At 70.5% G+C, this 57,671-nt stretch carries 38 protein-coding genes and 1 pseudogene (1 of these 39 running past the window's edge); 16 read left to right on the top strand and 23 right to left on the bottom strand.

All coding sequences use genetic code 11. The features are described 5' to 3' along the window. Nucleotides 1-28 precede the first annotated feature (28 nt). From mptB to ACFXGX_RS22895, 10 genes and pseudogenes are all read right to left on the bottom strand, one after another. Nucleotides 29-928, bottom strand: a pseudogene (gene mptB / locus ACFXGX_RS22850) (polyprenol phosphomannose-dependent alpha 1,6 mannosyltransferase MptB); the annotation flags it as partial. Between the two features lie 101 nt (nucleotides 929-1,029). Continuing rightward, complete coding sequence (locus ACFXGX_RS22855; RefSeq protein ID WP_384794252.1) at nucleotides 1,030-1,971, bottom strand: glutaminase; 942 nt, start codon at nucleotides 1,969-1,971, stop codon at nucleotides 1,030-1,032. Nucleotides 1,972-2,205: 234 nt separating this feature from the next. Then, complete coding sequence (locus tag ACFXGX_RS22860) at nucleotides 2,206-3,042, bottom strand: undecaprenyl-diphosphate phosphatase (protein ID WP_384794254.1); 837 nt, start codon at nucleotides 3,040-3,042, stop codon at nucleotides 2,206-2,208. Between the two features lie 83 nt (nucleotides 3,043-3,125). Next, on the bottom strand, nucleotides 3,126-3,500 hold the full coding sequence (gene crcB / locus ACFXGX_RS22865; protein WP_384794257.1) for a fluoride efflux transporter CrcB: 375 nt from the start codon (nucleotides 3,498-3,500) through the stop codon (nucleotides 3,126-3,128). Next, nucleotides 3,497-3,901 (bottom strand): DUF190 domain-containing protein, encoded by a 405-nt coding sequence (locus ACFXGX_RS22870; RefSeq protein WP_384794260.1) that lies wholly within the window; start codon nucleotides 3,899-3,901, stop codon nucleotides 3,497-3,499. The genes crcB (ACFXGX_RS22865) and ACFXGX_RS22870 overlap by 4 nt, the downstream gene beginning before the upstream one ends. Further along, nucleotides 3,898-4,374, bottom strand: coding sequence for a fluoride efflux transporter CrcB (gene crcB, locus ACFXGX_RS22875; protein WP_384794263.1), 477 nt, complete (start codon nucleotides 4,372-4,374; stop codon nucleotides 3,898-3,900). Before crcB (ACFXGX_RS22875) ends, ACFXGX_RS22870 begins: the two co-directional genes overlap by 4 nt. A 223-nt stretch (nucleotides 4,375-4,597) precedes the next feature. After that, nucleotides 4,598-5,575: an SMP-30/gluconolactonase/LRE family protein gene (locus ACFXGX_RS22880; RefSeq protein ID WP_384794266.1), complete on the bottom strand. Its 978-nt coding sequence runs from the start codon at nucleotides 5,573-5,575 to the stop codon at nucleotides 4,598-4,600. 4 nt (nucleotides 5,576-5,579) lie between these two features. After that, nucleotides 5,580-5,867, bottom strand: coding sequence for a winged helix-turn-helix domain-containing protein (locus ACFXGX_RS22885; RefSeq protein WP_384794269.1), 288 nt, complete (start codon nucleotides 5,865-5,867; stop codon nucleotides 5,580-5,582). 145 nt (nucleotides 5,868-6,012) lie between these two features. After that, complete coding sequence (locus tag ACFXGX_RS22890; RefSeq protein WP_384794371.1) at nucleotides 6,013-7,572, bottom strand: arabinogalactan endo-beta-1,4-galactanase; 1,560 nt, start codon at nucleotides 7,570-7,572, stop codon at nucleotides 6,013-6,015. Between the two features lie 541 nt (nucleotides 7,573-8,113). Next, a complete protein-coding gene (locus ACFXGX_RS22895; RefSeq protein WP_384794272.1) occupies nucleotides 8,114-10,135 on the bottom strand; it encodes a beta-galactosidase in 2,022 nt (673 codons plus the stop codon). Nucleotides 10,136-10,447: 312 nt separating this feature from the next. Between ACFXGX_RS22895 and ACFXGX_RS22900 the strand changes: the two genes are divergently transcribed. From ACFXGX_RS22900 to ACFXGX_RS22925, 6 genes are all read left to right on the top strand, one after another. Beyond that, entirely contained in the window at nucleotides 10,448-11,770 is a 1,323-nt protein-coding gene (locus ACFXGX_RS22900) for an ABC transporter substrate-binding protein (RefSeq protein ID WP_384794275.1), read from the top strand. Then, a complete protein-coding gene (locus ACFXGX_RS22905; protein ID WP_384794278.1) occupies nucleotides 11,767-12,690 on the top strand; it encodes a carbohydrate ABC transporter permease in 924 nt (307 codons plus the stop codon). The genes ACFXGX_RS22900 and ACFXGX_RS22905 overlap by 4 nt, the downstream gene beginning before the upstream one ends. Further along, nucleotides 12,687-13,589: a carbohydrate ABC transporter permease gene (locus ACFXGX_RS22910; RefSeq protein ID WP_384794281.1), complete on the top strand. Its 903-nt coding sequence runs from the start codon at nucleotides 12,687-12,689 to the stop codon at nucleotides 13,587-13,589. The genes ACFXGX_RS22905 and ACFXGX_RS22910 overlap by 4 nt, the downstream gene beginning before the upstream one ends. Continuing rightward, complete coding sequence (locus ACFXGX_RS22915) at nucleotides 13,586-14,617, top strand: LacI family DNA-binding transcriptional regulator (RefSeq protein WP_384794284.1); 1,032 nt, start codon at nucleotides 13,586-13,588, stop codon at nucleotides 14,615-14,617. Before ACFXGX_RS22910 ends, ACFXGX_RS22915 begins: the two co-directional genes overlap by 4 nt. A gap of 164 nt (nucleotides 14,618-14,781) precedes the next feature. After that, on the top strand, nucleotides 14,782-15,132 hold the full coding sequence (locus ACFXGX_RS22920) for a VOC family protein (RefSeq protein ID WP_355772925.1): 351 nt from the start codon (nucleotides 14,782-14,784) through the stop codon (nucleotides 15,130-15,132). Between the two features lie 58 nt (nucleotides 15,133-15,190). Further along, nucleotides 15,191-15,583 carry a MarR family winged helix-turn-helix transcriptional regulator gene (locus ACFXGX_RS22925; protein WP_384794287.1) on the top strand — a complete coding sequence of 131 codons (393 nt, stop codon included), beginning with the start codon at nucleotides 15,191-15,193 and terminating at the stop codon, nucleotides 15,581-15,583. Nucleotides 15,584-15,609: 26 nt separating this feature from the next. Here the strand turns inward: ACFXGX_RS22925 and pqqB are convergent, their stop codons facing one another. The 3 genes from pqqB to ACFXGX_RS22940 form a co-directional block, all read right to left on the bottom strand. Beyond that, a complete protein-coding gene (gene pqqB / locus ACFXGX_RS22930) occupies nucleotides 15,610-16,491 on the bottom strand; it encodes a pyrroloquinoline quinone biosynthesis protein PqqB (RefSeq protein ID WP_384794290.1) in 882 nt (293 codons plus the stop codon). Nucleotides 16,492-16,658: 167 nt separating this feature from the next. Next, nucleotides 16,659-17,072, bottom strand: a complete 414-nt coding sequence (locus tag ACFXGX_RS22935; RefSeq protein WP_384794293.1) for an SseB family protein — start codon at nucleotides 17,070-17,072, stop codon at nucleotides 16,659-16,661. Between the two features lie 259 nt (nucleotides 17,073-17,331). Then, nucleotides 17,332-20,301 carry a carbohydrate binding domain-containing protein gene (locus ACFXGX_RS22940; RefSeq protein WP_384794296.1) on the bottom strand — a complete coding sequence of 990 codons (2,970 nt, stop codon included), beginning with the start codon at nucleotides 20,299-20,301 and terminating at the stop codon, nucleotides 17,332-17,334. Between the two features lie 397 nt (nucleotides 20,302-20,698). Between ACFXGX_RS22940 and ACFXGX_RS22945 the strand changes: the two genes are divergently transcribed. After that, nucleotides 20,699-21,718, top strand: coding sequence for a permease (locus ACFXGX_RS22945; RefSeq protein ID WP_384794299.1), 1,020 nt, complete (start codon nucleotides 20,699-20,701; stop codon nucleotides 21,716-21,718). After that, nucleotides 21,715-22,656, top strand: coding sequence for a TIGR03943 family putative permease subunit (locus ACFXGX_RS22950; RefSeq protein ID WP_384794302.1), 942 nt, complete (start codon nucleotides 21,715-21,717; stop codon nucleotides 22,654-22,656). Before ACFXGX_RS22945 ends, ACFXGX_RS22950 begins: the two co-directional genes overlap by 4 nt. Before the next feature lie 39 nt (nucleotides 22,657-22,695). Here the strand turns inward: ACFXGX_RS22950 and ACFXGX_RS22955 are convergent, their stop codons facing one another. After that, nucleotides 22,696-23,466 (bottom strand): TetR/AcrR family transcriptional regulator, encoded by a 771-nt coding sequence (locus ACFXGX_RS22955; protein ID WP_384794305.1) that lies wholly within the window; start codon nucleotides 23,464-23,466, stop codon nucleotides 22,696-22,698. 272 nt (nucleotides 23,467-23,738) lie between these two features. On the opposite strand from ACFXGX_RS22955, the gene ACFXGX_RS22960 reads away from it, so the two are divergent. The 3 genes from ACFXGX_RS22960 (at nucleotide 23,739) to ACFXGX_RS22970 (ending at nucleotide 28,686) form a co-directional block, all read left to right on the top strand. After that, nucleotides 23,739-25,451, top strand: coding sequence for an MFS transporter (locus ACFXGX_RS22960; protein ID WP_384794308.1), 1,713 nt, complete (start codon nucleotides 23,739-23,741; stop codon nucleotides 25,449-25,451). Nucleotides 25,452-25,977: 526 nt separating this feature from the next. Further along, a complete protein-coding gene (locus tag ACFXGX_RS22965) occupies nucleotides 25,978-27,090 on the top strand; it encodes an aminotransferase class V-fold PLP-dependent enzyme (protein ID WP_384794311.1) in 1,113 nt (370 codons plus the stop codon). An 84-nt stretch (nucleotides 27,091-27,174) separates the two neighbouring features. After that, the gene (locus tag ACFXGX_RS22970; RefSeq protein WP_384794314.1) at nucleotides 27,175-28,686 is read left to right on the top strand and encodes a DUF4246 domain-containing protein; all 1,512 of its coding nucleotides are present in this window, start codon (nucleotides 27,175-27,177) and stop codon (nucleotides 28,684-28,686) included. A 31-nt stretch (nucleotides 28,687-28,717) separates the two neighbouring features. Here the strand turns inward: ACFXGX_RS22970 and ACFXGX_RS22975 are convergent, their stop codons facing one another. Both ACFXGX_RS22975 and secD read right to left on the bottom strand, forming a co-directional pair. Continuing rightward, entirely contained in the window at nucleotides 28,718-40,093 is an 11,376-nt protein-coding gene (locus ACFXGX_RS22975) for an amino acid adenylation domain-containing protein (protein ID WP_384794317.1), read from the bottom strand. Between the two features lie 337 nt (nucleotides 40,094-40,430). Then, the gene (gene secD / locus ACFXGX_RS22980) at nucleotides 40,431-42,674 is read right to left on the bottom strand and encodes a protein translocase subunit SecD (protein ID WP_384794319.1); all 2,244 of its coding nucleotides are present in this window, start codon (nucleotides 42,672-42,674) and stop codon (nucleotides 40,431-40,433) included. A 280-nt stretch (nucleotides 42,675-42,954) separates the two neighbouring features. Between secD and ACFXGX_RS22985 the strand changes: the two genes are divergently transcribed. Continuing rightward, nucleotides 42,955-43,215 (top strand): hypothetical protein, encoded by a 261-nt coding sequence (locus tag ACFXGX_RS22985; RefSeq protein ID WP_384794322.1) that lies wholly within the window; start codon nucleotides 42,955-42,957, stop codon nucleotides 43,213-43,215. Nucleotides 43,216-43,352: 137 nt separating this feature from the next. Here ACFXGX_RS22985 and ACFXGX_RS22990 read toward each other — a convergent pair whose 3' ends face one another. Both ACFXGX_RS22990 and ACFXGX_RS22995 read right to left on the bottom strand, forming a co-directional pair. After that, the gene (locus ACFXGX_RS22990) at nucleotides 43,353-44,018 is read right to left on the bottom strand and encodes a response regulator (protein WP_384794325.1); all 666 of its coding nucleotides are present in this window, start codon (nucleotides 44,016-44,018) and stop codon (nucleotides 43,353-43,355) included. Continuing rightward, the gene (locus ACFXGX_RS22995) at nucleotides 44,015-44,968 is read right to left on the bottom strand and encodes a HAMP domain-containing sensor histidine kinase (protein ID WP_384794328.1); all 954 of its coding nucleotides are present in this window, start codon (nucleotides 44,966-44,968) and stop codon (nucleotides 44,015-44,017) included. Before ACFXGX_RS22995 ends, ACFXGX_RS22990 begins: the two co-directional genes overlap by 4 nt. A 370-nt stretch (nucleotides 44,969-45,338) precedes the next feature. Here ACFXGX_RS22995 and ACFXGX_RS23000 point away from each other — a divergent pair, with 370 nt between their 5' ends. The 3 genes from ACFXGX_RS23000 to ACFXGX_RS23010 are packed head-to-tail and all read left to right on the top strand — an operon-like array spanning nucleotide 45,339 to nucleotide 46,886. Beyond that, nucleotides 45,339-45,665, top strand: a complete 327-nt coding sequence (locus ACFXGX_RS23000) for a TraR/DksA family transcriptional regulator (protein ID WP_384794331.1) — start codon at nucleotides 45,339-45,341, stop codon at nucleotides 45,663-45,665. 34 nt (nucleotides 45,666-45,699) lie between these two features. Beyond that, nucleotides 45,700-46,068 (top strand): TraR/DksA family transcriptional regulator, encoded by a 369-nt coding sequence (locus ACFXGX_RS23005; protein ID WP_384794334.1) that lies wholly within the window; start codon nucleotides 45,700-45,702, stop codon nucleotides 46,066-46,068. After that, nucleotides 46,065-46,886 carry a hypothetical protein gene (locus ACFXGX_RS23010; RefSeq protein WP_384794337.1) on the top strand — a complete coding sequence of 274 codons (822 nt, stop codon included), beginning with the start codon at nucleotides 46,065-46,067 and terminating at the stop codon, nucleotides 46,884-46,886. The genes ACFXGX_RS23005 and ACFXGX_RS23010 overlap by 4 nt, the downstream gene beginning before the upstream one ends. Before the next feature lie 124 nt (nucleotides 46,887-47,010). On the opposite strand, the gene ACFXGX_RS23015 is transcribed toward ACFXGX_RS23010, so the two are convergent. The 5 genes from ACFXGX_RS23015 to ACFXGX_RS23035 form a co-directional block, all read right to left on the bottom strand. Further along, on the bottom strand, nucleotides 47,011-49,368 hold the full coding sequence (locus tag ACFXGX_RS23015) for an FUSC family protein (protein WP_384794340.1): 2,358 nt from the start codon (nucleotides 49,366-49,368) through the stop codon (nucleotides 47,011-47,013). Nucleotides 49,369-49,546: 178 nt separating this feature from the next. Next, on the bottom strand, nucleotides 49,547-50,023 hold the full coding sequence (locus ACFXGX_RS23020; RefSeq protein ID WP_384794343.1) for a hypothetical protein: 477 nt from the start codon (nucleotides 50,021-50,023) through the stop codon (nucleotides 49,547-49,549). Nucleotides 50,024-50,406: 383 nt separating this feature from the next. Then, on the bottom strand, nucleotides 50,407-51,174 hold the full coding sequence (locus ACFXGX_RS23025) for a thioesterase II family protein (protein WP_384794346.1): 768 nt from the start codon (nucleotides 51,172-51,174) through the stop codon (nucleotides 50,407-50,409). Nucleotides 51,175-51,270: 96 nt separating this feature from the next. Beyond that, nucleotides 51,271-52,881 carry a GMC oxidoreductase gene (locus tag ACFXGX_RS23030; protein ID WP_384794374.1) on the bottom strand — a complete coding sequence of 537 codons (1,611 nt, stop codon included), beginning with the start codon at nucleotides 52,879-52,881 and terminating at the stop codon, nucleotides 51,271-51,273. A gap of 492 nt (nucleotides 52,882-53,373) precedes the next feature. Then, a complete protein-coding gene (locus ACFXGX_RS23035) occupies nucleotides 53,374-53,952 on the bottom strand; it encodes a LuxR C-terminal-related transcriptional regulator (protein WP_384794349.1) in 579 nt (192 codons plus the stop codon). A 477-nt stretch (nucleotides 53,953-54,429) separates the two neighbouring features. Between ACFXGX_RS23035 and ACFXGX_RS23040 the strand changes: the two genes are divergently transcribed. Further along, nucleotides 54,430-57,671, top strand: partial view of a BTAD domain-containing putative transcriptional regulator gene (locus ACFXGX_RS23040; RefSeq protein WP_384794351.1) — the 5' portion only. It continues 283 nt past the right edge of the window; the window shows 3,242 of its 3,525 coding nt (coding positions 1-3,242); the start codon lies at nucleotides 54,430-54,432; the stop codon falls past the right edge of the window.

Consider the following 57,671-nt stretch of genomic DNA (forward strand, 5'->3'; position numbering starts at 1 on the left):
TGGCGCGCTAACCCCCCCCGCCCCCCTACCCCGCCACCGCGGGGGCGCGGCCCGTCGCCCCCCCGCCCCCACCCCCGGTGTGCGCGCTGGCCCGCGCGATGCCCCGGCGCCCCTGCCCGCGCCCTCGCAGCGCGATCACCGCCACCAGGCCGAGCGCGGCGGGCGCCTTGACGAGGGCCGCGAGGGTGACGAGGACGATGCCCGCGACAGGCCATCGGCCGCGCGCGGCCACCAGGCCGACGCCGAGCAGTCCGAGCATGATGGCGTCGTTGTGCGCGCCCGCCACCAGGTGCAGCAGGACCAGGGGGTTCAGCGCGCCCAGCCAGAGCGCGGCGGCCGGATCGGCGCCGCTGTGCCGGGCGAGGCGGGGCAGGGCCGCCGCCATCAGGGCGACACCGAGCAGGGCGACCACGCGCATGCCGAGGAGTCCGGCCGGTATCTCCCCGCGGGTCAGCGAGGACAGTCCGCGGGCGACGGCGAGGAAGACCGGGCCGTACGGCGTCGTCGTGCTCTGCCAGACCGGCGCCACCTCGTCGGCGAGCGGCCCGCCGAGCCGCGTGGGGCCGTACGCGTAGACGTCGATGTGGGCGTCGACCATGGCGCCCTGCGCGAGATAGCTGTAGACGTCCCGGCTGAAAAGCGGTGGCGCGAGCAGCAGCGGCGCCGCCCAGGTGGCCAGAACGAGCAGCAGGGCACGCGGAGTCGGCGGTTCCGGCCCGCGTACGACAGTGCCCAGCAGCGCCCAGGCGGCTATCAGCAGAACGACGCCGAAGTACACCCCGACCAGGCCGAGTACGGCCCTCCCCGACCCGGGGGCGAGGAGATCCCGTGCGGGCAGGGCCCCGGCGGTCTCGCCGCCCAGCGCGAGAACGGCGGTACCGGCCAGGCCCAGAGCCTGGCAGCGGCGGAGATCGACGGGGAAAGCCATGGCCAACACTCCGCAAGCGTGTCAACGCCGAGTGGCCGGAAGGCGACGCGGCGCTCTCCGGACGGGGTCCGGAGCGTGACCTCCCTGTGGTGGGACGGTATTCAGAACACCGACACGCCGGTGAGGGTCGTGAACCGGTCCAGGGCCGCCACGCCGGCCACGGAGTTCCCGCGTTCGTCGAGACCCGGGCTCCAGACGCACAGGGTGCACCGGCCGGGCACCACGGCGATGATGCCGCCGCCCACCCCGCTCTTCCCCGGGAGCCCGACCCGGTAGGCGAAGTCGCCCGCGGCGTCGTAGGTCCCGCAGGTCAGCATGATCGCGTTGACCTGCTTGGCCTGACTCCGCGGGAGCAGCCGCCCGCCGTCGGCCCGGATACCGTGCCGGGCCAGGAATCCGGTGGCGAGGGCGAGATCGGCGCAGGACGCGGCGATCGAGCACTGCAGGAAGTACTGGTCGAGCAGGACGGGCACCGGGTTGTCGATGTTGCCGTACGACGCCATGAAATGGCCGAGTGCCGCGTTGCGGTCGCCGTTCGCGGTCTCGGAGGCGGCGATGTCCCGGTCGAAGTCGAGCCGCGCGTTGCCGCTCTCGGCGCGCAGGAACTCCAGCAGGACGCCGGCCGCGTCCCCGGTACGGGTCTGGAGGCGGTCGGTGACGACGAGGGCTCCGGCGTTGATGAACGGGTTGCGCGGGATGCCGTTCTCGTACTCGAGCTGGACCAGGGAGTTGAACGGGTTGCCGGAGGGCTCCCGCCCGACGTGCTCCCACAGCGCGTCGCCCTCGCGGGCCAGGTCGAGGGCGAGGGTGAAGACCTTCGTGATGGACTGCGTGGAGAACGGCTGCCGCCAGTCCCCCACGCCGTACACCGTGCCGTCGAGCTCCGCGACGGCCATGCCGAAGCTGCGCGGATCGCAGGCGGCCAGCGCCGGGATGTAGTCGGCGGGCCGACCGCGTCCCGGGGTCTGCGCGATCTCGGTGGCGATGCGCTCAAGGATCGGCTGGAAGGTGTGGGAGGACGGGTACGGCGATTTCCCGGGCATGATCGCCATTGTGCCGCCCGCTCCGTCCCACGGCCCGGCGGCCCTGCTTCCCCGCCTCACCGCCTCACCGCCTCACCGCCTCACCGCCTCACCGCCTCACCGCCTCACCGCCTCCTGATCGAACGGGGTGCGCGGGAACGGCACAGGGGGCGCGGAGCCGGAATCCGGCTTCGCGCCCCCTGTGAGCGGACCGTTCGTGCCCGGAGCCGGTTCGCACCGGCGCCCGGAGCGGTGTCAGCTGTCGATGACGCCCGAGCCGAGCAGCCCGAAGAGCAGCACGCCGATGACGATGCGGTAGATGACGAAGGCGTTGAAGGAGTGCTTGGCGACGAACTTCAGCAGCCAGGCGATCGAGGCGTAGGCGACCACGAACGACACGACGGTGCCGACGATCAGCGGCGCGGCGCCCACGCCGGTGCCCAGGGCGTCCTTCAGCTCGTACAGGCCCGCGCCGGTCAGGGCCGGGATGCCGAGGAAGAAGGAGAGCCGGGTGGCGGCGACGCGGTCCAGGTCGAGGATGAGGCCCGTCGACATGGTGGCGCCGGAGCGCGAGAAGCCGGGGAAGAGCAGGGCGAGGATCTGGGAGCTGCCGACCAGCATCGCGTCCTTGAAGGAGACGTCGTCCTCACCGCGCTTGTGACGGCCCATCTGGTCGGCCGCCCACATCACGGCACTGCCCGCGATCAACGAGCCCGCGACCACCCACAGGGAGGCCAGCGGACCCTCGATGAGCGGCTTGGCCGCGAGGCCCACGGCCACGATCGGGATCGTCGCGTAGATGACCCACCAGGCGAACTTGTAGTCGTGGCTCTGCCGCTCGTTCTTGTCGCGCAGGCCGCGTCCCCAGGCGGAGACGATCCGCACGATGTCCTTGAAGAAGTACACGAGCACGGCGGCGATCGCGCCGACCTGGATGACCGCGGAGAAACCGACGACGGCGTCGTCGTCGACGGGGATGTTCATCAGTCCCTCGGTGATCTTGAGGTGACCGGTCGAGGAGACGGGGAGGAATTCGGTCACCCCCTCGACGACTCCGAGGACGACGGCCTGACCGACGTTGATGACGCTCATGGGATCCAGTTCTGAGGAGTTGGTCGACAGTGCTGTAGACGATGCAGGAGACAGTGTTACCTATAGCAGCGGGCGGCCGGCACCTACGTCCACAAAGCTTGGGCAAACGAGACCCCGGCGAACGCCGCGCCCAGGCCCGCCGTCACGCTCACGATCACGTTGGCGGCAGCGTAGAACGCCGCACCCGTCTCGCTCAGCCGCAGGGTCTCGTAGGAGAACGTCGAGTACGTGGTCAGAGCCCCGCACAGCCCGGTCCCGATCAGCAGTCGCAGGTGCTCCGACACCTGCCCCGCCGAGGCGGCACCGGTCAGCAGCCCGAGGATCAGGCACCCTGCCACGTTCACGACGAGGGTGCCCCAGGGGAAGACCGTATCGTGCCTGAGCTGTACCGCCCGGTCGGTCAGGTACCGCAGGGGTGCGCCGACCGCGGCGCCGATGATCACCAGCAGCCAGTTCACCGCGGGGTCCCGCCTTCTCCGGACGGGCCGCCGCCGGTCGCGCCGGAGGGGTCACCGGGTGAGCCGCCGCGGCCCGCGTACCGGATGACCTCGCAGGGGTCGAGGAGCACCAGACCCTCGGTGACCAGTTCGTCGAGCTGCGGCAGGAACGCCCGGACCCGCTCCTCGGTGTCCACGACGATCACGGCCACCGGCAGGTCCTCGCTCAGCGAGAGCAGCCGCGAGGTGTGGATGAGGGAGGAGGCGCCGAAGCCCTCGATGCCCTTGAAGACGCTGGCGCCCGCGAGGCCCGCCGCGTGGGCGCGGTGCACGATCTCCGCGTAGAGCGGCTTGTGGTGCCAGGTGTCGTTCTCGCCGATGAGCACCGTCAGTCTCAGGGCGTCGCCGGTCAGCCTTGTCATCGCCGCCTCCATGCCAGGGCACGGCGGGTCGCCGTGGTGCCGATCCACACCGCCGCGAGCGCCGCGAACAGGGTGGCGGCGAGATACACGAGCCCGGTGCCCGGGTGGCCGGTGCCGACCAGGTCGCGGATGTCGACGGCGTACGTCGAGAAGGTGGTGAAGCCGCCCAGGACTCCGGTGCCGAAGAAGGGGCGTGCGAGGCGGTGCACCGACCGTACGTCGGTGACCACCACCATGAGTACGCCGATGACGGCGCAGCCCACGACGTTGATCGTGAACGTGGTCCAGGGGAAGGTGCCGTCCGGCGTGGGCCACAGCAGACCCGCGCCGTAGCGGGCCGCGGCACCGATGGTGCCGCCCAGGGAGACCGCCGCGACGACCGGGCCCTGGCCGCGCCAGGGGGAGGGCGGGCGCGCGGGCGCGCGTACGGGGGCGCCGGACTCGCCGACGTGCTCGGGGTGCGGGACGGTCATGGTCTCCGGTGCTCCTACTCGCCGGGCCGGGTGCGGGCACACGGCATCGCAAGCAGGGACCGTTGGCGGCATCCGCGCCGCGGTTCGGGTACGGCGGGCCCCACCGCCGTGCCGCGCTGCAAGATCGCGGCTGGTGACCAGGGTAACGCCGGGCGCACGGGCCGCGCACACCCGGTCCGCCCCGCGAACCGCGCACGGCGGCCCCTCCGAGGGGCCCGGCGGCTCAGCCGGTGGCGCCCGGAAGATCGCAGACGGCGAGGCCGCGCTCCCAGATGCTGCCGAGGATCAGCCGGCCGTCGGACTCACAGGCGCTGGTCACCATCCGGAACCGGGCACGGCGGCTCTCCAGGTGGTGCACGACGGCGCCGTCGTCGTCGACCGCGAGGACTCCGGTGGTGCCCGGCGGCCTGAAGGGCGCCCGCACCGCGACCCGGGCCGCGGTGCGCCGGACGGCCGGGCCCCGGCGGTGCAGGAATTCCAGGGCGCCGACGCGGGGGCCCGCCAGGGCCACCCAGATCGGGCCGTCCGGGGCGCGCCAGAGGTTGTCCGGCTGGCCGGGGAGGTCGTCGGCGAAGGTCTCGGAGTGGCCCGCTCGCGGTCCGGTGAGCCAGTGGCGGACGAGACGGAACCTGCCGGTCTCCGCCAGGACGAGGAACGACTCGTCGGCGGAGGCGGCGAGACCGTTGGCGAACTGCAGTCCCTCCAGCAGCACTTCGGGTTCGGTCTCGCCCGGCGCGAGGCGCAGCAGGCAGCCGGAACCGGTGTGTTCGACGAGATCGCCGATCCACTGCTTCAGGGGGTAACTCCGGCTGGAGACGGTGAAGTAGACGGTGCCGTCCGAGAGGGCGACCACATTGCTGCAGAAGCGCAGCGGAACACCGGCGACCCGGTCGGCGAGGACGCGGACCACTCCGTCGCCGAGGCCGACCCGCAGCAGTCCGCGTTCGGCATCGCACACCAACAGGGCGTTGTCCGGCAGGAGTTCGAGGCCGAGCGGCCTGCCTCCCGTCTCGGCGACGACCCGGACCGTGGTGCGGTCGGGGTCGCCGAGGCTTTCGACGCGTACGATGCGGCCGTCCTCCAGACCGGTCAGCACCCCGCCCCGGGAGTCGGCCACCACGTCCTCGGGGCCGCGGCCGCCGAGCGGCACCGCGCGCCTCGGCGAAAGAGTTGCGGCCGTCGTGCCGGACCCGTCTCCCACGTGCCTACCAGCCCTTCTCGAAGTAGTGGCTCACTTCGGCGATACGGTACTCGTCGCGTCGGTAGTAGGTCCGCCGCCCCAGCTTCTTGGCGCGCAGGAGGCCGACTCCGGTGAGGAGGTCGAGGTGGGTGCGCGCCATGGCCCGGCTCACTCCGAGTTTGGCGGCGAGGGCCTCGGAACTGACACCGTCCTCGACGAGGTCGGCACCGCGCTGCGGCGGGAAGTGCGCCGCGGGGGTGCGCAACCACTCCAGGATGTCCAGTCTTTGGCCGTTGCCGGCTCCCCTCAGCATCGCGTCCCCCTCCGTCGTGACGGTCTCCCGCCACTGTCCCGCAGCCGACGGCGGCACGCACGGTCTTCCCGCGACCCTGGCCGGAGGGGAACGCCTCACAGGACGCACGGGGCCCGGCCGCACCGGCGGCCGGACCCCTTTCCGCTCAGCGGTGACCGAACAGGGACATGGCCGGAAGCGCCTTGTCGTCGAAGCCGAACAGGGCCTGGTTCTCCCAGCCGTTGCCGGAGGAGGGATCGGCCGGGTCCCAGCCGTTGCCGGTCACGGCGGTCCAGGTGGCCTCCCAGTAGAAGACGCCGAGGCCCCGGCCGTTCGGTACGGCCTCCACGATGTTCATGACGTCACGAAGCCAGTTGGACTGCCCTGTGGTCGTCGCCGCGTAGCCGGAGACCAGTTCGGCCGTCGTGTCGATCTGGTTGACGAGCGCGTCGTCGCTGTCCAGACGGAAGGGGTAGGCCGTCTCGGCGAGGAAGACCGGCTTGGCGTAGCGGGAGGCGGCGTCGTCCAGGGTGGTCTGGAAGTCGTACAGCGAGCCGTGCCAGTAGCCGTAGTAGGACAGGCCGATGGCGTCGAACTTCACGCCGTTGGCGAGGGCGGTGTCGAACCACCAGCGGGTGCCGGTGAGATCGCCGCCCTTGGCGAGGTGCAGGGCCACGACGGTGGAGGAGCTGACCGCCTTGGCCGCGTCGTAGCCGGAGTTGAGCAGTCCCGCGAGCTGCGCGAAGTTGTCCGTGGAGCCCTCGGACCAGAGCATGCCGCCGTTGATCTCGTTGCCGATCTGCACCATGTCGGCCGTGGTGCCCTGCGCCTTCAGGGCGTTCAGGACGTCGTACGTGTGGTTGTAGACGTCCGTCTTGAGCTGGCTGTACGAGTGTCCGGCCCAGGCGGCCGGCTTGGTCTGGGTGCCGGGGTCGGCCCAGGTGTCCGAGTAGTGGAAGTCGACCAGGAGTTTCATGCCCTGCGCCTTGGTGCGCTTGGCCATCGCCAGGACACGCGCCTTGTTGTTGTAGCCGTCGGCCGGATTCACCCAGACCTTGAGGCGCGCGTAGTTCATCCCGGCCGACTTCAGGATGGCGAGCGCGTCGCCGGTGGTGCCGGAACCGGTCTTGTAGACACCGCCGTAGGCCTCGCTCTTGGCGAGGGAGGAGATGTCGGAGCCCTTGACGGACAGTCCGGTGGTCCCGGAGGTGAACGTCAGATCGTCGACGTTGATCCAGTTCCCGGCGTTGGCGTCGGAGTAGACGCTGATCGTGCACTGGTTGCCCGTCACGGAGACGGGCACGACCAGGTGGATCCACCCGCTGGTGGAGACCGGCAGGTCGGTGCGCTGTTCGGTGCCGCCGCAGTTCTTCAGGGCGAGGTAGGCGGAGTTCTGTCCGCCGCCCGAGCGCACCCACGCGGTGAGCTTGTAGCTGCCGTTGGTGAGCCCGGTGAGGGTCTGGTAGGTCTCCACCTTGTAGGCCGAGGCGGAGTAGTGGCTGAGGCGGTAGCTCCCGCCGTGGCCCCCGGCCTCGACGTAGGAGGCGCCGGTGGAGCCGGACTCCGACCAGCCGGCGGGCACGGCGACGCCGGACCCGTCGGCCTCGAACCCGGCATTGGTCAGGGTGCTCGCCGCGTGCGCGGTCTGCGCGGGCAGTGCGGCGAGGGCGAGCCCGGCCGCGAGCGGCAGCAGCAGGGCCCTGAGGGTGCGTCTGGGATGGAACATCATCGTCCGTCGTCCCTTCGACGTGGTGGGGAGAAGGTGCCCCCGGTGGATCCGGGGCGGATCCGGGTGAATCCGGGGGCGAACCCCTCCGCCCGCGGCTTCCTGGCTCACGCGGGCGGAGGGGGGTCGGTGTGTGCCGCCGGGTGCGGTGCCCCGGGCGTCCGGACCGGTCGGGCGGGGCTGCTCGGCCTGGGCTGCGCAAGCCCGGTGCGCCCGGACCGGGTGGGGCTGGGCCGATCAACCCGCATTCCGTGCGGGCTAGTTGACTGGGCGGGGGGGCGGGCTGATCAACTCGGGCCGCGCGGAGCTCGTACGCCCGGACCAGGCGCGGCTGGGCTGGGCTGCTCTATCCGGGGCCTGTGCAAGGCCCGTACGCCGGGGCCGCGTGGGTCGGGCCGATCACCCCCGCCGGTCACGCGAGCCCGTTGTCCGGACCGAGCGGGGCGGGGCCGATCGACCCGGCTCCCGCGCAAGTCCCGTACGCCCGGGGCGGTTCGGGCCGGGGCGCCCGGTGTCCCGGCCCGCGTGGCCCCCGGGCCGGTCAGCCGTCCAGGCGTACGACCCGCACCGCGCCCGCCGGAACCGCCAGCCGGCCCGCGGCGCGTTCGCCGGTCAGCAACTCGGTGCCGTGCGCGTCCAGCGGCACCTTGGCGTCGGACGCCGTGTGGTTGACGGCGAAGACGTAGGTGCCCGACTCGCCGCCGCGGCGCACCACTTCGACATCGCGGGGCAGGTCGGCGCGCGGGGCGACGCGCGCGTCGTCGGCCACCCGGCCGATCAGGGCGTCGAGCCCCTCGGCCGCGAGGCGCGTGGACACGTACCAGGCCGAGCCCGCGCCGCTCCGGTGCCGGGTGACCGCCGGATGTCCGGCGGCGAGCCCGCTCGCGTACGTCCACACGGTCTCGGCACCGCGCGGCACCACGAACTCGGTCCACACGTCGCCGGTGAGTTCGGAGCCGTCGGGCCCGGCGATCCGGACGCGTTCCCCCTGGAGCAGCGGGGAGAACTCCTCGACGGTCAGGCCGAGTACGTCCCGCAGAGCGCCGGGGTGGGGGCCTTCGTGGACGGCGTCGTGCTCGTCGACGATGCCGGAGAAGTAGGAGACGAGGAGGGTACCGCCGCGTTCGACGTACTCCCTGAGGTTGTTCCCCGCGGCCTCGGTCATCAGATAGAGGGCGGGTACGACGACAAGGGGATAGGCCGACAAGTCGGCTTCCGGGTGGGCGAAGTCGACGGTGAGGTGACGGTCGTAGAGGGCTTCGTAGAAGGCGTCGGCGCGCTCACGGGCGTCGTGGTCCTCGCTCGGACGCCACTGCAGGCTCTGCGCCCACCAGGACTGCCAGTCCCACAGCACGGCCACGTCGGCGACCGTCCGGGTGCCCTTGACGGCGGCCAACGAGTCGACGGCCGCACCGAGTTCGACGACCTCGCGCCATACGCGGGAGTCGGTGCCGGCGTGCGGCAGCATCGAGGAGTGGAACTTCTCCGCGCCGCTGCGGGACTGCCGCCACTGGAAGAACAGGGCGCCCTCGGAGCCGCGGGCCACGTGGGAGAGGGAGTTGCGGGCCATCTGGCCGGGCGCCTTGGCGGGGTTGCGGGGCTGCCAGTTGACGCCCGAGGTGGAGTGTTCGAGGAGCAGCCAGGGGGCGCCGCCGGCGACGGAGCGGGTGAGGTCGGCGGCCATCGCGAGGTTCACATGGGTGCGGCGCCCGTCGGTCATCAGATAGTGGTCGTTGGTGACCAGGTCGACCTCGCGGCCCCATGCCCAGTAGTCGATCGAGTCGCACTGGCTGAGGGCCGTCATGAAGTTGGTGGTGACGGGGATGCCGGGCGCGAGGCGGTGGAGGATGTCCCGTTCGGCCACGAAGTTCTCCCGCATGGTCGCGTCGGCGAACCGCTTGTGGTCCAGCGCCTGGGCCGGGTTGCCGACGGTCGGGGTCACGCGTGGCGGGTCGACCTGGTCGAAGGTGGTGTACCGCTGGCCCCAGAAGGCCGTCCCCCAGGCCGCGTTGAGTTCGTCGACCGTCCCGTAGGTGCCGGTCAGCCACCGGCGGAAGTGTGCGGCGCAGGAGTCGCAGTAGCAGGCGGAGACGGGGACGCCGTACTCGTTGTGGACGTGCCACAGGGCGAGGGCGGGGTGGTCGGCGTACCGGGTCGCGAGCCGGGTGGTGATGGCGGCGGCGGCGGCGCGGTAGTGGGTGTTGCTGTGGCAGATGGCGCCGCGTGAACCGAAGGCGTAGCGGGTGCCGTCGGCGGCCACGGGCAGCGCCTCGGGGTGTTCGCGGTAGAACCAGGCGGGCGGTGCGACGGTCGGGGTGCCCAGGTCCGCGCGTATGCCGTTCTCGTGGAGCAGGTCGAGCACGCGGTCGAGCCAGCCGAACTCGTAGGTGCCCCGGGCCGGTTCGAGGAGGGCCCAGGAGAAGATCCCGACGCTCACCATCGTGACGCCCGCTTCCCGCATCAGCCGGACGTCCTCGGGCCAGACGCTTTCCGGCCACTGCTCGGGGTTGTAGTCCCCACCGAAGGCGAGCCCGGTGAGGCCCTTGGGGTTGGTCTCCGGCATGGATCTCTCCCATGTAATCGATCATTTGGGAACGTGCACACACATCGCCAGCGGCGTGAGCCCAACATAACCGCACAGCAACAACCATTGACAAGTGTCCGGGATGTTTCTCTACTGTGAACGCTCACAGAAGCACGGCACGTGAGCCCAAGGGGTGCTCAGGTGTCGGCGGACGAGCGTGCGAGGGCCCGAAGAGCCTCGCGCACGCTCGTGGTCCCGATGCCGCCGGCGCACCCCCGGAAAGCAAAACCGCGCAAGAACAGGGCAGGCCTTCCGCAACAGGCGGAGGCCCAGGTCAGGGGAGAACGTTCCATGCCCAACACGAAGCACAACCGCCTCGTGGCCAGCACCATCGCCGTCGTCCTCGGCGCCACCTCGCTCGTCGCCTGCGGCTCGTCCGACGACGACAAGAGCGAATCCCAGTCCGGACCCGCGACACTGACGTTCTGGACCTGGGCGCCGGGCATGGACAAGGTCGTCGACCTCTGGAACAAGGGGCCGGGCAAGAAGCAGCAGATCACCGTCGAGGTGAAGAAGCAGGCCTCGGGCGACTCGCTCATCACCAAGATCCTCACCGCGCACAAGGCGAAGAAGGCACCGGACCTGGTCCAGGCCGAGTACCAGGCGCTGCCGACCCTGGTCAGCAACGACGCGCTCGCCGACATAGCCGCCGAGTCGAAGGACGCCAAGTCCAAGTTCGCCGACGCCGTCTGGCAGCAGACGACACTGGGGACGGACGCGGTCTACGCGATCCCGCAGGACATCGGCCCGATGATGTTCTACTACCGCGCGGACCTGTTCAAGAAGTACGGCCTGACGGTCCCCACCACCTGGGAGCAGTTCGCCGAGACCGCCCGCGCGCTGAAGAAGAAGGCGCCCGACAAGGCCCTGACCACCTTCTCCGCCAACGACTCCGGACTCTTCGCCGGACTGGCCCAGCAGGCGGGCGCCAAGTGGTGGACCTCCTCGGGCGACAAGTGGAAGGTCGGCATCGACGACGCCGCCACCCAGAAGGTCGCCGACTTCTGGGGCGGTCTCGTCAAGGAGGGCGCGATCAACAACGAGCCGATGTACCAGCCGGCCTGGAACAAGGCGCTGAACACCGGCAAGGAGATCGCCTGGGTCAGCGCGGTGTGGGCGCCCGGAACCCTGACCACGGCGGCCCCGCAGACCAAGGGCAAGTGGGCGATGGCCCCGCTGCCGCAGTGGTCGGCGGGCGAGAACGCCACCGGCAGTTGGGGCGGCTCCTCGACGGCCGTCACCACCGACTCCCCGCACAAGGCGGCCGCCGCGAAGTTCGCCGCCTGGCTGAACACGGACCCGCAGGCGGTGGCCGCGATGGCGAAGGAGAGCGGCATCTACCCGGCGTCCACCAGCGCGCAGAGCAGTGACGCGTTCGCCCAGCCGCCGGCCTTCTTCTCCAACCAGCCGGACTTCTACACCAAGGCGTCGGAGATCGCGAAGACCACCGCCCCCTCCGCCTGGGGCCCGAACGTGAACGTCGCCTACACGTCCTTCAACGACGCCTTCGGTGCCGCCGCCAAGAACAAGTCGGACTTCGGTGCCGCCCTGAAGACCATGCAGGACACCACCGTCGCCGACCTGAAGAAGCAGGGCTTCGGGGTCGCTCAGTGACCGACGCACGCCGGAAGCCGTACGGGGTCAAGGGGGCCCCGTACGGATTCCTCCTCCCCGCGACGATCCTCTTCGTCCTCTTCTTCGCGCTGCCCATCGGCTACGCGATCTGGCTGAGCCTGCACAAGGTGCGGGTCAAGGGCCTCGGCCTGGGCGCCGGAGCCCGCAAGGAGGTCTGGGCGGGCCTCGGGAACTACACCGACGCGCTCACCGACAGCGAACTCGTCGACGGCGCCCTGCGCGTGGCCGGTTACGGCGCCATCGTGGTGCCGGTGATGCTCGGCCTCGCGCTGCTCTTCGCCCTCATGCTCGACGCGGAGAAGGTGCGGCTCGCCCCCTTCACCCGGCTCGCGATCTTCCTGCCGTACGCCATCCCCGGCGTCGTGGCCGCACTGCTGTGGGGCTTCTTGTACCTCCCGGACGTCAGCCCCTTCTACTTCGTCCTCGGCAAGCTGGGCCTGCCCCAGCCCGACCTGCTGGACGGCGGCCCGCTGTACATCGCGCTGTCGAACATCGCGGTCTGGGGCGGCACCGGCTTCAACATGATCGTCATCTACACCTCGCTCCAGGCCATCCCGGCCGAGGTGCTCGAAGCGGCGAGGCTGGACGGGGCCACCCCGCTGCAGACCGCGCTGCGGATCAAGATCCCGATGGTGGCGCCTTCCCTGGTGCTCACCTTCTTCTTCTCGATCATCGCCACGCTCCAGGTCTTCAGCGAGCCGACCACCCTCAAACCCCTCACCAACTCCGTCTCCACGACCTGGAGTCCGCTCATGAAGGTCTACCGGGACGCGTTCAACACCGGTGACATCTACGCCGCCGCGGCCGAGGCAGTGATCATCGCCGCGGTCACACTGGTCCTGTCCTTCGGCTTCCTGCGCGCCGCGAACTCCCGTACCAAGCAGGAGGAGGCACGATGAGTTCTCTCGCCCTCCGCAAGGCCGCGCCGGCCGCGGGCACGGCCCCCGGCACCGCCCAGGCTCCCCCGACCGGCCGGATCGCACTGGTGCCGACGCTCACGCTGCTGCTCGGCGCGCTCTACTGTCTGCTGCCCGTCGCCTGGGTGGTCATCGCGGCCACGAAGTCGGGCCGCGAGCTGTTCTCGACCTTCACCTTCCTGCCCGGCACCGGGTTCACCCAGAACATCAAGGACCTCAGCGCCTACCGCGACGGCATCTACTGGAAGTGGATGGGCAACTCCGCGCTCTACGCCGGTCTCGGCGCCCTGCTGTCGACGGCCGTCTCGGCGGTCAGCGGCTACGCCCTGGCCGTCTACCGCTTCCGGGGCCGCGAGACCATCTTCAACGTGCTCATGGCGGGCGTGCTGATGCCGCCGGTGATCCTCGCGATCCCGCAGTACCTGCTGCTCGCCAAGGCGGACCTGACGGATTCGTACGCCTCCGTGCTGCTGCCGCTCGTCCTGTCCCCGTACGGCGTCTACCTCGCCCGCATCTACGCCGCCGCGGCCGTCCCCGACGACGTGGTCGAGGCCGGCCGGATGGACGGCGCCGGCGAGTGGCGGATCTTCACGCGGGTCGCGCTGCCGATGATGGTGCCCGGTCTGGTGACGGTGTTCCTGTTCCAGTTCGTCGCCGTGTGGAACAACTTCCTGCTCCCCTACATCATGCTCAGCGACGACGAGAAGTTCCCGATCACCCTCGGCCTGTTCACGCTCCTGGAACAGGGCTCCAACACGCCGGCCCTGTACACCCTGGTCATCACCGGCGCCCTGCTCGCGATCGTCCCGCTGGTCGCGCTGTTCCTGGTCATCCAGCGCTTCTGGAGCCTCGACCTGCTGTCCGGAGCCGTAAAGTCATGACCATGAGCAACACGGGGGGCCGGCGCAGGCCGCCGACGATCCATGACGTCGCGCGTGAGGCGGGTGTCTCGCGGGGTACCGTCTCGCGCGTGCTCAACGGCGGGCACTACGTCAGCCCCTCGGCGGCGGAAGCGGTCAACGCCGCCATCCGCAGGACGGGCTACGTCGTGAACCGGCACGCCCGTTCGCTGATCACCGGGCGGTCCGACTCGGTCGGCTTCCTGCTGACCGAGCCCCAGGAGCGGTTCTTCGAGGACCCGAACTTCAACGTCCTGCTGCGCGGCTGCACCCAGGCACTCGCCGCGCACGACGTCCCCCTCCTACTGATGCTCGCCGGCACCCAGGACGAGCGACGGCGCATCACGCGCTACATCACGGCCGGCCATGTCGACGGAGTGCTGCTGGTCTCCAGCCACTCCGGCGATCCGGTCGCCGAGGAACTGCGCGAGGCGGGCGTGCCACTCGTCGCGTGCGGCAAGCCCATCGGACTCGGATCCAAGGTGAGTTATGTGGCCGCCGACGACCGCGACGGAGCCCGGGACATGGTCACGCACCTGCTCTCCCTCGGGCGGCGCCGGATCGGCATGGTCACGGGACCGCTGGACACCCCCGGCGGTGTCGAGCGTCTCGCGGGGTACCGGGAAGTGCTCGCCGAGGCGGGCGTCGAGGCCGACGACCGCCTCATCGCTTCCGGGGACTACAGCCGCGCCAGCGGTGAGGCGGGTGCCGAAGTGCTCCTCGACCGCGCCCCGGACATGGACGCCGTGTTCGTCGCCTCGGACCTGATGGCCCAGGGCGTGCTGGCCGCGCTGCGCAAGGCCGGCCGCCGGGTTCCGCAGGACGTCGCGGTCGGCGGCTTCGACGACTCCCCCGCCGCCACAGCCGCCACCCCGGCCCTGACCACCATCCGCCAGCCCTGGGACCGCATCAGCTCCGAGATGGTCCGGGTCCTGCTCGCCCAGATCGGCGGCGAGGATCCGGCGGCGGTCATCCTGCCGACGGAGCTGGTGCGCCGCGAGTCCACCTGAGGAGTGTGCCGTGGGACACCGGTGCATGGGGGAGGCTCCCCCGCGCACCGGTCAGGATTCGAGAAGCCGTACCCGGCTCCCCCGGCTTAGCGTGAACGTGCCCTCGGAACGCCCACGGCACGACAGCCGGCCGACACGGCCGCACGCACCGCACAGGAGTCGAGATGACCGCCGGAGTCAAGACCATCATCTACCCCGTCAAGGACATCGCGAAGGCCAAGGCCCTGTTCACCCGGCTGCTCGGGGTGGAGCCCTATGTGGACGAGCCGTACTACGTCGGTTTCAAGGACGCGGGCCAGGATGTCGGACTCGACCCGAACGGTCACGCCAAGGGCCTGACCGGCCCGGTCCCCTTCTGGCACGTCGACGACATCAAGGCGACCCTGGCGGCCCTGATCGAGGCGGGCGCCGAGACGCTCCAGGAGCTCCAGGACGTCGGCAACGGCCGGCAGGTCGCGTCGGTGAAGGACGCGGAGGGCAACATGTACGGGCTCATCGAGGACCCGACCAACTGAATGCGGGCGCACTAATTGCACTCTCAACTAATGGCCGGATCTCTGTTACCGTTCAATTATGGCAACGCAGACGCCCAGTGCCCTCCTGGAGGACCAGTGGCGGGACATCCTGTCGGTGCACGCGCGCACGATGTGCGAGATCGACCGCGTGCTGCATCCGCACGGCCTGGGAGCCAGTGACTTCGAGGTCCTGGACATCCTCGTCACGGAGACGGTCGCGGAGCCCGGCGAGCATTGCCGGGTGCAGAACATCGCGGGCCGGGTCCATCTGAGCCAGAGCGCGCTGTCCCGGCTCATCGGCCGGCTGGAGAAGGACGGCCTGGTGGAACGCACCGTCTGCCAGGAGGACCGCCGCGGAGTGTGGGTCGCGCTCACCCGGAAGGGCCGCGCGCTGCACGCCGAGGTGCTCCCCCTGCAGCGGTCCGTGCTCGCCCGCATGCTGCGAGGCTGAGCGGTCGCCGTCATGGGACGGCACGGCTAGAGCACGAGTTCCGCTCCGTCCGGCAGGATCTCCGCGCCGGCCCCGGTCACCGACGCGCAGGCGTCCGTGGCCGGGTCGAGCAGCGGGTTCGCGCTGTCGAAGTGGGTGTAGACGACGCGCGGACCGGGGTGCCGGGCCAGCGCCGCCAGGCTGCCGTCCGCGCCGGAGACCGGAAGGTGCCACGCGGCGGCCGTCCACTCGCGGGGCGCCCGTACGGCGGTGTCCGTCCCGCCCGCCGCGTAGAGGGTGCCGTCGAGCAGGACGCAGGTCGCCCCGTCGAGCAGGTCGTCAAGGGCGGGCGTCCACCGGCCGAGGCACGGTGCGTAGACGAGCACACCCCCGCTGGCCAGGTCCTCGATCCGGTACGCCGTCACCCAGCGGTCGTCGTCGGCGGCCCCGGGGATGTGGCCGGGGGTCCGGGAACCGAGCGCGTGGGCGCTGACGACCAGGCCTCCGGCCAGGACGAATCCGCCCTCGGTGAAGCTGTCCGCCCAGGCCCACGCGGCGGGGCGGTCGAGGAGGGGGCGCAGCGGGGAGAGCGCGGCGAGGACGGGAGGCGAGGCGTAGACCTTCAGTCCCGGGGCGCCGTGCAGCCCGGTCAGCCCGGTCGCGTGAGCGGCCTCGGCGTCCGTCAGCAGGACGCCGCGCACGGGCGTGCCCCCGGGTCCGGGTGCGAGCGCGGGGGTGGCGTTGAGCTGCGTACGGATGTCGGGTGAGGCGTTGAGCAGCCACCAGTCGCGGGAGTTGCCGCTGACGGCGACGCCCTCCTGGGTGCGGGCGGGCAGTTTTCCGTCGCGGGCGGCCGAGCATGGCGCGCAGGCGCAGTTCCACCGAGGGAAGCCGCCGGCGGCGGCCGTACCCAGCAGGACGAGTCTCAAGGGAACCCCACTCCTCCGCGGCGGCTTTCCAGGGATCTTCCCCTTCTGGACGGTCCGGGCCACTCCTCACGGAGGGGCGGATCCGGACATCCTTCGCCCGCGGGCCCACCCCACGGATCCCGGGGCGGTGGCGTGGGCGGGCCCGCGCGGCGCGGCCGAGGGCCTTGCTAGCGCACCAGGAGCGTGCGTACGCCTTCGGAGGTGAGCGTCAGGCCGTGGGGTGAGGCGGCGTCGATGATGAGGTCCAGATCGCCGGAGGGCCACTGGGCCGCGAGCGCGCCGAGCGGCACGACACGGTAGCGGGAGACGGAGGGCAGGAGCTCGGCCAGTTCCTGTTCCGAGGTGAACACCGGAACGACCTGTCCTCCTTCGGGATCGTCCAGGATGGGCAGGGCCACGGCGTGGGGGTCGGCGACGTCCGCGTCCGTGGCGTCGTCCGGTACGGGCACCAGTACGTCGCTGCCGGCGAGGGTGTCCAGCGCCTCGGTGTCGGACGTGTTCGTGGCGAGGGTGTCCAGGGCTTCCTGGGCGGGCGTCGCCTCGGGTGCGCTGGGGTGGTGGTTGTTCAAGGGCGTGTCCATGGCAGATCCCCGGATCGTGGCGGGCGGGCGGCCACCCGGGCGGGTCTTGCTCCCGGGCGTGTCCTTCGGTCGCGTACCCAACGCTCCGCACGCCATTCATCCTGGCTCTCGGCCGGTGCGAGGGCGGCGGTCAGGCTGTCCCGCCCGGACGTGGGATGCCCGGGCGGGGCAGAGGTGACCGCCGCTTCCGTACCTGTCCGCGGACGGACTACTTGAGGTAGCGGACTACTTGAGGTAGCGGACTACTTGAGGTAGCGGACTACTTGAGGTAGGGGCCGTCCGTTCCGATCCTGCCGGGTCCGTTCAGTACGTAGACCCGCAGGTTTCCCTTGCCGGGCGCGGCCACCGAGAGCGTGCCGCCGGAGACGGTCTTCACGTCACCGGTGACGGCGTCCGTGTACGTGCCGTTCGGGATACCGGTGAAGGTCGCGTCGCCGGTGACCGTGACGAGGGCGAAGCTGTCGGCCGATCCGCTGGTGTATCGGCGCTTGAAGGCCATCGAGCCGCTGATGCCGTCGGTCGAGTACTGGCCCGACTGGAGGGCCGGGATCGCCCGGCGGATCTGGTTGAGCCGCTGAAGGTGCTTGACCAGCGGCTGCGCGAGGGTGGTCGCGACCTCGCCGCTCGCGGAGTCGGCCTTGCCGAAGTCGGAGGCCGTGACGCTCCCCGCGAGGTGGTCGCCGTAGTAGGCGCGTCCGGTCGTCGCCAGGGGGCAGGTCGGCCCGCAGTCGATCTGTTTGCCCTTCTGGAACTCGATCTCCGATCCGTAGTAGAGCGTGGGGATGCCGCGGAAGGTCCACATCAGGGCCATGTTCTCGGCCCAGGCGTCGGTGCCCCCGCTGTAGCGGGTGCTCGACTTGTTCGGACCGTAGTCGTGGCTGTCGACGTAGACGACGTTGTACGTGGCGTCGTTGACGGAGTCGTCGGAGTCCTTGCCGTTGCTGTAGGCGTTCTGCGCGTCACCGAAGTTCATGTGCATGCGCATGTCGATGATGTTCATCCCGGAGAACTGGCTGCGGTCCGGGGTGTGATAGCTGTTCCCGTTCAGGAAGGCGTTGGTGGAGGTGGGCTGGTTGCCGGTGCCGAGCTGCTCCTCGTAGGTGTACTGCTCGATGGCGGCCGTCTCGTCGTCGGCGCTGTAGTCCTTGCGTTCCTTCCAGGTGTAGAACTGCGCGGAGTGGTTCACCGAGCCGCGGTTCCACTTGTCGTTGACGAAGGCGCCGACCTCGCCGAAGACGAAGAAGTTCTTCGCCGCCTCCGTGCCGAACCGCTGGGTGACCCGGTCGTAGATGGCGGGCAGGAAGCGGCGGTTCCAGGTGACACGCGGGATGTGCACGGCCGTGTCGACGCGGAATCCGTCGACGCCCATGTCGATGTACTTGTCGTACGCGCCGATCAAGTAGTTCTGGACGGTGGCGTTCTCGGTGTTGAAGTCGGCGAGGTCCTCGTGCAGCCAGCACGAACGGGAGTCCTCGCCCTCCCAGTTGCCGATCCAGCACTGGTGGTAGTACGCCTTCGGGAACATGCCCGAGGTGGGACTCGGCCACTGGCAGTTGTACAGGGTGTAGCCCTCGGCGCTCTTGCCGCCGGTGGGTTTGCCCCAGTTGAGGCAGGTGTTGCCGGAGGGTTCGGCGGTCGACCAGAGGTCGCCGTTGTAGTACGACTTCCCCGACTTGGGCTCGACGGTCAGGCCGTCGTACTCGAAGCCGTCGCTCTTCTCGTCGTAGTACCAGCTCCACTGGGAGTCGCGCACGCCGTAGACGGTCGGGGTGAAGAGGCCTTTGGCGCCCCAGCGGGAGCTGTGGTTGTAGACGACGTCCTGGTAGATCTTCATGCCCTTGGCGTGGGCCGCGTTGATCAGGTCCTGGTAGGAGGCACCGGCGGACTCCAGACGCGGGTCGACCTTGTAGAAGTCGTAGCCGTGATAGCCGTGGTAGTCGTAGTCCGAACGGTTGAGGACGACCGGGGTGATCCACACGGCCGAGAACCCGAGGGCCTTGACGTAGTCGAGCTTGTCGACGAGACCCTTGAAGTCTCCGCGGAACATGGGGTCGTTGTTGGCCGCGTTGCCCGACTTGACGTCCTGGCTCCCGCCGCGGTTGTTGGAGCTGTCGCCGTCGTAGAAGCGGGCGGTGAGGACGAAGTAGATGGGGTCCTTGCGCGGATCGGTGCCGAGCGGTGTCCCGGCGGCCGGCGCGGGCGCCTTCTCCCCGGTCGTGACGGTGGCCGCGGCGGAGGCGGGCGAGGTGTTTCCGGCCGCGTCGACGGCCTTCACGGTGTAGGTGTAGTCGGTCTTCTCCTCAAGTCCCGTGTCGGAGTACACCGTCGAGCCGACGTCGGTGACGACGGCTCCCTTCGTGCCACCTGTGCGTGTGAGCTGATACTTCGTCACGGCGGTGTCGTCGGTGGCCGGATCCCAGCTCACCACCACCGAGGTGTTCGTGGCGGTCGCCTTCACCCCGGCGGGCGTGGTCGGCGCCTGGGTGTCGGGGGCCTGCGCCGCGCAGGGGTCCTTGGCGTCGGCGGTGACCGTCCGGTCCTTCACGGTCGTGGTGCCGGACGGGATCGCGTAGTCGGCGCTGTTGTTGTTGTCCCAGACGCCGTTGCCGTTGTTGAAGGCCGCCTTGAGCGAGGTGGCGGTTCCGATGTCGAGGGTCTTCCTCCACCATCCGGTGCAGGCGCTCTCCATGCCGACGCCGGGGGCCGTCGTCCAGGAGCCGCCCGTCGGCGCGTAGTGGATGTTGGCGGTGGTCCAGCCCGAGGTGGCGGTCGAGTAGTACACGGTGGCCTGGTTGCCGGTGCCCGTACCCGCGTCGGCGCACGGGTCGCTGTGGGCGATCACCCCGTCCTTGACGGTGATGGTGCCGGTGCCCAGCGCGTAGTTGCCGCCGCCGTTGTTGTCCCAGGTGCCGCTTCCGTTGTTGAAGGTGGCCTGGAGCCCGGCGGCCGAGCCGAGGTCGACGGTCTTCTTCACCCAGTCCGTGCAGGCCGCCTCCATCCGGACGCCCGGCACGGTGGTCCAGGAACCGCCGTCCGGGGCGTAGTGGAGGTAGGTGGACAGCCAGTTCTTGGTCTTCGTGTAGTAGAAGACGGTCGCCGTCGTGGAGGTGGCGGCCGTGCTCTCCATGGGGACGGACCCCGTGTCCGGCGGGGTCAGTCCGAACAGTCCGGTCACCGCCAGGAGCGCCATCAGCGCTCTCAGGGGCGGCCGTCCAAGTCTGCGGCTCATGGGGCGGCTCCAATGCGGGTGCGGGGAGGGGAAGTCGGCGGGGAGGAGTTGCCTTGCAAGGAGAACCGGCAAGTTCCTGAAAGGACTTGCGGCCCGGAAGCTACAGGTCCATGACAGCCACGTAAAGAGATGTGACAACGACCGCGTCGCGCGGTGCGTACCGGACGCTCCCGGTCGGGCGTGAGCCCGCGACGCAGGGTGAGCACCGCGCGCCCCGGTGAGGCGTGAGCCCGCGACGCACCGTGAGCGCGGCTCGCCCCGGTCAGCCGGAGGTCAAGAAACCCCCGGGCGCGGGCAATCCCCTCGTCACCCGGTGAGAAGCTGTGGCCGGACCGGCGTATTCAAGGCGGAAGGGCATCCGCAGCCGCGCCCTTCCCCGACCGGAGGTACCTCGCGCGTGACCATCACCAAGGAAGCCCCGCCGCCGGTCCGGCGGCGGGACGAGGACGACCGCCGGGGCCGGCAGGGCTGGAACATCAACTCGCCGCTCGCCCTGACGATGCTCCTGCTGCTGGTCGTCGCGGCGCAGGGGCCCATCCGCGGGATGCTGTCCGCGCCGGTGATGCAGAGCTGGATGACCGTGTTCGTCGCGGTGGTGGTCCAGGCCCTGCCCTTCCTCGTCCTGGGCGTCCTGCTGTCGGCGGTCATCGCGGTGTTCGTCCCGCCGTCGTTCTTCGCCCGCGCGCTGCCGAAGCGCCCGGCGCTCGCGGTGCCGGTCGCCGGAATGGCCGGGGCGATCCTGCCCGGCTGCGAATGCGCCTCCGTACCGGTCGCCGGGGCGCTGGTGCGCCGCGGCGTCACCCCGGCCGCCGCGCTGGCGTTCCTGCTGTCCGCCCCGGCGATCAACCCCATCGTGCTGACCGCGACCGCCGTCGCCTTCCCCCGCAACCCGGAGATGGTTCTCGCCCGCTTCGTCGCCAGTCTCCTCGTGGCCTGCACGATGGGCTGGCTGTGGCAGCGTCTCGGCCGCACCGACTGGCTGCGGCTGCCGGCCCGCCCCGCGCACGAGGGCCAGGGCAAGGGGGCCGCGTTCTGGGGGTCGGTGCGGCACGACATCATGCACGCGGGCGGGTTCCTCGTGCTGGGCGCGATGGCCGCCGCCACGCTCAAGGCCGTCGTACCGGCGAGCTGGCTGCACGCCGCGGCCGGAAATCCGGTGGTGTCCGTCCTGGCCCTGGCGATCCTGGCCGTCCTGCTGTCGATCTGCTCCGAGGCCGACGCGTTCGTGGTCGCCTCGCTCACCCAGTTCTCGCTCACCGCCCGGCTGGCGTTCCTGGTCGTCGGCCCGATGATCGACCTGAAACTCTTCGCGATGCAGGTCGGCACGTTCGGCCGCGGCTTCGCGACACGGTTCGCACCCACCACCTTCGCCCTGGCGATCCTCGTGTCCGTACTGATCGGGGCGGTGCTCCTGTGAACCGTCAGGCTCAGGCTGCCGTGCTCTTCCTCGTCGGCGCGGCCGTGCTGCACGCGAGCGTCACGGACCTCTATCTGCGGTACGTGAAGGCCGGGTTGCGGCCTCTGCTGCTCGCGGCCGGTGTGGTGCTCATCGTCACGGCCCTCGCGACGGTCTGGTACGAGATACGCGAACACCGCGCCCCCGCCGACCGGGCGGGAGCCGAACACGAACCCACGGACGCGGACGGCGCCGTGAGGACCGGCGCGGGCGCGGGCACTGGCGAGTTCGCACAGGAGCAGGCCCGCGGAGACGTGGCCGTACTCATGGACGGCGACGGGCGCGGCCACGGGGGTGCGGGCGAGAACGGACACCCGGACGGCGACGGACACGGGGCTCCGGACGACGGCGGGCACGGGCACGAAAACGGGCACGGAGACGGGCACGGGCATCGGGAGCCGCGGATCTCGTGGCTCCTCGTGCTTCCGCTGCTCGCGCTCATCCTGGTCGCGCCACCCGCCCTCGGCTCGTACAGCGCGATGCGCACCGGTACGGCGCTGCAGGCGCCCTTCGGCTACGCCAAGCTGCCCGCCGGCGACCCGGTCACCCTCGGACTGGTCGACTACGCGAGCAGGGCGGCGTACGGCCACGGCCGCTCCCTCGGCGGCCGCCAGGTCAAGATCACGGGATTCGTCGCGCTCGACCGCGCCGGTGCCCCGTATCTCGTCCGCATGGCCCTCAACTGCTGTGCCGCGGACGCCCAGCCGGTCAAGATCGGCCTGTCCGGACGGACGCCGCCGGTCCTGCGGCCCGACACCTGGCTGGAAGTCACCGGCCGCTACACCGCCAGGCACACGACGGACCCGGTCAACGGCGGCATCATCCCTTACCTCGATGTCAGTTCGGCGCGGCCTGTCCCGACACCGCGCGATCCGTACGACGAGAGCTGGAACAACTGAGCCCAGGGCGGGGCGAGTCCGCGGGACCCCGCCCCGGCCTCACGCCTCGCGGTCCGGGAGATAGCTCGCGAGGCCACGCAGGATGATCTCCAGACCGATGTCGAACCGCTCGTCGGAGGAATCCGTCACCATCGAGCCGGACAGGGCTCGCAGATGGGGAAAGTCCTCCTCGGGCAGCGACGCGAAGTAGTTCTGCATCTCGTCGGCCATCTCATGCCAGTCGGGGCGCGCCAGGGAGCCGCCGCCGGAGTGCTGGGCGGCCCGGTCCTGCCACATGCCCTCCTCCAGGACGAACCCGTCGATGTAGGTGGAGATGAGGTCACCGGCCTCGGCGGCGATGCGGTCGGGCAGTCCGGCGGTGCGGAAGATGGCGAGCAACGCCTCGACGTACGGCAGCAGTTCGGCGGTGAAGGGGACGTGCGCCATGGAGATCCTGGCCATGTCGCGATGGGACAGCAGGCGCCACCGCCAGGACCGCGCGTAGTCCCGCACCTGTTCCTGCCACCGCTCCGGGTCGGGTTCGGGCAGCGTGAAGCCGGCGAAGAGCCGGGTGTACATCAGCTCCAGAAGGTCGTCCTTGGAGCGGACGTATGCATAGAGGGCGGAGACCGCGACCTCCAGTTCGGCCGCCACCTGACGCATCGACAGCTTGTCGAGTCCGGACCGGTCCAGCACGACGAAGGCGGCTTCGACGATGCGCTCGCGCGACAGCGGCTCGCGCGCCGGGGCGACGCGAGCGCGGACGGGACGCTCGCGTTCCCAGGGGGACGGCGGGGGTGATTCGGGGGTGCCGGCGGCCGCGTCGCTCATGACCACAGTCTAGGCGCCGGAGAGCAGTGTTCTCTCCTGGAGAGCGGCGTTCACCTCGCCCGAACGCGATATATCTTGTCTCGGTCGACGAGTTGCGCTATATCTTAATGAACGCCGTTCTCTTGATGAGCACTGTTCTGTTAGGGTGAACGGCGTTCACCGGCGTCTCGTCTCGTGCTTCTTCCTCCAAGACGGCGAGCCGGGCAGTCACACCCGTCCGCCCCACCGCGCTCCGGTCGACCCCGGCGCGGCCTCTTCGCGAGGAGTTCCCGATGTCCACCACCGGTGTCGCGTCCGCCGAGACGCCCATCGACTCACCAGCGCCCTACCGGTGGCGCTGGGCTGCGCTGTTCGTGATCCTCGCCGCCGAGGTGATGGACCTCCTCGACGCCGTCGTCACGAACATCGCCGGTCCCTCCATGCGGGCCGACCTCGGCGGCGGCGCCTCCACGCTCCAGTGGCTCGCCGCCGCATACACCCTCTCGATGGCCGTCGGGCTCGTCACCGGAGGACGGCTCGGCGACATTCACGGGCGCCGCACGATGTTCCTGGTCGGAGCCGCCGGCTTCACCTTCGGTTCGCTGCTGTGCGCGGTGTCCGTGTCGCCCGGGATGCTGATCGGCGCCCGGGTCGTGCAGGGACTGTTCGGCGCGGTGATGCTGCCGCAGGGCCTGGGCATGATCAAGGAGATGTTCCCGCCGAAGGAGTCGCAGAAGGCCTTCGGCATGTTCGGCCCGGTCATGGGCCTGTCCGCGGTGTGCGGGCCGATCCTGGCGGGCTGGCTGGTCGACGCCGACTACTTCGGCACCGGCTGGCGCATGATCTTCCTCATCAACCTGCCGCTGGGCGCCGCCGCCATCCTCGGTGCCGTGCGCTACCTGCCGAAGGGCCGGTCCGAGAGCAAGCCGCGGCTCGACATCCCCGGCATGATCCTGGTCTCCGCGGCCGCGCTGCTCCTCATCTTCCCGCTCGTCCAGGGCCGTGAGTACGACTGGCCCGCGTGGACGTTCCTGATGATGGGCGCCTCCGTCGTCGTCTTCGTCGCCTTCGCCGTGTACGAGTCGCGCCGCAGCAAGGCCGGCCAGGACCCGCTGGTCGTCCCCAGCCTCTTCCGCAAGCGCGGCTTCAGCGGCGGCATGATCCTCGGGCTGGTCTTCTTCTCGGCCATGCAGGGCTTCATGCTCGTCTTCAACCTCTACACCCAGATCGGCCTCGGCTACTCGCCGCTCAAGGCGGGTCTGGTGATGGTGCCCTGGTCGGGCGGCATGATCGTCGGCTTCGGCGTCGCCCAGGGTGTGGTCCGGTTCGGCCGGACCGTGCTCCAGGCCGGTGCGCTGGTCATGGCCCTCGGTGTCTTCGGCGTGTGGATGACCCTCGACCAGGTGGGGTCCGACGTCGGCCCCTGGCAGCTCCTGCCGTCGCTGCTCGTCACGGGCATCGGGATGGGCCTGCTCATGGCTCCGTTCTTCGACATCGTGCTCGCCAGCGTGGAGCAGCACGAGACGGGTTCGGCCTCCGGCACGATGACCGCGGTCCAGCAGCTCGGCGGGGCCTTCGGCGTGGCCATCCTCGGCACGGTGTTCTTCGGTCTGCTGGGCGGCGGGATCGCCACCGCCGTCGACCACCGCTCGGACGGTCTGCGCGGACAGCTCACCGCCGCGCATGTCACGCCCGAAGCCCAGGACCGCATCGTGGCGGGCCTGCGTGCCTGTGCCTCCGACCGCGCCACCGCCAAGGATTTCGAAGTGACCCCGGCGTCCTGCGCCCGCCTGGAGAAGGACACCCGGTCCGCCGTGACGTCGCCCGAGGACGGCGCCCGGATACCGGCCGCACTGCAGGCCACCGCGTCGTCGGCCTTCCGCAGCGGTTTCGGCTCCGTCATGCAGACGGTGCTCTGGATCGTGGACGGCATGCTGGCGCTGACGTTCCTGCTCGCGTTCCTGCTGCCGCGGCATGCGCGGCCCGAGGAGTCGGCGGGGCACTGAGACACGGGCACGAGGCCGGGGCTTTATCACCCGGGCGCGGGCTTCGGCTCCGACTCCGACTCCGACTCCGACGGCATTGGCTCCGGGGCCGGGACCGGCTCAGACTCCGGGGCCGGCTCAGACTCCGGGTCCAGGTCCGGCTCAGACTCCGGGTCCGGGTCCGACCGGCCCTCGACTCCGACTCCGACTCCGACTTCGGCATAGGCATCGGCATCGACATCGGCATCGGCATCGGCATCGGCATCGGCATCGGCGAACGGAACGGCCGGCTACCCCCAGGGGTGCCCGGCCGTCCCGCTTCCTGCGCGATGACTCCCAGGGCGACGCTCCGTGCCGGTACCCCCTGCCCATCCACGCGGAGCGCGACGCGTACCGTGCAAGCGGGTGGAAAGGCGCCGGGGCCGAGAAGAAGCGGTACGCCGGTCCGAGGTCCCCGGCACCGCTCACCAGGTGAGGATGCCGTCACACCCGACCGACCCGCCCCGGCCACCCATCCACACCGCACCGTCCCGGAAGGACGAGCCCCGTGCTCCCGTCGTACGCAGCCCACTTCGACACACCCGCCGGGTATCTCGACTTCGCACGGTTCGGTCCGCCGTCACGGGACGTCGTGGCCGCCACCACGCGGGCCATGGAGGAGGCCGCTCGCGCCGACCACACCACCGTGGACGGCCTGATGCGCGCGGAGTCCGTCGCCCGCGACACGGCCGCGCGCCTCGCGGGCACCGACAGCCGGCACACCGTCCTGCTCCCCAACGCCTCGACCGGCCTGTTCCACGCCGCCCTCGGCATCCGGACCGGTGTGGTCCTCACCCCGCGTACCGACTTCCCGGCGAACCACTATCCCTGGCGCCGCACCGCGGACCTGGGCCGGGCCACGCCCCGCTGGCTCGACCCGGCGCCGGGCGGCGGAGTCACGCCGGACCTGGTCCGTGCCGCGCTGACCGACGACGTCGTCGCGGTGTCCGTCAGCGCCGTGGACTTCCGCACCGGATTCCGCGCGGACCTCGCTGCGCTGCGCGAGGCGATCGGACCGGACAGGTTGCTGATCGTGGACGCCATCCAGGCGTTCGGCGTCGCCGAGATGGACTGGGACGCGGCCGACGTGGTGGTGGCGGGCGGCCAGAAATGGCTGCGCGCGGGCTGGGCAACGGGTTTCGCGACCCTGTCCGACCGCGCGCTGGAGTCCCTGGAACCGGTCCTCACCGGCTGGACGGGCGTCGAGGAGGTCGGCGTCTTCGACGGAGAGGAACACCCACCGGCGCTGGACGCGCGGCGCTGGTCTATCACCAACCTCAGCCCGGTGACGGCAGCAGCGTTCGCGGCCGCGCTGGAACTGGTGGAGCAACACACTGTCAAGGCGATCGAGACAGCCGTCGCCACCCGGATCGCCGAGCTCACCGAGACGGTCGAGGCACACGGCGGCCGCATCCTCTCCCCCACCGCCCCTGCACGCCGCGCGGGCATCCTCTCCTTCACGATGCCGGACCGCGACCCGTCCGTCGTAGCGAAGGCCCTGCACGCCGAGGGCGTCACCCCGACGGTACGCACCGACTCGCTCCGCTTCTCCCCCCACGCCTCGACCCCGCCGGAGGTTTCCGAACGAGTGGCGGCGGCTTTGACGTCACTGGGGAACTGAACCCACGTCAGGAGGTCGCGGCTGATGTCAGTCCGCTGAACTATCCTTCCCGCCACCGCACACCGACTGGGAGGACCGAGAGAATTGACCGCCCTGCCCGCTTTCCCACTGCCCTTTCATGCTTCACGTTCCATATCGTTCGCGACACCGCGAACGCTGCGGGAACTTGAGATCATGCGGTGCAGCTCACATATCCGGTCGAAGCCGGGGTGGTTCGACAAGATGAACGACGCCGACATCGTGGCCAGATGGACACAGGAAGCGGTCGCTCAGGGCCTCACCGAAGCACAAGTTCGTTACGTGCTTGACGAACTCACGCACTACGCCGCGCTGCGGGACGCACGAACCGGCGTCGAGGTGTCCGCCGTCGACGGGGTGTGGCAGTCGGACACACTGGTCGACGACAAGCTCGGAACCCGGCTGCGCGAGGCGGTTCGGATTCTGGAACAGGTCCCCGAAGCAGAACAGGACTGGCATCCCGGATCCGACGGCCAGGTACTGGATCTGGTTCATCCCTCACTGTTCTGCCTGGTGCGAGACGCGAGCAACGCACCCGAGCGGGCTTGGCAGAACCCGACGAACCGCTACTCGCGATACGAATTCTCCGAGAAGTTCCAGTGGCTGCCCACCGACGTCGACGTCAGCGACGACGGCGATGTCACCTTCCGTTCGTACGTCAACAACGTCCATCCCGAGACCCATCGCGAACTGGCCTCCGTCCTGCCGGAGTTGTTCGCGAGCATGCGTCCGCTGCTGGAGAACGTGCTCACCGATCTGCGCCATCCGCGGCCAGTGCGGATCGAAGCCGATCCTTACGGGTGGTACGACTCGGAGCCGGAGTATCCGAACAAGTCCTCCTACAGTGATGACGAGACGGCCTACGCGGAAGCCGTCCGTGCATGGGAAGAGGCCCATGACGACTGGTGGGAAACCCGCCGCCCGGCCGTCCCGGACGCCCCGGCCTTCACCCCGCCCGGGTCACCTGATGAATCCGCCCGAGTCGACCTGCGCGGTCACCGCCTCCAGGTCATCGTCAAACTCGCCACCATCCAACTCACCCCGGACAAGCCCGAGTACGCCGGCGGTTCCTGGCATGTCGAGGGGATGCTGAACGAGCGGATCGTCTCGACCGGCATCTACTACTGGGACAGCGAGAACATCACCGAGAGCCGGCTGAGCTTCCGGGCGGCGCTCGACGACCCGAACTACGAGCAGAACGACGACAACGGGGTGCGTGAGGTCTACGGCCTGGAGAACGAGGACGCGCTGAACCAGGTGCTGGGATCGGCATCGACCCCGGCGGGCCGCTGCCTGGCGTTCCCGAACATCCTGCAGCACCGCGTCGGCTCATTCCGCCTCACGGACGACACCCGCCCGGGCACCCGCAAGATTCTCGCGTTCTTCCTCGTCGACCCGTCGGAAACGATCGTCTCGACATCCGATGTGCCGCCGCAACAACCGTGGTCCGACACCTCGACCATGACGCTTGAACAGGCCAAGAACCACCGCGAACAGCTCATGCATGAACGCAAGTTCTTCGTCGACGAGCACAACGAGCAGCTCTACGAACGAGAGTTCTCCCTCTGCGAGCACTGAGATCCCGGCCCGCCGCCCGCGTCCACCCCCGTCACTCCTTCGGCACTCCGTCGCCGCTCCGTCGTCGCTCCGCCAGCTTGCGGGCGATCACCTCCATGATCTGACCCGCCGGCTCGGGCATGTGCAGGTCGTGGTGGGAAGCGTCGATGTCGTACTCGTCGAGGGAGCCGAGGACGTACGGACGCCAGCCGGGGCCGTACGACGACAACCCGTCGACCTTGTCCGACTTCGCGTTGAAGTAGAGCAAGTCGCCGCGGTAGACCGGTGATGCGAAGACGGCCATCTTGTTGAGGTTGTTGGCACCCACCTTGGACATGTCCTCCAGGAATCCGTCCAGGTTGTCGGTGTTCATGTACTGGCCGAAGACCTCCTCGACATCACCCCGGTACATCGCCGCCGTCCTGCCGGCCACCTGCTTGAACGGGCTGTCCGGGGCGGTGGTCGCCGGCGGGGCGTCCAGGACGGCGACGAGGCCGACCTTGTGGCCGCGCCGGTCCAGCTCCGCCGCGGCCGCGTGCACGACCGGGCCGCCGAACGACCAGCCGATCAGGTGGTACGGGCCTTCCGGCTGGAGGGCGAGGATCTGAGCAAGGTAGTCGTCGATCATCTCCTCCACCGAACCCGCCAGCGGATCCTTGCCGTTGGAACCGCGGGACTGCAACGAGTAGGCCGCCCGGTCCTTCACATGCGGGGCGAAGGTGAAGAACGCCCAGCCCAGGCCGCCGCCTCCGTGGAAGAACCACAGGGGCGGCTCGCCCGTACCGGGATCCCTGTTCAGGGGCAGCACGACCCCGTACGAGTCGCTCTGGTCGTCCGGAGTACCGCCGACGATGACCAGACCGCCCAGCTCGGCCACGGTGGGATAGTCGGTGATCGTCGTGAGGGGCAGGTCGATGCCGAACTCCTCGCGGATACGGGCGCTGAGGCGAGTGGCCAGGTCAGGATTCCCACCGAGCACGAAGAAGTCGTCGTCGATTCCGACCCTCTTCAGGCCGAGCAACTCGCCGAAGAGGGCGCACAGTTTCTCTTCGTGCGCGTTGCGCGGACCCTGGCTGCTCACGTTGTCCGCGCGGGAGTTGCGTGAACCATGGCCGCTCGTGTGGCGCTTGGGCAGCGCTCGCGGGGCCTCCGGCACCTCGATCGCACTGACCGGCGACAGCGGGGCGGCGACCAACTCGTCCAGCACCGACACGAACCCGGCAGCGATCGCCTCGGCCGTTTCCCTGTCGAACAGCTCGGTCGCGTAGATGAGGTCACCTCGCAGCGCCCCGGAACCGTCCTCGGCCATGCTGACCATCAGGTCGGCCTGGGCGGTGTACGTGAGGTGCTGTTCGAACTGCACTTTGAGCCCTTGGAGTTCGAGTTCCCGCTTGTCGAAGTTCTGCCAGGCGAACATCACCTGGAACAGCGGCTGGTACGCCGCGGAGCGCTCCAGGTCGAGGCCCTCGACCAGCATGTCGAACGGCAGGTCCTGATGCTCGTAGGCCGCCAGCGCCTTGTCCCGCACCCGTGCGAGCAGGTCCGCGAACGACGGGTTGCCGGAGAGGTCCATCCGCAGCACCTGGGTGTTGACGAAGAACCCGACCATGTCGGCCAGCCCTTCGTCCGTGCGGCCGGCGATCGGGTTGCCGATCGGCACGTCCTCGCCGCCGCCCAGCTTGCCGAGCAGCACGCCCAGCGCGGACTGGAGGACCATCGACAGGGTCATCCCGCGTTCGTCGGCCAGTTTCCGCAGGCGGGCCGCGGACTCCGGTCCCACCACGACGTCGACCATGTCGCCCTCGGAGCTCCTCACCGCGGGCCTCGGGCGGTCCAGCGGCAGGTTCAACGGCTGTGGCACGCCGTCCAGTTCCTTGCGCCAGTACTCGCTCTGCGCCGCCGCCAGGCTGTCCGGGTCCGCCATGTCGCCGAGCAACTCTCGCTGCCACAGCGCGTAGTCCTTGTACTGCGCGGCCAACGGCTCCCACCGCGGCGCCCGGCCGTCCAGGCGTGCGGTGTAGGCCTCGGCCAGGTCGCGGGCAAGCGGCGCTCCCGAGCTGCCGTCCGTGGCGATGTGGTGGATGACCAGGACAAGGACGTGCTCCTGGGCGGAGCGGCGCAACAGGGTTGCCCGCAACGGTATTTCGGCCGCCAGGTCGAACCGGTGCGCGGCGGCCTCGTCGACCGCCCGGGACTCGTCCTCGGGCGCCACCTCGACCACCGGCACCCGTACGGAGGCCTGTGTGGCCGACAGGATGCTCGGCTGAGGCTCACCGTCGGCGTCCGTCACGTACGTGGTCCGCAGAATCTCGTGCCGGGCGACCACGTCATCGATCGCGGCGGCCAGGGCGGCCTCGTCCAGTGGCCCGGTCAGCCGGAACGTCGGGGAGATGTTGTACGTCGCCGCGCCGCGATCCAGTTGGTGCAGGATCCACATGCGGCGCTGTGCGAAGGACAGCGGCGTCGCGGCGTTCTCCCCTGTGTGATCGCGCGGCTCGAACCGGAGGCGGCGGGGAGCGGCCGCTCTCCTGGACCATTCGGCGAACGCGGCAACCGTCGGCAGGTCGAAGATCTTGCGGATCGGAATCTCGATCCCCATTTCGGCACGGGCGCGGTTGATCAGCCTGGTGGCCAGCAGCGAGTGCCCGCCGAGCGCGAAGAAGTCGTCGTCGATGCCGACCCTCTCCAGGCCGAGCAATTCGCTGAAGAGGGCGCACAGTTTCTCTTCGTGGGAGTTGCGCGGCCCACGGCTGCTCACGACGGTCCTGTGCTTCGCGGGCAGTGCTCGTCGGTCGATCTTTCCGGCCGGGTTCAGCGGGAGCCGCGAGAGCGGTACGACGGCGGCCGGGACCATGTAGTCGGGAAGGCGTCCACGCAGGTAATCGGGCAGTTCGGCCAGCAGCGGGCCGATCGCCGTGGCGAGCGCGGGGGCGTTCACCCGGATCCGGTCGGCGCCGGCACGGGGAACGAACCCTCCGGTGAGGGTCCGCCGCTCGTCCTCCCGTTCGGGCAGGAGGATCGCGTCGAAGGCGTGGACGGCATCACCCGACCACGTGAGGACGGCGTCGAGGCCCTGCCGCCGCGCCCACACGGCGACTTCCTCCGGATCGAGTGGAGTACCGATGGGGGCGGCCGTGCCTCGGCCACGGATGGCGGCGGCCGTACCTCGCCCACCGGTGGCGGTCGCCGCCGCGGCCTCCTCCGTCAGCCGTGCGTTGGGGATCCCGGTCACCCGTACCGGGCCACCAGCCGCCTGCTCGACGCAGCCGTCGAGACCAGCCAGGCCGGTCACTTCCCTGCCCCACGCCACTGCCGGCACACCGGAAAGGTCGAGGGCGACGGTCGGCGCCTTGTGCAGCACGACCTCGTAGCGGTGCCGGGTCAGCTCGTTGTGGGCCTGCCCCGCCTTCAGCCGGATGTCCACACCGCCGGCATGCTCACGCGCCCACTCGGCGAACCATTCCGGAGCGACCACCAGCTCCCGCTCGGCGAGCAGCGCCTGCTCCACCAGCGTCCGCACCTCGCTCAAGGACGCGTGCGGGTGCGCCGCGCACTGCACCGCGCTGGTCAGAATCCGCTGGGTGGCGGCGTTACGGACGTCGCCGACGATCAGCCGGCCGCCGTCGGCGAGGAGTTGCATGGCCTGGAGCAGCACTCGGTCCAGGTACTCGGCGCTCGGGAAGTACTGCGCCACAGAGTTGATGATCACGGTGTCGAAGGCGCCCCTGGGCAGCCCGGAGAGGTCGTCGGCCGCCTGGGCGCTGAGCCGTGCCCGGTCGCCATGGCCGGCTTCCTCGGCCTGGGCCCGGACCCGGTCGACGACCGTGGGCGAGATGTCGGTGCCCCAGTACTCCTCGACCTCGCCGATGATCTTCGCAAGCAGCAGGCCGGACCCCACTCCGATCTCCAGCACCCGGCGCGGTGCGAACCGCAGCACCTGGGCCACCGCCGCGTCCCGCCACTCCCGCATCTGATCGATCGGAATCCGCTCACCGGTGTAGCTGGAGTTCCAGCCCTGGAAGTCCTCGCCCAACGTCCCTTCGGCCGAGACGGTATACGTGTCGTCATAGACGTGACGCCACTCCTCCACCTGGGCGGCGGTGTCGGCGACGGCAGTGTCGGGGTCGGGTTCGATGTAGGCGACCAGGCGCTGCTCGCCCTTCTGGTCCTCACGGACCACGACCGCCGCCTGCGCGACCGAGGGATGTCCGCTGAGCACGTGCTCGATCTCGCCGAGCTCGATGCGGAAGCCGCGGACCTTGACCTGGGAGTCGGTGCGGCCGATGTACTCGATCTGACCGTCCTTGTTCCACTTCACCAGGTCGCCGGTGCGGTACATGCGGGCGCCGGCCGGGCCGAAGGGGCAGGCCACGAACCGCTCGGAGGTCAGTGCGCTCTGGCCGAGGTAGCCGCGGGCCAGGCAGGTGCCGGCGAGGTGGAGCTCGCCGGCGACCCCGGGCGCGACCGGACGCAACGCCGCGTCCAGGACGTAAACCTGGTTGTTCCAGATCGGGGTGCCGATCGGTACGCGGTCGGCTCCCGGGACGTGCTGCCAGCCGGTGACCTCGACGGTGGCCTCGGTGGGCCCGTAGAGGTTGTGGGCGGAGCAGCCAGGCAGCAGGTCGGTGAAGCGGTTGGCGAGGGCCGCGGGGAAGGCTTCGGCAGCGACCTCGATCCAGCGCAGGCTGGTGCAGCCCTTGGCGGCGGGTTCGGTGACGAACGCCGAGAGCAGCGACGGCACGAAGAACACGCCGGTGACGTGTTCGCGCTGGATCAGGTCGGCGAGGTAGGCGGGGTCGCGGCGGCCCTCGGCGTCCGCGATGACCACGGAGGCACCTGTCTGCAGGTTGGAGAACATCTCCGGCACGGAGGCGTCAAAGCTCGCCGGGGTGCTCACCAGCATCCGGTCCTCGGGCGTGACCTGGAAGTGTTCCAGGCCCCATTGGATCCGGTTGGTGATCGAGCGGTGGGCCACGGGCACGCCCTTGGGGCCGCCGGTGGAGCCGGAGGTGAAGATGACGTAGGCGGCGTTGTCCGGCGACAGGGTGCGCTCGGGGTCGGTGTCCGGACACCCCGACACGTCCGGCAGCGTCCCGTCGAGCAGCAGCAGCGGGTCGGCGACGGCCAGGATGTGGCGTACGCGATCCTCGGGCAGCTCAGTGTCGAGCGGTACGTAGGCGGCGCCGGCCTTGACCACGCCGTACACGGCCACCAGCAGGTCCACGGAGCGGGGGATCTTGACCGCGACGAGCTGTTCGGGGCCGGCGCCCTGTTCGATGAGCCAGTGCGCGAGTTTGTTGGCGCGGGCGTTGAACTCGGCGTAGGTGAGCCTCTCGTGCTCGCCGATGACCGCGACCGCGTCGGGGGTGCGGCGCACCTGTGCCTCGAAGGCGTCGGGCAGGGTGGTCGCGGCGACCGGGCGGGCGGTGTCGTTGATCTGCCGTACCAGGCGGTCGTGTTCGTCCTCGCCGAGCACGTCGATGGAGCCGATCGGGGCCTTGGGTGCGGCGGCGACCTGCTCCAGGACCCGTACGAACCGCGCGACGATGTCGGCCGCGGCCTCCTGGTCCAGCAGGTCCTTCTGGTATTGCAGGACCAGTTGAAGCCGCGGATCGGCCGCGGCGGCCAGGATGACCGGGTAGTGCGAGCCCGCGAACGGGCGCAGCCCGGTGATGGCGACACCGGCCGAGGAGTTGGCCTCGCCGATGGCTTCCCGGTCGATGGGATACGACTCGAACACGACCATCGTGTCGAACAGTGTGGTCAGCCCGGTGGCTTGCTGGATCTCCGCGAGGCTGTGCTGGTGATGGTCGAGCAGGGCCGCCTGCCGGTTCTGCAACTCGGTGAGCAGGTCAGCGAAGGTGGTCTGCCGCTCGCAACGCACCCTGACGGGGATGGTGTTGATGAACAGTCCGACCATGTCGTCGACGTCCTTCACCGCGGGCGGGCGCCCGGACACGGTGGCTCCGAAGACGATGTCGGAGTGCCCGGTGAGACGGGCGAGGAGAACGGCCCAGGCACCTTGCACGAGGGTGTTGAGGGTGACGCCGAGCTCCGCGGCCCGGCGGGACAGGCCCTGCCTGCCCTCGAACACCACTTCGATGGAGCCTATGCCCGCGGAGTCGTGCCGAGTTCCCGCGTGCGGTACGAGCAGAGTGGGTTCCTGGACACCGTCGAGTTCGGCCGCCCAGACGCGCCCGGATTCCTCGTGGTCGTGGTGCGTGAGCCAGGTGAGGAAATCGGCGTAGTCGCGAGTGGGGGTGAGCGCGGCCGGGTCGCCGTCGGCGGCGTAGAGCAGGAGCAGGTCGCGCATGAGCAGCGGAGTGGACCAGCCGTCGAACAGCACGTGATGGGCGGTCAGGACGAGTTCGGCCCGGTCGGGTTCGAGGACGGCCAGGGCCAGCCGGATCAGCGGTGGGGTGTCCGCGTCGAAGTAGGTGGTCCGGTCCTGGTCGAGGAACCGCTCGAACTCCTCGGTGCGCGACGGCTCTTCGGCCGCCGTCAGGTCGAGGTGCTGCCACGGCAGCGTCACCGATTCCGGTATCACCTGGACGAGATCCCCGTCCGCGCGGTCGACGAACGCCGCGCGCAGGGCGGGGTGGCGGTCCAGGAGCGCCTGTCCGGCGCGGCGCATCCGTTCCGCGTCGACGTCGCCGGACAGGTGGAACACGAGTTGCATGTGGTAGGCGTCGAAGGAGGATCCGGCGAGCATCGCGTGGAACAGCAGCCCGGACTGTGCGGGGGTGGCCGGCCATACCTGCGCGAGCCGGCCGAAGCGGGTCTCCCAGGTGTCGATCTCATGTTGGGCAACCATGACCAGAGGCGCGTCGCTGGGGGTGAGTCCGCCGGCGTCGGCAGTGGCGGTGTGCAGGGCCAGGGCGCTCAGCGCCCGGACCCACAGACCGGCCAGTTCGCCGACCTCCTCGCGGGACAGGACGCCGGCGGGGAAGCCGAAGTAGGCGGTGAGTTCCTCGCCGTTACCGGTGTCGGTGGCGACCGCGTTGATCTCCAGCGCGGACAGCACCTCCATGTCCGGGTCGGGTGCGGCGATCAGGCCGGCGTGTGCGGTGTCCGGCGCCCAGCCCAGGCCACGGAGTTCCTCGGGGATGTCCGTACCGGAGGCCTTGCCGAGGTAGTTGAATCCGATCTGCGGGCGGCGCGCCCCGGTCAGAACGGTGGCGGTGTCGGGGTTGAGGTGGGCGAGCAGGCCGAAGCCGAGGCCGGCGTCCGGTACCGCGCGCAGCTGTTCCTTGACGGCCTTGACCGCCCGGCCTGCCGCCGCGCCGCCCGCGAACGCGTCCGCCAGGTCGATACCGGTGACGTCCAGGCGGACCGGGTACATGGCGGTGAACCAGCCGAGCGTGCCGGACAGGTCCGCCCCGGGCACCAGGTGTTCTTCCCGGCCGTGGCCCTCCAGCCGGACCAGGGACGATGTCGCCGGGGCTCCGGACACACCGCGCGTCCGGCGCCAGCGCGCCAGGGCCAGGGCGAGGCCGGCCAGCAGGCCGTCGTCGACGCCGCCGCGGAACACCGTGGGCAGGGTGTCGAGCAGGGTCCTGGTGACGTCGGCCGGGACACTGACGCGCACCGTGTCCACGGTGGCGGCGACATCACGTACGCCGTCCAACTCCCGCGCCCCCAGGACCGGTTCGTCGCCGTCCAGGATCCTTAGCCACAGGGGCAGTTCGGCGATCCGCTCGGGGCGGACGGCCTCCTCGGCCAGGGCGTGGGTCCATCGGCGCAGCGAAGTGCCGCTCTCCGCCGGTCGCGGGGTGGTGCCGGATCGGACCTGCTGCCAGGCGGCCACCAGGTCCGGGAGCAGGATCCGCCACGACACCCCGTCGACGACCAGGTGGTGCAGCACGATCAGCAGCCGGTCCGGGCCGGTGTCGCAGATCAGCCGCACGAACTGCGCCATGACGCCGGCGTCCGGGTCGAGGCGGTCGGCGGCCGCGTCCAGTTCGGTCTGCGCGTCGGCCGCGCGAAAGGGGACCTCGTGCAGCAGCGCGGCGGCGTGCACGTGGCCGGGCGCCTCCATCCACAGGCCCGGCCGCTCGCGGTCGAGCCGGGAGCGCAGCACGTCGTGCCGGTCCAGTACGGCCTGCAGGGTGGCCACCAGTCCCGCGCGGTCGATGTCCTCGGGCAGGGTCAGCAGCGCGGACATGCAGAACCGGCCGGTGCCACCGCCCAGCGCCAGCACGTGTGCCGCCGTCGGCGGCAGCGGCGCCCAGCCGACACCCCCGCCCTCCAGCTCGGGCAGCGTCACCCGCTCCTGTTCGGTCCGGCCCTCGACCAGTTCCGCGAGCCGGGCGACCGTACGGTGCTCGAAGATCTCCCGGGTGGTGACGACGACACCGCGCGCCTTGGCCCGCGCCACCACCTGGATGGAACGGATACTGTCCCCGCCACCGGCGAAGAAGTCGTCGTCGGCACCGACCTGTCCGGGCCCGGCGCCCAGCACGTCGGCGTACACCTCGGCCAGCACCCGTTCCGCCTCGCCGTGCGGGGCGCGGTACTCGGCGTCCGCGAACCGCGGCTCGGGCAGGGCGGACCGGTCCAGCTTCCCGCTCGGGGTCAGCGGCAGCCGGTCGAGGACCAGCAAGTGGGCGGGCACCATGTAGTCGGGCAGCCGCTTGGCCGCGAACCGCCGCAGGTCCGCCACCGAGACGCCGGCGTCCAGGGCGAAGTCGCCGTCCCCGGCACCGCCGTCCACCGCCACCACGTAGCCGACGAGCCGCCTGCTTCCGGAGGGGTCCTCGCACACCGTGACGGCGGCCCGGCTGACGGCGGGGTGCTGGGCCAGGACGGTCTCGATCTCGGTGGGTTCGACACGGATGCCGTTGACCTTGACCTGGTCGTCGGCGCGTCCGGCGTACCTCAGCCGGCCCTGGGCGTCCCACCGGGCCAGGTCGCCGGTGCGGTACATCCGGGTACCCGGCGGGCCGAACGGGCAGGCGACGAAGCGTTCCGCGGTGGCGGTGCCGTTCCGGTGGTACCCGCGGGCGACCGGGCCCGCCACATACAGCTCACCGGTCACGCCCGGCGCGACCGGGGCCAGTTCCGGCCCCAGGACGTGGGCCCGCATGTTGGCCAGCGGAACGCCGACGGGTATCGCACCGGTCCCGGTCCACTCCCGCGGAACGGTGAACGTGGAGGCGTAGAAGCTCTCGGTCTGTCCGTAGGCGTTGACGACGCGGGTGCCCGGCAGCGCCTGACGCACCCTGCGGACCAGGTCGCCGGAGAGCTCCTCACCGGCGAACACGACGGTCTCGACGTCGAGGCGGAGGCCGCTGGAGCCGTCGGCGGTGAGCTGGTCGAGGAGCGCGGACATCAGCCCCGGCACGGCGCTGATGGTGGTGCCCGACCATGCGTCGCGCTCGGCGAGTTCGAGGACGTCGCGGACGATCTCGACGCTCGCTCCGGCGGTGAGCGCGGTGAAGATCTCGAAGACGCTGACGTCGAAGTTCACCGAGGTCGCCGCGAGGACACGCGAACCGGCCTCGACCCGGGTGCGCCGGGCCAGGTCCTGTACTCCGTTGACGACACCGGCGTGGGTGACGGCGACGCCCTTGGGGGCCCCGGTCGATCCGGACGTGAACATCACGTACGCCAGGTGGTCGGGCCCGATGCCGGCCGTCGAGGCGTCGACGACGGGGCCGTCCAGGTCCAGGTCGAGGTCCAGGTCGTCGAGGTGCAGGAGCGGAGGCCGGCCGCCGGCCACCGTGTGCGCGGTGTCGTGGTCGGTGAGCACCAGGGCAGGGCGTCCGGTGTCGAGCAGGAGACCGGCGCGTGCGGAAGGGAAGGCGGGGTCGATCGGCAGGTAGGCGCCGCCCGCCTTGAGGACGGCCAGCAGGGCGACGGCCAGGTCCGCCGAACGCGGCAGCGCCACGGCCACCAGGACGTCCGGCCCCACACCCTGTTCGCGCAGCACCGCGGCCAGCCGGCCCGCCCGGACCTCCAGCTCCCCGTACGACAACGAGGTCCGCCCGCACACCACGGCGGTCGCCTGCGGGGCCCGTGCCGCCTGGGCGGTGACCAGCTCCGGGACCGTCGCCGCCCGCATCGGCGCCGCCGTCTCGTTCGACCGGGCCAGCCCGGCCCGCTCGGTCTCGGTGAGCACGTCCACCGCGCCCAGCCTGGTCCCGGGACAGGCGACCACCTGCCGCAGCACCCGTACATAGCGGTCGACGAGAGTCTCGGCCGTCGCGTGGTCGAACAGTTCCGTCGCGTACTCCAGGCGCCCGTACGCCCGCCCGGAGGCGTCGGGGACGATGTTGAGGAACAGGTCGAACTTCGCCGTCTCGGTCCCCGGCCAGACAAGGGTGCCCCGCAGCCCCGGCATCTCGATCTCCGGCCATACGAACTGCCAGGCCAGCATCACCTGGAACAACGGCTGGTAGGCGGTGGTGCGGTCGGGGTTGAGGAGTTCCACCAGGTGCTCGAAGGGGACGTCCTGGTTGTCGTAGGCGGCGAGCGCCCGCTCCCGCACCTGGTCCAGGAGATCACCGAACGCCGGATTGCGCGACAGGTCGACCCGCAGCACCCAGGTGTTGGCGAAGAACCCGATCAGGTCCTCGAGTTGTTCGTCGGCGCGGCCCTCGATCGGGCTGCCGATCGTCAGGTCGTCGCCCGCGCCCAGGTGGTGCAGCAGCACCGCCAGCGCGGCCTGCGCGACCATCGGCGCCGTGGCACCGTGCTCCGTGGCCAGCTCGCGCACCCCGGACAGCAGCTCGGGTTCCAGCTCGAACATGACCTCGGCACCGCGGTGGCCGGCCGATCCGGGCCGCGGCCGGTCCAGCGGCAGTTGGACCGGCTGCGGCACCCCGGCGAGTTCGCGGCGCCAGTGCTCCAACTGCTCCGCGGCGACACTGTCGGGGTCGTCCTCGTCACCGAGCATCTGCCGCTGCCACACGGTGTAGTCCTTGTACTGGACCGGCAGCGGAGCCCAGTTGGGCGCGACGCCGTGCCCGCGCGCCTCGTACGCCGACAGCAGATCCCTGACGAACGGCGCCATCGACGCCCCGTCCGCCGCGACATGGTGGAACACGAACACCACCGTGTGTTCGCGTGGCGCGACACGGAACACCGCTGTCCTCAGGGGCAGGTCCTTGTCCAGCTCGAACCCCGCACGCACGACGTCGAGCATCGCGTCGCCCAGTGCGTCGGCGGCCACGTCGACCACCCGGAACGGCGCCGCCGCCTCCTCGGCCGGCAGGATCCGCTGCTCGGGAACGCCGTCCGCGTTCTCCACGAGCAGAGTGCGCAGACTCTCGTGCCGGGAGACGACGTCCGCCACCGCCGCGGACAGGACCGCCGTGTCCAACTCCCCTTCCAGGCGCAGCGCGAAGGGGATGTTGTACGTCGCGGACGGCCCCTCCAGCCGGTGCAGGAACCACAGCCGGCGCTGAGCGAAGGACAACGGGATCATCGGCTACTCCTCAACGTTCATCTGTCGCGGCTGGATTCGGTTCGGCCTGGCCGATTCATCGATCCCTCGGGCTCGTCGCGCATGCCGCCGACCAGCGGGGGCCCAGCAGGGTGACCAACAGAGAATGCCCAGCACGGGAGGGAAAACGAAGTCCGTACGGCCCTTTACCTGTCGGTCGGCCTCGCGAACTGTCCACGGCGGCAGGTGAATTGACTTACCCGTCGATCCACTGCGGCGCGTGGAACGCTGACGCGCCGCAGGGCGGTCCGGCGGTGCCGTGGTGTGTCCCGCCGACGGGACGCACCACGGCACCGGCCGGACGCTTCCGGAGCGGAACTCACCTGCGGAGCCTGTGCAGTTCGATGGCCAGCGGCGTGGCGGTGAACATCGAGGAGTAGGTGCCCACCGCGAGGCCGATGAGGAGGGCGAGGGCGAAATCGGTCAAGGTGTCACCGCCGAGAACGGCCAGCGCGGTGAGAATGAAGGCGGCCCCCATGCCGGTGTTGACGGTGCGGGGCAGCGTCTGCAGGAGAGCCTGGCCGGCGATACGGGCGAAGGGTTCATCGCCCTCACGGCGGCCGAGTTCCCTGATCCGGTCGAAGACGACGACCGAGTCGTTGACGGAGTAGCCGATAACGGTCAGCAGCGCCGCCAGGAAGACGCCGTCGACGGGCTTGCCGAGCCAGGCGAAGACGCCGACGAGGATCACGACGTCGTGGGCCAGCGCGGCGACCGCGGACGTTCCCAGCAGCCAACGGAAACGTGCCGCGAGATAGACGAGTTGGGCGCCCAGGGCGACCAGCAGGGCGATGAGGGCGCCCTGGCGAAGTTCCTTGCCGAGACTGGGCCCGATGGCTTCGTCCCGGATCTTGTCGGCTCGGCCCGCCAGACCGGTGACGGTTTCGGTGACGGCCGCCGCCTGGGCGTTGCTCAACTGCCCGGTCCGGACGGTGAGCTGGTTCTCGCCGGAACTCTGGACGACGGCCCGGGGGAATCCGGCGTCGGCGAGCGCGCTGCGCGCCCGATCAGGCTGGACGGGAGTGTCCGTGGTGTACTCGACGAGACGGCCACCGGTGAATTCGACGCCGAAGTCGAGGCCCCGTACGGCGATCCCGGAGGCGGCGAGGACAAGAGCGGCGGCAGAGGCCGCCAGCCACCGGCGTGGGTGGCCCATCAGGTTCGGGGCGGTGCGACTGAGACGGTCGCGGACGATGCCGGTGTGGGCGATGCCCGTCAGCCTCGGGCGGCGGCGCAGGCGGGGACGGGCGACCGCGTGGTCGGCCAGGGCGCGTGTGATGACCAGGGCACTGACCATGGAGGCGAGTACGCCGATCCCCAGAGTGACTCCGAACCCGCGCACGGGCCCGGAGGCGAGGAAGAACAGCAGGCCGGCAGCGATCAATGTGGTGATGTTGGAGTCGGCGATCGCGCTGAAGGCCTGCCGGAAGCCGGCGGTCAGCGACGACCGTGGAGTGGGGCGACGGCGAGAGGCGTACTCCTCGCGGGCGCGTTCGAAGACCAGCACGTTGGCGTCGACCGCCATGCCGATGGCAAGGACGAACCCGGCGAGGCCCGGCAGTGTCAGGGTGGCGCCGAGAGCGGCGAGAGCGGCGTAGGAGATCAGTCCGTAGCAGGCCAGGGCCACGGTGGCCAAGACGCCCATGATCCGGTACACGGCGATGAGGAACAGTGCGGTCAGAGCGGTACCGATCGCGGCGGCCCAGGCGCTGGCCGCGATGGCCTGTGCTCCCAGGGTCGCGCCGACGGTGCGTTGTTCGATGGTCTCGACCGGTACCGGCAGGGCGCCGCCGTTGATGAGAAGGGACAGTTCCTTCGCCTCGCTGTCGTCGAAGGACCCGGTGATCCGGGTGGAGCCGCCGTCGATGCCGGACCGGCACGCCACCGACGGATCGACCTGCGGCGAAGAGATGATCTTGTTGTCCAGGACAATGGCGACCCGGCGGGTGGGATCCCCGGCCGCGTGACACGCGGCCTCGCCGGTCAGGCGGGCCCACCGCCCTTCACCGGCCCCTGTGAAGTCGACGGTCACGTGCCATCCGGCACCGCCCTGCGGGTCGAAGCGGGCGGCTGCCCTGTCCACGTCGTTGCCGGTCAGGGAGGCGTCCCGCAGGCGCAGCAGGCCGCCCGACTCGTCGGGCATCACCTGCTCGCGAGCCCGCTTGGGCAGGGGATCCGATGCGTCGTCAGGGCCGACCGCCGTACCCAGTACCTGATGGAAGGTGAGCTGGGCGGTGCGGCCGAGCACGTCAGCCGCCTTCCGCGGATCCTGCAGGCCGGGCAGTTCGACGACGATCCGGTCGCTGCCGGAGCGGGTGATGGTGGGTTCGGCGACACCGAGCGCGTCGATGCGGCCGCGCAGCACCTCCACGGTGCGATCCGTGGCGTCGGACTCGGCCTCGGTATCGGTATCGGTGTGGACGGTGGGGCGGGTCTCCAGCACGATCTGGGTGCCGCCCCGCAGATCGAGTCCGAGGGTGACGGGCACGGTGAGTGCGACGTACAGGGAAAGGGCGACAGCGGCGAGGGCGATCAGGCCTCTGATGTGCGGGGATCGGTTCACTGGGGGCCTCCGGCGGGCATGCCGCGGCCAGGACACCGACCGCGGCCAAGAAGGTGAGGAAGCAGGGAAGGAGGTTCAGCTGCCGGAGAGCGAAGGAGGTGCCCGTACCCCGTGACGGTGCGGGGGTTGCCCGGACGCGCAGGGGCCCACGGCCGAGAGCGGGGGCCGCGCGGGCTGGAGCGGGTTGACGGCCGGGCCGCCGCGTGACGCCCCCGGGGCGGAGAGCGGCGGAGCCTGACGCTCGCCGACGGCATCCCTAAGGTGTCGAACGGAAGCCGCCGTGAGGGCGGGATCTCCCTGGTCCGTGTGCGTGTCGCTGTGCACCGACACGACCTCGGCACCGCACGCCGTACCGACGGACGCCGTGCCGACGGACGTCGTACGGAAGGACGCCGTACCGACGGACGCCGTACGGAAGGACGCCGTGCCAACGGACGCTGGGCCAACAGGCGCCCGGAAGCTCTCGCCGCCCGGAGCGGACGGGCCGAGCAAGGTGACGAGCGCGGCGAGCAAGATCGCCAGCACCGCTGCCGGGCCATGAGGGCGGCGCGGAAGGGCAGGCACGTACCGGGCCATCCCCGCCCCTTCGGTCTCGATGGTGATCTGGCGGCCGCGGTGTCGAGCCTCAGGGCCCCGGTTCGGGGGAAGGGGGCCGGGGCCCTGAGGCGGTCAGTGGGCTCAGGCCTCGATGAGGCCGACGCGAATCGCGTAGCGGGTGAGTTCCAGCCGGTCACGCAGGCCGAGTTTGTGCAGCAGGTTCTCCCGATGCCGATGAACGGTCTTGATGCTGATGAAGAGCAGCTCGGCGATCTCCTTGGATGAGTGGCCCTCGGCCACGAGCTTGAGGACCTCCTCCTCGCGTGCCGTCAGCACCTGCTCCGGGGGCTCCTCGCCCTGGCGGACACGGTCCAGGTAGTTGCGGACGAGCGCGGTGACCGCGCCGGGATACAGGAAGGGCTCGTCCCGCATGGCGGCCCGGCATGCCGCCACCAGGTCGCGATCGGCCACGGACTTCAGCACATATCCGCTGGCTCCGGCCTTCAGCGCCTGGAAGAAGTACTGCTCGTTGTCATGCATGGTCAGCATCAGCACCCGCACGTGCGGCTTGAGCGCGAGGAGTTCCCGGGTGGCCTGCAGGCCGGTCATCCGGGGCATGGCGATGTCCATCACGGCCAGGTCGACGTCGTGGGTGCGGGCCAGGTCGATGGCCTCCGCGCCGTCCCCGGCCTCGGCGACGACCTCGAGGTCCGGCTCCCGGTCGAGGATGAGCCGCACACCGCGACGTACCAGCGCGTGGTCGTCGGCGAGGAGGATGCGGATCGCGGAGGTGTGGGGCGTGCTCATGGCTGCTTCCTGACGAGGGGCACGGTCAGCCGGACCTGTGTGCCGGCCTGCGGTGGGGAGGTGACGTCCAGCGTGGCCCCGATCAGCAGGGCCCGCTCGCGCATGCCGCGGATTCCCGCCCCTTCGCGGGCGACTCCGTTTCCGCGGCCGTCGTCGACGACGGCCAGCACGACGGCCTCATCGGTGTGATGCAGGCTCACCTCGACCTGGCTCGCCTCGGCGTGGCGGGCCGCGTTGGTCAGGGCTTCCTGGGCGACGCGGTACAGCACCAGCTCCGTCTGCTGGTCCAGCGCGGGCAGGCCGGTGTCGAAGCGGCGCACCACGCGCAGCCCGACGTGAGTGGAGAACTCTTCGCTCAGCGAGGTCAGGGCGCTGATCAGACCGAGGTCCTCCAGCACGCCCGGCCGCAGACGACGCGCCAGTCGGCGCACCTCGTCCAGGCTCCCCCGGGTGATCTCCTGTACTTGCCGCAGATCACCGCGCAGGGGCTCGTCCGCGTCGTCGGCGGCCCGCTCCAGCGCGAGCAGGATCGCGGTCATGCTCTGGCCCACCTCGTCGTGCAGTTCCTGGGCGATACGGCGCCGCTCCGCTTCCTGTGCGAGCAGGACGCGGGCGCTGCTGGAGGCACGTTCGTGCTCGAGGCGGTCGAGCATCGCGTTGAAGGTGCGGATCAGTTCGGCGGTCTCGCCGCGGCCCCCTTCCGGCAGCCGCTGCCCGGGGCGCAGCAGATCGACGGTGGCCATCAGCCGGGTGAGCCGGTCGAGCGGGGCCAGGCCGATCCGCAGCATGGCCGCGTTGGCGACCAGCATGACGACCAGGCCGGCCACGAGGATGACCGCCTCGGTCAGCACCACGGGAACGGAGACGGTGACGGGAGCCCACAGCAGCAGCGCGGTGGCGCTTCCCAGCACGACCGCGTTGAGTGCGAAGACCCGCCAGAACAGGGACACCCGGATGACGCCTTTCTCTGTGTGACATGGCTATGTGTGACATGGCCGTGTGGCATGGCCCTGCCTCTGCTGTCGGTCGCCGCACATTCCGAGGATGAGCCGCGGCCACCGGTCCTGACCGGCCCACTGCCAGGCTGCCCGCTTCCTGGACCAGCGTCGATGGGCTCCAATGCCCATTTCCTGGACCTGGGCCGCCCACGCCGCGATGGGCTCCGGGACAGACCGGAGATGGGTATCGCGCCCGATGGTTTCCGCGTGGCCTTGCGACGACGGTGAAGGCATGAACAACAACCGCCCTCCCCCGGTCCTGGCTCCCCCGCCGATCCCCCGCCCGGCGCGACCCGCCTCCCCGTCGAAGGAAGGAACCACCATGTCACTCGATACGCCCCAGGCCGGAACCCGCCGTGAGCGGCTGACGGCGCACGAGGCCCTCCAGCGCCTCGAACACGAACGTTCCTCCCGCCTGTCGCAGCTGCGTGCCATGGACGAGGTCGCGCCGGGCGGGCAGGAGCAGGCGGTGGCCGCGCAGAAAGAGACCGTCAAGCGCGTACTCACCGAGGTCGAGGCCGCCTTCGCCCGCATCCACGACGGCAGCTACGGCGTCTGCGGGAACTGTTCCGAAGCGATCCCGGTCGAGCGCCTGGAAATCCTGCCCCACACGCCGTTCTGCGTCCCCTGCCAGCGTAACGCCGGCTGACAACCGCCCGTCCGCACTGCCCGGGGGTGAATGGGTGAACCACCAGATCATCGACGACCGCGATACGGCTCTGTCACCCGAGGACTTCGCCGTACTGCGCGAGAACCTGCGCGAACAGCTCCTGTTCCGCCGGGAGCAGCTGCAACAGCTCTCGGACGCCGCGACCCGTGCCGACACGTTTCTCGACCGGCGGACCGCCGCCCAGATGGAGGTCCGCGTCAAGCTCGCGGCCTCCGCGGGCATGGTCCTCACCGACGTCGAAGCCGCCCTCGCACGGATGGACCAGGGCCACTACGGAGTGTGCCACCTGTGCCGCAGGCCCATGGCACGCGAACGACTGATGATCGTGCCGCAGGCGCGCTACTGCGGCCGGTGCCAACACGTCCGGGAGGCCAGGCGGTGACGATTCCACTGGGGCCCGGCCCCGCGCCCGTCCGGCGCCGCACATGGTCCCGGGGCCGGCCGTACGCCGGTATCGCCCTCGATCTGGGCAGCGCCCGTACGCGTGCCTGGACGCCGGGGCGAGGCATGATCCTCGACGTACCCACGGTGACCTTCCCCGGCACCGGCGCCGCTTACCCCATCCGGCGCGGCACCATCGTCGACGCACCCGGAACCGCCCGGATGCTGAACCGGCTGCTCGGCCATCGCCTGCCCCGCTTCGGCCGTCCCCTGATCGTCCTGACCACGCCCGTACTGGGGGGAATCGCCTACCGGGCCCAAGCCCGCACTGCGGTCGACATCCTGCGCCCGCGTTCGGTCCTGACCGTCCCGACCGCGCGCGCCGTGGCCATCGCCGCCGACGCCGACCCGACCTGTCCCCTGCTCGTCGTGGACATCGGCGCACACCTCACCGAGGTCACGCTGCTCGCCGACGGCGCGGTGACCGACGCGCGCCACACCGCCCTGGGCACCAGCGACCTGGACAGCCGCACCCCGCCCGCGAGGATCACCGAGGCGGTCGTCTCCATGGTGACCACCATGCTGGAGCAGGACCACACCTCGGAGACGTTCGAGGCCCTCCACCGGGGCGCCCTCCTCGCCGGCGGGGGCGCGCTGCGGCCCGACATCACCTATCGCCTCGCCGACGAACTGCGCGCGCCGGTCCAGCCCGTCCCCGCGCCGCACACCGCGGCGGTCCGCGGCGCCGCGAAACTCCTGCAGGCCGCCCGCTCCCACCCCTCCGCCCACGCCATCACGGACCCCGCACACCTCCACTAACCCACCCCCGTCCCCGCAACCTCGCCCGGTGGGACCCGGCTTGGGCCGGTACCGTTCCCTCCCCGGTGGACCGCGTCCCGCTGACTACGGGAGGACGGGAGGTGTCCGCTCGGCCGAAGCCGGTTCAGCGCGTCCTGTTCCTGTGAGGGCGTGCGGAGGGCCGGAACAGGCCCAGGCGGGCGTTGTGCTCGCGTTGCCGCTCGGCCACGGCACGGGCCGGCTTGAGCACGAGTCGCTGGAGCCGCCGCGCGGCCTCGAGGTGGTCGGCGGTCCACACGACCCGGATGGCGGTCGGTGACCGCTCGCTCCGCTCTTCGACGAGGTCACGCTCGACCGCGTGGATCAGCCGTTCGTCGGCCCCGACGTCCCTGGGCTGCCTCTCGGGCACGTCGCCGAACCCTGTCATGGCGTTCGCCGTCGCCTCGTACCAGGAGAGCAGCGCGTCCCCCGAGCGATCGATCTCCGAGCGTGCGGCGGTACGGTCGGCACCCGACTGCCCCTGGTCCCGCTCCCACAGGTCGAGTACGGCGTCGGCGGTGAGCCGGAGCACGGCGACGGCGGTCACCAGAGTGGTGATGTCGGTCAGCGGAAGGTGCTTGGTGCCGCGTTCCGCGAGGAACCCCCGGAAGGCGTCGTCCAGTCGCCGGGCCGCCGCCGCGGCACGGTAGCGCTCCTCGTCCGGGAGCGGAGCGGTCCGTACGAGGCTGTCGCAGCGGGTCACGCCGTAGCCGATCGCGCCGCGCAGATACCGGGTGCTCTCCGAGAATCCCTCCGCGAGGGCGTGCCCGAGGAGGGGCGCGGCACCGCGGGGCCAGAACAGCGTTCCCACGACGACGCTCACGGCGCATCCGATCGCGACGTCCTCGATCCGCACGATTCCCACGGTCCAGCCGACGGGTTCGAGGAGGTTGAACAGGATCAGGATCGAGACGGTGAAGCCGGCCTGGCCCGCGGCGAAGGAGATGGTCGCCGGGGCGAGGCCGGTGAAGAACACGGCGACGGGGAGCAGGACCCAGAGGAACGTGGTGTTCGAGCCGATCAGGTAGATCAGTCCACCGCCGATGATGATGCCGACCGCGGTGCCGGCGATCGCCCGCAGCGAGTTCTGCCCGGTCAGCACGGCGCTGGAGCGCAGGACGGCCAGGGTTCCGAAGGCCACCCAGAAGCTGTGCTGCACACCCGACTGCTCCGCGACCAGCACGGCGAGAGCCAGCGCGATCGCGCCGCGGACACTGTTGCGCAGCCACGCCGAGTGCCGCTCGGTGTGCGCACCGGCACGTTCCTGGGCCGAGGCGAGGGGCGAGGCGGCGCCTTCGGGGCGTTGTCCGATGAGCCGCTGCCACAGGCTGCGCCCGCGCGCCGCGAGGATCAGTTCGACGTTCCTGGCGATGGCGGAGACCGCGAAGCTCATCTCCTGAGCACGGAAGCTCGGTTCCAGCGAGCTCACGAAGCGTGTCGCGGTCGGATCGGGCCGGGTGTCGGCCTGGGGCCGCCCGGCCCGCCGGCCGTCGGTGGTGACCGGCCGGAACGAGGTGACGGTGTTCTCCATGGCCGACCGGGTCAGGGCAAGGCGTTCCTGCAACGGAGTCAGGTGTCCGGGCTCCTGGTCGTCCGTCGCGGACAACGCCTCCGCGCTCGCTCGCAGCAGGTCCGCGGCGGCCGTCTTCACCCCGCAGACGACCGCGTCCGAGGGGGTCGCCTTCTCGCCCACGGACACGCGGTCCAGGATCGTGGCGAGCAGCAGCACCTCGTCGACCAGACGGATCAGGACGCGGGTGGACGTGGCGAGACCCGTCGGCCGGTAGGGGGTGGCGAAGTACGCCTCGCGCAGCGCCGTCACCGCGTCGTTCGCCTCGCTCACGATCGTGCCGAGCGCCGTGCGGTCCGCCGTGCCGAAGCCGCGCAGTACGCAGTCGGCCTCGGCCCTGAGCTGTACGGCGAGCGCTCGGCACGCGTTCGCGGTGGCGTTCCGCAGCGGCTCGCGCACGGGAGTGGGCCACAGCAGCCGGACGGCCAGGAGCGAGGTCACGCCGGCCAGACCCCAGCCGGCGAGCCGGTCCGGGATCGCCTGTGCCGTCCCGGGGAGCGTGGCGGCCAGGACGAAACTCACGAGCAAGGAGGTGGAGGCTCCCGCCAGGCCCGAACTGACCACGCCGGAGAACAGCACGAGGAAGCTGACGACCGCCGTGGCGAGGGTGCACAGCCATACCTCGCGGGAGACCAGCGTGCCGAGGGAGATCAGCACGGCTCCCGTCACGACGAGTGCGGCCTGTTCGATGAGCCGGTCGCGCATCGGCCCCGCGAACTCCACGAACAGCAGCATCGCGATCGATCCGAACGCCGCGAAGAGCGGGACGACCGGACTGTCCGTGATCGCGATCGCGACGGCGAAGAGCCCGGGAGCGACGATCGCGGCTCTGACAGACCTGCGGAGCGCGGTCAGACCCGCGTCGCGCCGAAGCAGGGACCGCAGGACGTTCACAGCAGACGCCTCCCAGACACATCCGGTCTCTCGCACGTCACGTCACTCTGACAGCTCGCCCTATGAAGACACGTCAGGCTCCGGCTCCGGGAGGGTCGCGCGACCGTGGTTCCGCCGCGAAGCAGCGGCCCTCGCGCGGAGGAGGCTGCGCCTCAAGCGCTGTCGTCCGCGGTTGTCGCTACATGCCCGCCGCGGGATCGCCGTCGCCGAGGCCTATCCACCAGTGCCCGTCATCCTTCACCAGGAGCAGTTCCTGCCGCTGCCCGGTGTCCTTGTACGTCACTGTCACCGGGTTGAAGTAGCTGACGACGCCCTCCCGTACCGTGACTTCGACGGGGCCTCCCGCCGCCTGGCCGTACTCGCGCACGTACTTGGCCGCAGCAGGCCCGGGCCGCCTGTAAGCGGGCCCGGCGAGCTCCGCGATTCCCTTCGCGTCGCCGGCCTTGAGCCGCTGGACATAGACCCGTACGACAGTGTCGACGTCCTCGGCCGTCTCCTGTACGTCGGGGTACGTGGACTTTTCCGCGCGCACCGTCACGTCGACCCTGGGAGCGTCGGCCATGGCGTAGGGCTCGCGGAACCCGTTCCACCACACGGCTGCGGTGATCCCGACGACCAACAGGCCGCTGCCGAATGAGATGGTCAGCCTTTTCATATACGCCTTTCTCCAGTACCAGTTGCACTTGACGCGATGAACGAGCAGTTGGTTCCCGCGCAACGACGCCAACCGCCCTGCCGAGCTTGCCGAGCGTCTCGTCCTTCCGCGAGCCGACATGGTGGCCGCACGCACAGGCGCCCCCGGAACTATGTTGTCCCACCACATGTGCGCCTGAACTGGCTGTTCCTACGGTGTGCCGACACGTACCCGTCCCCACCGCACACGAGGAAGTGGCGCACATGGCCTCCGCAGCATCCGCTCCCCCGAGCGCTCCGTCGGGGGCTCTGCAGGACGACCTACTGCCGGCAGGCCATGGCAACGTGCGGCGGCCGGATCGCCGCTGTGCGGAGGACTCACGGCGCGACGGGCAGGCCGGGTCCTCATGCCCGGTCGGACACCTCTAGCTGGGTGGCCATGAGGCGGACGATTTCCGTCTGGTGCTGGGCCAGGAAGAAGTGGCCGCCGGGGAAGACCTTCAGCGTGAAGGGGCCGTCGGTGTGCCCGGACCAGGCGGCTGCCTCCTCCACGGTGACCTTCGGGTCGTCGTCGCCGACGAGGCAGGTCACGGGGCAGCGCAGGGGCGGCCCGGGTTCCCAGACGTAGGTTTCGGCTGCGCGGTAGTCCGCCCGGATGGCCGGGAGGATCATGCGCAGGACTTCCTCGTCGCCCAGCAGCCGGGGGTTGGTGCCGCTGAGGCCGCGCATCTCGGCGACGAGACCGTCGTCGTCGCGCAGGTGGACGGTCTCGTCGCGGTGCGTGGACGGGGCGCGGCGGCCGGAGGCGATGAGGGCGGCGGGCAGGACGCCCCGCTCCTGCTCCAGCCGTCGGGTGATCTCGTAGGCGAGTGAGGCGCCCATGCTGTGGCCGAACAGGGCGATGGGCCGGTCGGTCCAGGGCAAGAGGGCCTCGTAGACCTTGTCGGCGAGCGCCGGTACGGAGTCCAGGAGAGGTTCGGTGCGGCGGTCCTGGCGGCCGGGGTACTGCACGCACAGCACGTCGACGCTGTCGGGCATGGACCGGGACACCGGGAAGTAGAAGCTGGCGGCGCCGCCCGCGTGGGGCAGGCAGACCAGCCTGACGCGGCTGTCGGGGCGCGGGTGGAACCTGCGGATCCAGAGGCTGTTGTTCTCGGTGAGCGGGTAGTTCACGGAGTCGTTCCCTTTCGGTTTCGGTTCGACCGCCTGCCGTGGCGGGGCGTTCGCCGGGAGGGGGGTGGGGCGCGGTCGGGCCGTGCCTACCGCCGGTCAGGAATCCGTGACGTCCTGCTGGATGATGCGCTCGACATTCCGCTCTGCCAGTGCCGTGATGGTCACGAACGGGTTGACGCCGATGCTGCCGGGGATGAGTGAGCCGTCGGTCACGTAGAGGTTCTTGTATCCGGCGACGCGGCCGTAGTCGTCGGTGGCCTTGCCCAGGACGCAGCCGCCGAGCGGGTGGTAGCAGAAGTCGTCGGCGAAGGCTTTGATCTGCTTGCCGAAGAGGTCGTACCGGTAGATGGTGGCGTTGGCCTTGTTGACGCGGTCGAACAGCGACTTCGCGGCTGCGACCGCGGGTGCGTTCTGGTCCCGGGTCCAGCGCAGGTCCGCCCGGTCCTTGGCGGCGTCGTAGACGAAGGTGCCGCGCTCCGGGTTCTTGGTGATGGCCAGGTAGAGGCTGACCCAGGTCTCGACTCCCGCCGGCAGGGGGGCGATCTCGGCGAAGACGGGGGCGTCCGGATTGTCCCAGTCGTCGATGCCGAGGGCGGGGATCGACGACTGCTTGGTGCCCGTGGGGTTCCACATGTGGTTGGCGCGAGCGGTCATGATGTTGCCGTTGGGGCCCCAGCCTCCGCCGATCTCAGGGCTGAGGTTCGGGAGAGTGCCGGTCTCCCGGGCACGCAGCAGCAGTTCGGTCGAGCCGAGGCTGCCGGCGCCGAGGAAGAGGTGGCGGCAGGAGACCTCCTTGGTCGCGAGCAGCTTGCCGCCGGTGTCCCTCTGCTCGACGGTCAGCAGATATGTGCCGTCGTTCTGCTGACGGATCGTCTTGACCTGGTGCAAGGTCTCGATGGTGACCTTGCCGGTGCCCAGGGCGGCCGCCAGGTAGCTCTTGTCGAGTGAGACCTTGCCGTGGTTGTTGCCGTAGATCACCTCGGCGGCCAGCGCGGACTTGGGCACCGCACCGTCCGCCTCACGGCGCATGTAGTCCCAGTCGTAGACGTTGGGCACGAAGGTGGTGCTCAGGCCCGCGTTCGAGGCCTGCCGGCGCGAGACACGCGCGAACGAGTACCAGTCGGTCTGCTCGAACCAGCTCTTGTCGATGTTGTTGACCCGGAGGGTGGAGTTCGCGCGCGGGAAGTACTTGGTGTACATCTCCTCGGCGTCGACCTGGGGCAGCATCTCCGCGAGGTACGAGCGCCGGGGCGTGACCGCCATGCCGCCGTTGACGAGCGAACCGCCGCCGACACCGCGTCCCACGTACACGGACATCTGGTCGAAGTTGACCCGGTCCAGTACACCCGCGTAGGGCTCGATGTCCCGGTTGGCGAGGTCGAGCCACAGGAAGGAGCCGAGCGGAGCCTCGGTGCGGGTCTTGAACCAACTGGAGCGCTTGTCGGGCTTGAGCATTCCGGAGAACACGTTGCCGTCCGGACCGGGCTGGTTCCACAGTCGGCCCATCTCCAGCATCAGGGTGGGGACCCCTGCCTCGCCGAGGCGCAGGGCGGAGACGGCCGCGCCGTAACCGGTGCCGACCACGACGGCAGGGACGAACGTGCCGCCGGAACCACTGGTCGCGGTGGCAGCGGCCGCCCGGGGGGCGGCGGTGATCGTGGTCTGCCCCGCGAGTGCGGCGGCGCCCAAGGCCGCCAGGCCGAGCATCCGGCGGCGGGACAGAGGCTGGTGGGCAATCACGCTGTGTCTCCTGAGCTTCGGGGAGAGGAAAGATGAATCGGAAGGCCGGACGGGCGGCCTGGGGTGCAACGAACCATGTGGAGACCGCGCACAGGCCACCGAATCCGGATCGGGTGGGCCGACCCTGTGGAGGCCGGGCCCGGAGGTTCGGTTGCCCGCACTCGGAAGGGGGCGTCACGGTACGGCCCGCTCCCGGGGGCGGGCCGCGCTCACGCATGTCTTCAGGCGTCCGCCGGGCGGGCGACAGAGCGCAGGACGCGGCCGGTTCGGGCCGTCCGGCGACCCGGAGCCTGTGGTAGGCGCCGGTGAGGTGCTCGTCCACTGCGCGTGCACACGCGCGAGCCGCTCCGTCATGTGCCGGATACCGTGGTAGCGGCGAGTCCGGCGACCCTGCGTCCGGCCCGGGTGAAGGCTGCCACGGCCACCCGCGCGAGCGCCCGGCGCGGGCCCCGTGCCCGCTCACTTCACGAAGTCGTCCACGACCTGGGGCGGCCAGGTGCCGACCTTGAGTACGCCCAGTGAGTAGGCGCGGGAGACCAGCGCGGCGCGGTTGGGCACCTTCAGCTTCCGCAGCAGGCAGGTCACGTGGTACTCGACGCCCTGCCTGCTGAGGTAGAGGCTCGCCGCCAAGGGGATGGTGGAGACGCCGGCGGCGATGCCTTCGAGGATGCGCGCGTCCATCGCGGAGAGGATCTTCTTGCGTCTGGTCACCACAGGTGTCTGCTCGGCGTCCCCGGCCGTGGGCATCATGACCAGGATCGCGGTCGTGTCGGGCAGGACACCGCGCACCGCGACCGCGGTGAGGGGAACGGTGAAGGCGGACTCCGCGCCGGGCCCCACAGCGATGACGGGCGTCACGAATCGCTGGTGTTTCCCTTCCAGTAAATTGAATAATTGACGCATCAACGGTTGCTGCACGCTCGGGTGCACGACGTCACGGAAATTGCGACCGCATATGTCATCGGACGATCCGTTGAACTGCCTGAAGAACTCCTGGTTCGCCTGCTGGATGGTCAAAGTCTTATCGAGACTCGCCATGCACAGGCCCGGAGTTGCAGGTGCTGGACTCAGCAAGAGATACCTCCCAGTCAGGAAACCTTGGCGAAATAAACTCGGACGCCGGCGAACGGCCGTAGAGGCTGTCAGCAGGGGCGTCATCGGCCCTGGGACCAGCGGTAACTCCAGATGCCGAACATCGTGCGTCACGGCCCTTGCGGGGTTCTGGTCGAACCGCTGGCGGCACCTCGCCCGCCACGCGTCGTCGTTTTCCAGCCCCTTGTCGAAATCCTTGCCGGACACCTGGCGCTTTCTTGCCACTCGATGGATCTCCGGCTTGGAGGGCGTCGTTCGCCATGCCAGGATCCACAGAAGAAGGTGTGAGACCAGCCAGCTCGAACCGTCCGTCAGCCATATCCGCAAGCACGATGGGGACCGTTCATGCCTTTACCTCCGACCGCCAACGTGTCACCCAGGACGACCGGCCAGGCTGAGCTCCACCTGAGCGTTCTGGGGCCCATGTCGGCGCGACACGACGGGCACGACCTGCCGCTCGGCCCGCCACGCCGGCGAACCCTGCTCGCCCTGCTGCTCATCCGCCTCGGCCGCGTAGTGCCCACCGAACTGCTCGTCGAGGAACTGTGGGGTGACCAAGCGCCCCGACACGCCGTCGCCGCACTCCAGAGCCACGTCTCCCATCTGCGGCGGTCCCTGCGCACAAAGACGGAAACAGGCCAAACTTCGGTGCTGCGTCATCGGACACCGGGCTACGTCCTCGATCTCGATCCCGAACAGGTCGATGCCTGCCGCTTCGAGCGTCTGGTCACAGACGGACGGCGGCTGCTGGAGCAGCGCGATCCGCGCGCCGCGCATGCACGGCTCACCGAGGCCCTGGGGCTGTGGCGCGGCTCGCCGTACGCGGAGTTCGACGGCCATCCACCGCTCAGCGACGAGTGCACCCGACTCGAACAGATCCGGCTCACCGCCGTCGAGTCCCGCGCCGAGGCACGGCTGGCTCTCGGCGTGGCCGAGGAGGTGGCCGCCGATCTGGACGGGGAGGCGCGCCGTCATCCCACGCGGGAGCGGCTGGTCGGCCACCTCATGACGGCACTGTCCCGGCTCGGGCGGCAGGCCGAGGCGCTTGAGGTGTACGAGCGGACGCGCAGTCATCTGGTCGAGGAGTTCGGCGTGGACACCGCGGCCGAACTACGCCGGGTCAGAAGCGCGATCCTGCGCCAGGAGCCGGGAGCGAGTGCCCCCTCGAAGAAGCTGTCTCCCCCACCGCTCGAGTCCGCCGGAGCGCCGTATGTCCCGCCGGTGATGAACGAGATCGGTGACGCCGGAGTACGGAACTCCGAGGGCCTGCAGGGCTTCGGGGGCTCCTGGAACGGCGGGACGGCCGGCACGGTCCGGGGGTACGGCCCGGCGGTGGCACCCGGCGGCTCCAACAGGACGGACGAGTCCGGCACGGCCGTCGAACGCGAGGGGATCGCGGGGACCGACGCGAGCCCGAGGGCACGAACCGATGCGCCGTCGGGCTCGCGAGCGGATGCCACCGGCACGCAGACCGGGTCGTCCCGCTTGCGGCCCGTACCCGGACCGGAACACGAGCCGGCTGCCGCCCGGGAAGCCGGGGAATCCCCGGAGTTCGAGTCGGGGTGGGCGCCTGCCCCCTCGCCGTTCACCGGCCGTGGCCAGGAGCTCGACCGCCTGACAACCGCCGCCGCGAGCGCGGTCGTGGGCCACGGCCATGTGGCCGGCGTCCTCGGCCCCCCTGGTGTCGGAAAGACCCGCCTGCTGCTCGAACTCGCGGCACGTCTGGAGAGCATCGACGCGCACGAGCAGGGCTCCAGGCTGGAGGTGCTCTGGAGCCACTGCTTCCCCGGCGAGGGCGTGCCCGCCTACTGGCTGTGGACGCAGATCCTGCGGCGGCTGTCCGCGACCCGGCCGGATGCCTTTCGCGAGGCGACGGAACCGTTCGGCGCCCTGCTCGCCCCACTGATGCCCGAGCGGTCGGCGGCCCGGACCGGAGGCCCGAGAGGCGCCTCCGACTGGTGCCATGCCCGCTTCCTCGCCCACGACGCGGTCTGCGAGGTGTTGCTCACCCTCGCCGGGCAACACCCGCTCGTGTTGTTCCTCGAAGATCTGCAATGGGCGGACACCGCCTCCCTCGACCTGCTCAGGCTGCTGAGTACCCGCTGCCAGGGCCGTCCGATCAGCATCGTCATCACGGCGCGGGCGTTCGAGGCCGAGTCGGACGCGACGCTGCGCCGGATGGTCTCCGAGGTGCTACGCGGCCCCAGGACCGAGACGCTGCGGCTCGGCGGGCTTTCCCTGCAGGCCGTCGGCGCCCTCGTCGAGGCACACGCAGGACCTGGTGTGGACCCGAAGGTCGTCGAGGTGCTGCACCGGCGCAGCGAAGGCAACCCGTACTCGGTGATCCAGCTTCTCTCCCTCGTGGACGATGCGCGTAAGCTCCGTCGCCCGGATGCGGTCGACACGCTCCTGGCTCACATTCCCACAGGAGTACGCGAGGCGCTGCACCAGCGGTTCGCCGCGTTGCCCGAGCCGGTCCTGCGGGTGCTTCACCTGTGCGCCGTCATCGGCGGCGAGGTGGACACCGACCTTTTGCTCCGGACCGCCACGCACGACGAACCGGTTGTCGCGGGTCTTGAGTCGGCCATCCGTGCCGGCCTGCTCGGGGAGGACCCGCACCATCCGGGGCGGCTGCACTTCGCCCACGCCCTCGTCCAGGAGACGCTCGTCGACGAGCTCCCCCGTGAGGACCGCCACCGTCTGCACGCCAGGGTCGCCGACGCGCTGTGCGCGCGCAGGCGCGGGCAGGTGGGAGACGAGGAGATCGAGCGGGTGGCGCATCACAGCTGGCACGCCAAAAGTGCGCTGCCCGCCGCCGAGGTGCTGCCTCGACTGCTGCTCGCCGCGAAACACGCCGAGCAGTCCATGGCGTACGAGCAGGTGGAGATCTGGCTGCGCCGCGCCGTGCATCTGGTCGGCTGCCTACCGCCGGACGATCCAGCCACAGGAAGGTTGGAACAGGACCTGCACATCCAACTCGGCCAGGTACTCGCCACCACTCGCGGCTACGGCCACCCCGAGGCCGAGACGGCACTGACGCGCGGTCGCGCCCTCAGCACGGCCGCTCATGCCCCCGAGGACCCGTCGGTGCTCTGGGCGCTGTGCACGGCGTACCTGGTCACCGGCCGTTACGACGCCTCGCGGCAGTTCTCCGGCCTACTGCGGGGCATCTCGCGGCAGACCTGGGAGCCCGTGGCGGCGCTCGGTGCGGCGTACGGCGAAGGCATCGTGCTACATGTGCGCGGAAAGCTCCCGCAGGCACTCGCCGAACTGGAGCGCGGCGTCGGCATAGCGGATCGTTTCGCCAACGATGATCACGCGCTGGCGCGAACCTTCCAGCACGACCCACGCGTCTCCTGCCGCTCCTACGACACCTTCACCCACTGGCTTCTTGGACACCGGCAGACCGCCGGCGCGCGCCGACGTGAGCTGTTGAGCCTCACCAAGTACGAAAGCAGGCCGTCCGACCGCTCCTTCGCGCTGTACGTGGACGGGGTCGTGGCGGCTTGGGAGGGTGACACCCGCACCGCACTCGCATCGAGCGACGAGGGCGTCCGCGTCGCGGGCGAACACGGACTGCTCTACTGGAAGGCGATGCTGGGCGTCGTCAAAGGGTGGGGCCTGGCGCACGCCGGACATCACGACGATGGCCTCGCCCTCATGCA

This window comes from Streptomyces sp. NPDC059371 (assembly GCF_042751995.1).
GTDB lineage: Bacteria > Actinomycetota > Actinomycetes > Streptomycetales > Streptomycetaceae > Streptomyces.

What these genes read in the sequence shown, in the direction of transcription:
- ACFXGX_RS22855 (WP_384794252.1), bottom strand. Translation starts at nt 1,971, where the DNA reads ATGCCCGGGAAATCGCCGTACCCGTCCTCCCACACCTTCCAGCCGATC.
- ACFXGX_RS22860 (WP_384794254.1), bottom strand. Translation starts at nt 3,042, where the DNA reads ATGAGCGTCATCAACGTCGGTCAGGCCGTCGTCCTCGGAGTCGTCGAG.
- ACFXGX_RS22870 (WP_384794260.1), bottom strand. Translation starts at nt 3,901, where the DNA reads ATGACAAGGCTGACCGGCGACGCCCTGAGACTGACGGTGCTCATCGGC.
- crcB (WP_384794263.1), bottom strand. Translation starts at nt 4,374, where the DNA reads ATGACCGTCCCGCACCCCGAGCACGTCGGCGAGTCCGGCGCCCCCGTA.
- ACFXGX_RS22885 (WP_384794269.1), bottom strand. Translation starts at nt 5,867, where the DNA reads ATGCTGAGGGGAGCCGGCAACGGCCAAAGACTGGACATCCTGGAGTGG.
- ACFXGX_RS22890 (WP_384794371.1), bottom strand. Translation starts at nt 7,572, where the DNA reads ATGTTCCATCCCAGACGCACCCTCAGGGCCCTGCTGCTGCCGCTCGCG.
- ACFXGX_RS22895 (WP_384794272.1), bottom strand. Translation starts at nt 10,135, where the DNA reads ATGCCGGAGACCAACCCCAAGGGCCTCACCGGGCTCGCCTTCGGTGGG.
- ACFXGX_RS22900 (WP_384794275.1), top strand. Translation starts at nt 10,448, where the DNA reads ATGCCCAACACGAAGCACAACCGCCTCGTGGCCAGCACCATCGCCGTC.
- ACFXGX_RS22910 (WP_384794281.1), top strand. Translation starts at nt 12,687, where the DNA reads ATGAGTTCTCTCGCCCTCCGCAAGGCCGCGCCGGCCGCGGGCACGGCC.
- ACFXGX_RS22915 (WP_384794284.1), top strand. Translation starts at nt 13,586, where the DNA reads ATGACCATGAGCAACACGGGGGGCCGGCGCAGGCCGCCGACGATCCAT.
- ACFXGX_RS22920 (WP_355772925.1), top strand. Translation starts at nt 14,782, where the DNA reads ATGACCGCCGGAGTCAAGACCATCATCTACCCCGTCAAGGACATCGCG.
- ACFXGX_RS22925 (WP_384794287.1), top strand. Translation starts at nt 15,191, where the DNA reads ATGGCAACGCAGACGCCCAGTGCCCTCCTGGAGGACCAGTGGCGGGAC.
- ACFXGX_RS22935 (WP_384794293.1), bottom strand. Translation starts at nt 17,072, where the DNA reads ATGGACACGCCCTTGAACAACCACCACCCCAGCGCACCCGAGGCGACG.
- ACFXGX_RS22940 (WP_384794296.1), bottom strand. Translation starts at nt 20,301, where the DNA reads ATGAGCCGCAGACTTGGACGGCCGCCCCTGAGAGCGCTGATGGCGCTC.
- ACFXGX_RS22955 (WP_384794305.1), bottom strand. Translation starts at nt 23,466, where the DNA reads ATGAGCGACGCGGCCGCCGGCACCCCCGAATCACCCCCGCCGTCCCCC.
- ACFXGX_RS22960 (WP_384794308.1), top strand. Translation starts at nt 23,739, where the DNA reads ATGTCCACCACCGGTGTCGCGTCCGCCGAGACGCCCATCGACTCACCA.
- ACFXGX_RS22975 (WP_384794317.1), bottom strand. Translation starts at nt 40,093, where the DNA reads ATGATCCCGTTGTCCTTCGCTCAGCGCCGGCTGTGGTTCCTGCACCGG.
- ACFXGX_RS22990 (WP_384794325.1), bottom strand. Translation starts at nt 44,018, where the DNA reads ATGAGCACGCCCCACACCTCCGCGATCCGCATCCTCCTCGCCGACGAC.
- ACFXGX_RS23000 (WP_384794331.1), top strand. Translation starts at nt 45,339, where the DNA reads ATGTCACTCGATACGCCCCAGGCCGGAACCCGCCGTGAGCGGCTGACG.
- ACFXGX_RS23020 (WP_384794343.1), bottom strand. Translation starts at nt 50,023, where the DNA reads ATGAAAAGGCTGACCATCTCATTCGGCAGCGGCCTGTTGGTCGTCGGG.
- ACFXGX_RS23030 (WP_384794374.1), bottom strand. Translation starts at nt 52,881, where the DNA reads ATGCTCGGCCTGGCGGCCTTGGGCGCCGCCGCACTCGCGGGGCAGACC.
- ACFXGX_RS23035 (WP_384794349.1), bottom strand. Translation starts at nt 53,952, where the DNA reads ATGGCGAGTCTCGATAAGACTTTGACCATCCAGCAGGCGAACCAGGAG.